This is a genomic window from Paenibacillus sp. 4624, assembly GCF_050435065.1.
GTDB classification, from domain to species: Bacteria; Bacillota; Bacilli; order Paenibacillales; family Paenibacillaceae; genus Paenibacillus; species Paenibacillus amylolyticus_D.
Genome location: NZ_JBNDJR010000006.1, coordinates 173,015 through 230,685 on the forward strand (window position 1 = coordinate 173,015; position 57,671 = coordinate 230,685).

At 47.1% G+C, this 57,671-nt stretch carries 46 protein-coding genes and 1 CRISPR repeat array (1 of these 47 cut by a window edge); of the genes, 33 read left to right on the forward strand and 13 right to left on the reverse strand.

What is annotated here, in order from left to right:
• The 3 genes in view from ABIE27_RS15635 to ABIE27_RS15645 are tightly spaced (each overlapping or abutting the next) and all read right to left on the reverse strand, a layout consistent with a single transcriptional unit that may run on beyond the window.
• Nucleotides 1-333, reverse strand: partial view of a Ger(x)C family spore germination protein gene (locus ABIE27_RS15635; protein WP_123063026.1) — the 5' end (the start) only. It extends 831 nt beyond the left edge of the window; 333 of the gene's 1,164 nt are visible here — the first part of the coding sequence; its start codon is at nt 331-333; its stop codon lies beyond the left edge, outside the window.
• Nucleotides 330-1,835, reverse strand: coding sequence for a spore germination protein (locus ABIE27_RS15640; RefSeq protein WP_429350913.1), 1,506 nt, complete (start codon nt 1,833-1,835; stop codon nt 330-332). Before ABIE27_RS15640 ends, ABIE27_RS15635 begins: the two co-directional genes overlap by 4 nt.
• Entirely contained in the window at nt 1,792-2,928 is a 1,137-nt protein-coding gene (locus ABIE27_RS15645; protein WP_429350914.1) for a GerAB/ArcD/ProY family transporter, read from the reverse strand. The genes ABIE27_RS15640 and ABIE27_RS15645 overlap by 44 nt, the downstream gene beginning before the upstream one ends.
• Before the next feature lie 787 nt (nt 2,929-3,715).
• On the opposite strand from ABIE27_RS15645, the gene ABIE27_RS15650 reads away from it, so the two are divergent.
• Nucleotides 3,716-4,609, forward strand: a complete 894-nt coding sequence (locus tag ABIE27_RS15650; RefSeq protein WP_429350915.1) for an NAD(P)-dependent oxidoreductase — start codon at nt 3,716-3,718, stop codon at nt 4,607-4,609.
• 347 nt (nt 4,610-4,956) lie between these two features.
• Nucleotides 4,957-5,697, forward strand: a complete 741-nt coding sequence (locus tag ABIE27_RS15655; protein WP_123063030.1) for a nuclease-related domain-containing protein — start codon at nt 4,957-4,959, stop codon at nt 5,695-5,697.
• Nucleotides 5,698-5,895: 198 nt separating this feature from the next.
• On the opposite strand, the gene ABIE27_RS15660 is transcribed toward ABIE27_RS15655, so the two are convergent.
• Genes ABIE27_RS15660 through ABIE27_RS15675 form a run of 4 tightly spaced genes read right to left on the reverse strand, consistent with a single transcriptional unit; the run spans nt 5,896 to nt 8,804 of the window.
• Complete coding sequence (locus ABIE27_RS15660; protein WP_429350916.1) at nt 5,896-6,564, reverse strand: DUF2642 domain-containing protein; 669 nt, start codon at nt 6,562-6,564, stop codon at nt 5,896-5,898.
• Between the two features lie 13 nt (nt 6,565-6,577).
• On the reverse strand, nt 6,578-7,939 hold the full coding sequence (locus ABIE27_RS15665) for an arsenic transporter (protein ID WP_429350917.1): 1,362 nt from the start codon (nt 7,937-7,939) through the stop codon (nt 6,578-6,580).
• Complete coding sequence (locus ABIE27_RS15670; RefSeq protein ID WP_161556859.1) at nt 7,940-8,077, reverse strand: hypothetical protein; 138 nt, start codon at nt 8,075-8,077, stop codon at nt 7,940-7,942.
• Nucleotides 8,078-8,129: 52 nt separating this feature from the next.
• Complete coding sequence (locus tag ABIE27_RS15675; RefSeq protein WP_123063033.1) at nt 8,130-8,804, reverse strand: hypothetical protein; 675 nt, start codon at nt 8,802-8,804, stop codon at nt 8,130-8,132.
• A gap of 338 nt (nt 8,805-9,142) precedes the next feature.
• Between ABIE27_RS15675 and ABIE27_RS15680 the strand changes: the two genes are divergently transcribed.
• From ABIE27_RS15680 to ABIE27_RS15705, 6 genes are all read left to right on the forward strand, one after another.
• Entirely contained in the window at nt 9,143-10,201 is a 1,059-nt protein-coding gene (locus ABIE27_RS15680; protein ID WP_429350918.1) for a CotH kinase family protein, read from the forward strand.
• Between the two features lie 262 nt (nt 10,202-10,463).
• Nucleotides 10,464-12,293, forward strand: a complete 1,830-nt coding sequence (locus ABIE27_RS15685; RefSeq protein ID WP_429350986.1) for an ABC transporter ATP-binding protein — start codon at nt 10,464-10,466, stop codon at nt 12,291-12,293.
• The gene (locus ABIE27_RS15690) at nt 12,274-14,115 is read left to right on the forward strand and encodes an ABC transporter ATP-binding protein (protein WP_429350919.1); all 1,842 of its coding nucleotides are present in this window, start codon (nt 12,274-12,276) and stop codon (nt 14,113-14,115) included. Before ABIE27_RS15685 ends, ABIE27_RS15690 begins: the two co-directional genes overlap by 20 nt.
• 323 nt (nt 14,116-14,438) lie before the next feature.
• The gene (locus ABIE27_RS15695) at nt 14,439-14,861 is read left to right on the forward strand and encodes a MarR family winged helix-turn-helix transcriptional regulator (protein ID WP_429350920.1); all 423 of its coding nucleotides are present in this window, start codon (nt 14,439-14,441) and stop codon (nt 14,859-14,861) included.
• 251 nt (nt 14,862-15,112) lie between these two features.
• Nucleotides 15,113-16,477 carry an MATE family efflux transporter gene (locus ABIE27_RS15700; RefSeq protein ID WP_123063037.1) on the forward strand — a complete coding sequence of 455 codons (1,365 nt, stop codon included), beginning with the start codon at nt 15,113-15,115 and terminating at the stop codon, nt 16,475-16,477.
• 118 nt (nt 16,478-16,595) lie between these two features.
• A complete protein-coding gene (locus ABIE27_RS15705) occupies nt 16,596-16,910 on the forward strand; it encodes a hypothetical protein (RefSeq protein ID WP_123063038.1) in 315 nt (104 codons plus the stop codon).
• Nucleotides 16,911-17,057: 147 nt separating this feature from the next.
• On the opposite strand, the gene ABIE27_RS15710 is transcribed toward ABIE27_RS15705, so the two are convergent.
• Nucleotides 17,058-18,854: a bifunctional metallophosphatase/5'-nucleotidase gene (locus tag ABIE27_RS15710; RefSeq protein WP_429350921.1), complete on the reverse strand. Its 1,797-nt coding sequence runs from the start codon at nt 18,852-18,854 to the stop codon at nt 17,058-17,060.
• Between the two features lie 276 nt (nt 18,855-19,130).
• Between ABIE27_RS15710 and ABIE27_RS15715 the strand changes: the two genes are divergently transcribed.
• The 5 genes from ABIE27_RS15715 (at nt 19,131) to ABIE27_RS15735 (ending at nt 23,706) form a co-directional block, all read left to right on the forward strand.
• The gene (locus tag ABIE27_RS15715) at nt 19,131-20,117 is read left to right on the forward strand and encodes a phosphate/phosphite/phosphonate ABC transporter substrate-binding protein (protein ID WP_123063040.1); all 987 of its coding nucleotides are present in this window, start codon (nt 19,131-19,133) and stop codon (nt 20,115-20,117) included.
• Nucleotides 20,118-20,268: 151 nt separating this feature from the next.
• Nucleotides 20,269-21,066, forward strand: coding sequence for a phosphonate ABC transporter ATP-binding protein (phnC, locus tag ABIE27_RS15720; RefSeq protein ID WP_123063041.1), 798 nt, complete (start codon nt 20,269-20,271; stop codon nt 21,064-21,066).
• Nucleotides 21,063-21,920 (forward strand): phosphonate ABC transporter, permease protein PhnE, encoded by an 858-nt coding sequence (phnE, locus tag ABIE27_RS15725; protein ID WP_240036660.1) that lies wholly within the window; start codon nt 21,063-21,065, stop codon nt 21,918-21,920. Before phnC ends, phnE (ABIE27_RS15725) begins: the two co-directional genes overlap by 4 nt.
• On the forward strand, nt 21,917-22,729 hold the full coding sequence (gene phnE / locus ABIE27_RS15730; RefSeq protein WP_090917666.1) for a phosphonate ABC transporter, permease protein PhnE: 813 nt from the start codon (nt 21,917-21,919) through the stop codon (nt 22,727-22,729). The genes phnE (ABIE27_RS15725) and phnE (ABIE27_RS15730) overlap by 4 nt, the downstream gene beginning before the upstream one ends.
• Before the next feature lie 716 nt (nt 22,730-23,445).
• Nucleotides 23,446-23,706, forward strand: a complete 261-nt coding sequence (locus ABIE27_RS15735; protein WP_123063043.1) for a hypothetical protein — start codon at nt 23,446-23,448, stop codon at nt 23,704-23,706.
• 457 nt (nt 23,707-24,163) lie between these two features.
• Here ABIE27_RS15735 and ABIE27_RS15740 read toward each other — a convergent pair whose 3' ends face one another.
• Entirely contained in the window at nt 24,164-26,962 is a 2,799-nt protein-coding gene (locus ABIE27_RS15740; protein WP_429350987.1) for a DUF5689 domain-containing protein, read from the reverse strand.
• 229 nt (nt 26,963-27,191) lie between these two features.
• The gene (locus ABIE27_RS15745; RefSeq protein WP_429350922.1) at nt 27,192-27,668 is read right to left on the reverse strand and encodes an RNA polymerase sigma factor; all 477 of its coding nucleotides are present in this window, start codon (nt 27,666-27,668) and stop codon (nt 27,192-27,194) included.
• 211 nt (nt 27,669-27,879) lie between these two features.
• Here ABIE27_RS15745 and ABIE27_RS15750 point away from each other — a divergent pair, with 211 nt between their 5' ends.
• The 8 genes from ABIE27_RS15750 (at nt 27,880) to ABIE27_RS15785 (ending at nt 40,960) form a co-directional block, all read left to right on the forward strand.
• The gene (locus tag ABIE27_RS15750; RefSeq protein WP_090917674.1) at nt 27,880-28,593 is read left to right on the forward strand and encodes a response regulator transcription factor; all 714 of its coding nucleotides are present in this window, start codon (nt 27,880-27,882) and stop codon (nt 28,591-28,593) included.
• Nucleotides 28,590-30,056 carry a sensor histidine kinase gene (locus ABIE27_RS15755; protein WP_123063046.1) on the forward strand — a complete coding sequence of 489 codons (1,467 nt, stop codon included), beginning with the start codon at nt 28,590-28,592 and terminating at the stop codon, nt 30,054-30,056. Before ABIE27_RS15750 ends, ABIE27_RS15755 begins: the two co-directional genes overlap by 4 nt.
• A complete protein-coding gene (locus tag ABIE27_RS15760; RefSeq protein WP_429350923.1) occupies nt 30,053-31,210 on the forward strand; it encodes a hypothetical protein in 1,158 nt (385 codons plus the stop codon). Before ABIE27_RS15755 ends, ABIE27_RS15760 begins: the two co-directional genes overlap by 4 nt.
• Before the next feature lie 259 nt (nt 31,211-31,469).
• Nucleotides 31,470-32,165 carry an ABC transporter ATP-binding protein gene (locus ABIE27_RS15765; protein ID WP_123063048.1) on the forward strand — a complete coding sequence of 232 codons (696 nt, stop codon included), beginning with the start codon at nt 31,470-31,472 and terminating at the stop codon, nt 32,163-32,165.
• Between the two features lie 25 nt (nt 32,166-32,190).
• Nucleotides 32,191-33,561, forward strand: a complete 1,371-nt coding sequence (locus tag ABIE27_RS15770; RefSeq protein WP_151458047.1) for an ABC transporter permease — start codon at nt 32,191-32,193, stop codon at nt 33,559-33,561.
• A gap of 89 nt (nt 33,562-33,650) precedes the next feature.
• On the forward strand, nt 33,651-34,727 hold the full coding sequence (locus tag ABIE27_RS15775) for an efflux RND transporter periplasmic adaptor subunit (RefSeq protein ID WP_429350924.1): 1,077 nt from the start codon (nt 33,651-33,653) through the stop codon (nt 34,725-34,727).
• Nucleotides 34,728-35,239: 512 nt separating this feature from the next.
• Complete coding sequence (locus ABIE27_RS15780; protein WP_429350925.1) at nt 35,240-37,681, forward strand: glycoside hydrolase family 6 protein; 2,442 nt, start codon at nt 35,240-35,242, stop codon at nt 37,679-37,681.
• Between the two features lie 921 nt (nt 37,682-38,602).
• Complete coding sequence (locus tag ABIE27_RS15785; RefSeq protein ID WP_429350988.1) at nt 38,603-40,960, forward strand: rhamnogalacturonan lyase; 2,358 nt, start codon at nt 38,603-38,605, stop codon at nt 40,958-40,960.
• Between the two features lie 115 nt (nt 40,961-41,075).
• Here the strand turns inward: ABIE27_RS15785 and ABIE27_RS15790 are convergent, their stop codons facing one another.
• Nucleotides 41,076-41,699, reverse strand: coding sequence for a histidine phosphatase family protein (locus tag ABIE27_RS15790; RefSeq protein WP_123063051.1), 624 nt, complete (start codon nt 41,697-41,699; stop codon nt 41,076-41,078).
• Nucleotides 41,700-41,904: 205 nt separating this feature from the next.
• Between ABIE27_RS15790 and ABIE27_RS15795 the strand changes: the two genes are divergently transcribed.
• The 11 genes from ABIE27_RS15795 (at nt 41,905) to ABIE27_RS15845 (ending at nt 54,101) form a co-directional block, all read left to right on the forward strand.
• Nucleotides 41,905-42,519 carry a Type 1 glutamine amidotransferase-like domain-containing protein gene (locus tag ABIE27_RS15795; RefSeq protein ID WP_123063052.1) on the forward strand — a complete coding sequence of 205 codons (615 nt, stop codon included), beginning with the start codon at nt 41,905-41,907 and terminating at the stop codon, nt 42,517-42,519.
• Between the two features lie 79 nt (nt 42,520-42,598).
• On the forward strand, nt 42,599-43,684 hold the full coding sequence (locus tag ABIE27_RS15800) for an AraC family transcriptional regulator (protein ID WP_429350926.1): 1,086 nt from the start codon (nt 42,599-42,601) through the stop codon (nt 43,682-43,684).
• Between the two features lie 289 nt (nt 43,685-43,973).
• Nucleotides 43,974-44,825, forward strand: coding sequence for a BglG family transcription antiterminator LicT (gene licT / locus ABIE27_RS15805; protein WP_123063054.1), 852 nt, complete (start codon nt 43,974-43,976; stop codon nt 44,823-44,825).
• A gap of 197 nt (nt 44,826-45,022) precedes the next feature.
• Nucleotides 45,023-46,966 carry a beta-glucoside-specific PTS transporter subunit IIABC gene (locus tag ABIE27_RS15810; RefSeq protein ID WP_123063055.1) on the forward strand — a complete coding sequence of 648 codons (1,944 nt, stop codon included), beginning with the start codon at nt 45,023-45,025 and terminating at the stop codon, nt 46,964-46,966.
• A 27-nt stretch (nt 46,967-46,993) separates the two neighbouring features.
• Nucleotides 46,994-47,758 (forward strand): carbohydrate deacetylase, encoded by a 765-nt coding sequence (locus ABIE27_RS15815; RefSeq protein WP_123063056.1) that lies wholly within the window; start codon nt 46,994-46,996, stop codon nt 47,756-47,758.
• Between the two features lie 222 nt (nt 47,759-47,980).
• The gene (locus ABIE27_RS15820; RefSeq protein ID WP_429350927.1) at nt 47,981-49,486 is read left to right on the forward strand and encodes an alpha-glucosidase/alpha-galactosidase; all 1,506 of its coding nucleotides are present in this window, start codon (nt 47,981-47,983) and stop codon (nt 49,484-49,486) included.
• 266 nt (nt 49,487-49,752) lie between these two features.
• The gene (locus tag ABIE27_RS15825) at nt 49,753-49,980 is read left to right on the forward strand and encodes a hypothetical protein (protein WP_429350928.1); all 228 of its coding nucleotides are present in this window, start codon (nt 49,753-49,755) and stop codon (nt 49,978-49,980) included.
• A 128-nt stretch (nt 49,981-50,108) separates the two neighbouring features.
• The gene (locus ABIE27_RS15830; RefSeq protein ID WP_123063061.1) at nt 50,109-50,879 is read left to right on the forward strand and encodes an amino acid ABC transporter substrate-binding protein; all 771 of its coding nucleotides are present in this window, start codon (nt 50,109-50,111) and stop codon (nt 50,877-50,879) included.
• Nucleotides 50,880-51,053: 174 nt separating this feature from the next.
• A complete protein-coding gene (locus tag ABIE27_RS15835; protein WP_123063062.1) occupies nt 51,054-51,713 on the forward strand; it encodes an amino acid ABC transporter permease in 660 nt (219 codons plus the stop codon).
• Between the two features lie 33 nt (nt 51,714-51,746).
• Entirely contained in the window at nt 51,747-52,502 is a 756-nt protein-coding gene (locus tag ABIE27_RS15840) for an amino acid ABC transporter ATP-binding protein (protein ID WP_123063063.1), read from the forward strand.
• Nucleotides 52,503-52,716: 214 nt separating this feature from the next.
• Nucleotides 52,717-53,091: a CRISPR direct-repeat array (repeat unit 33 nt; unit sequence GTCGCACTCCGTATGGAGTGTGTGGATTGAAAT).
• Between the two features lie 638 nt (nt 53,092-53,729).
• Nucleotides 53,730-54,101, forward strand: a complete 372-nt coding sequence (locus ABIE27_RS15845) for a hypothetical protein (protein ID WP_123063064.1) — start codon at nt 53,730-53,732, stop codon at nt 54,099-54,101.
• Nucleotides 54,102-54,322: 221 nt separating this feature from the next.
• Here ABIE27_RS15845 and ABIE27_RS15850 read toward each other — a convergent pair whose 3' ends face one another.
• Together ABIE27_RS15850 and ABIE27_RS15855 are read right to left on the reverse strand one after the other, a co-directional pair.
• Entirely contained in the window at nt 54,323-56,509 is a 2,187-nt protein-coding gene (locus ABIE27_RS15850; protein ID WP_429350929.1) for a YhgE/Pip family protein, read from the reverse strand.
• Between the two features lie 75 nt (nt 56,510-56,584).
• Complete coding sequence (locus ABIE27_RS15855) at nt 56,585-57,163, reverse strand: TetR/AcrR family transcriptional regulator (protein ID WP_123063066.1); 579 nt, start codon at nt 57,161-57,163, stop codon at nt 56,585-56,587.
• A 122-nt stretch (nt 57,164-57,285) separates the two neighbouring features.
• Between ABIE27_RS15855 and ABIE27_RS15860 the strand changes: the two genes are divergently transcribed.
• Nucleotides 57,286-57,447: a hypothetical protein gene (locus tag ABIE27_RS15860; RefSeq protein ID WP_429350930.1), complete on the forward strand. Its 162-nt coding sequence runs from the start codon at nt 57,286-57,288 to the stop codon at nt 57,445-57,447.
• Nucleotides 57,448-57,671 lie beyond the last annotated feature (224 nt).

Here is a 57,671-nt window from a genome sequence, read left to right on the forward strand (position 1 = left end):
TGCCATGACGATGGCTGTCACATGCCCCCAGGCAATGTGGAGCTGAGATGCACGCCATAATTCGTTCATGGCGAGGCTCATCGTTTTCCCTTGAGCATGTCCGACCCAGATTGGAGGGGATTCGGCTGTTTTACCTGAATTATCCGTTTTGGCTATACTTGAAAAATCAAGAGTTTGCACGTAAATATGATACATGCCGTCCTTATATTCAATGCCAATTGCCTTGGCATAATCCACCTGCTGAATCTCATATGCACTCCAGCATCCCGTGGTCATGAGGCAAAGCGATAGACTTAACATGCCAAGCAACCAGCGGTGTAATATGCGGCTCATCGACCTTTGCCATCCTTGCGCGGTTTTTGTGTCTCCAGGTAGACAGGTCTGCGTTTCCCCAAACCCGTCGGGACTTTGAATAGCGAGGCAATGGCTTGTTTGAAATTGAGCGGTGTTAAGGGCGTAAGATAAGGGATTCCAAACGATTTCAAGTCCGTCAGGTAGATCAGAAACAGGATCATGGACAGAATGAACCCGTAAATCCCCAGTGTCGCTCCCAAGATAAAGCAGAGGAAACGTAGAATAAGGATGGAACTGGTCATGACTTGATTGACAATGGTTGCTCCAGCTACAACGGTAACGGCGATGACGACGATCATGAGTGGTGAGACCATACCAGCCCGAATGGCTGCATCTCCGATAATCAATCCCCCGACCACCGTTAATGTCTGTCCAATGGCGCTGGGCAAACGTACGCCTGCTTCCCGGAACAGCTCCATGAGCAGCATAATGAGAAACATCTCAATGCCAGACTCCATAGGAAGCCCCATGCGACCGACAGATATCGTTGCGACGAGCGGAAACGGAATTTGATCCATATGGAAAGAAGTGAGAGCGATATAGAAACCGGGTAAAAATATAGTGACAAATAGACCGATGAAGCGGAGCAAGCGCCCCATATTCACCGGAAGGAAGGGGAAGCTGGCATCCTCTGGTGACTTGAGTAGCAGAAACAGGTTTACAGGCCCGATAATTACACTGGGATTACCGTCTACAATCAGAACGAAGCGGCCACTCATCAAACATTCCGATGCAAAATCAGGTCTGCCCGTGTAATGCGTCAAGGGAAACAAGGTGATCTTGGCAGGTGAGAGCAACTCTTCCAGATCATTTGCTGTCATAAGACGTTCAGTTTGAATTGCATGGAGACGATGTTTTATATCCTTGATCAACTGTGGATTGGCAATGTTTTTCATATACATCAGAGCCACTTTGGTTGCTGAACGTGATCCGATGAGTTCAATACTGCATGCAAGTTCGGCAGTACGCAACCGGCTGCGAATCAAGGATACATTTACAGCAAGTGGTTCAATAAAACCATCCCTTGCTCCACGGATCGAGACTTCTGTCGTTGACTCTTCTGGTGTCCGTGTAGCCATATTGGAGATATCGATGCTCCACATGGTCTGCAGGGAGGGGAGGCATAGGAGCAGATGCCCTTCAAAAACACGAAGGGAGATCAGTTCCGTTCCATACTGCGCATCATCAAGGTCCACGCTGTTCCATTGCAGGTTAATATTTTTTTCAATGTCAGACTTGTGAATGAAATGTGTGATCTCGTAGGTTCGCTTCATTTCCGGCAAGATGATGTCATGGATAATCTGTGTATCGACCATGCCACTGCAATAAGCGACAACCAGCTTCATCTGTCCGTCACCAAGCCGGTGGCTGTCGATAATAACATCATCAGAGCCTGCAAAGTAAGTTTCCAGATGATGCTGATCGATACGGAACGGTTTAGTCCCTGGACGGGTTGGTATCGTTCGCGGCGGTTGAGCCATGAGCAGGAGCCTCCTTGTCCTTTTTATGAATAAGAGCGGCCAGTGTCAAAAGAGTGGTGATGATTGCTACATAAGAGAGCATGGCTGGAAATTGAATGTGATCGACATAATAATCAACGTAATCAATCCGCCACCACTGAATAGCCAAAGCGCACATAACCAGCGTGAGACAGAGGATGGCAATGTATCTCTTTTTGGGTTTTCGAATATCCAGCAGATCAACAATTAGATACATGGAGATGGCAATACGTGCAAAGGAACCACTGAGCCACTGGTAGATCGAGAGAAAATCAACGTGCTGAAACAGCTTGCCAATATTGACTAGTTTCCACTGTTCGTATGGACTATTCCGCTGTTTCGCCGCTTCTTCTGGCCCGAATTCGACAATGGCTCCGAGCGTAGGCCCTAGCGCCATGCTGATCATGAAGAGGCCAAGCAACAACACATGCCACCAGCGTAGTTTGCCTTTAATGTCATGTTGGAAGAGCATCAACACCCAAATTTCCATGAGTCCGGCGAGAGAGTAGATCATTCCTCGGATCACGGGAGTCCAGCCGTGTTCCATCATGGGAAAGAGCTGACTGTAATCCTTGTATTTCATATTGGCTGACATGACAAAGTAGCCAAGCAGAATGACCAATGGCAACAGGATACTGGAAGTCATTGCAATCGAACGAATGCCTTTGGCTGCTGACCAGGCAGCAACCAGAGCACCTCCACCAGCCAGCACATAGGTCGGTGTAAAAGGGAGATAGGTGGATACCGTCCAGTTGGTGGTTTCATATAAGGTGTGTGTCCCTAGCGAGAAGAGCAACAAGACCGCAGTAATGCGAAAGATCCAGGAGGGCAGCAAGCCAAACTCACGAGTAATCCAATCGGTCAGGCGCTGTCCACGAATGCGCCGGATAATGATGTACATCATGCCCAGGAACAGCAAGAACAAGGGCGCTGCGGCGAGAACAGAGAGCCATCCATCCCTTCCGGCCACATCAAGAATGGCGGGTACAGACAAGACGTGACAGACCAGTCCGGCACTGAGCAAAATAATGGAGATGGATAACCAGATGGTGATCTGTCCTTTTTCCTGCCCCAAGTCCATCCCCTCCCAATTCAATGTGTTTTGGTTAGATTGTACAGACTATGAGAAAATGATTCGTTTTTCAGATTTTTTCACAGAAAAAGCAGCCCGAGATGGACGGAGGGGTAAGAAAGCTATAACATATACGATATAAGGTATAGGTCAAGGTATGGAGTATAAGGGATGAGAAGTGAAGTATGAAGTATAAGTTAGGTATCGAGTATAAGGTATCGAGTATAAGGTATCGTGTGTAAGGAATAAGGCATAAGGAATGAGCTATCCATCAGGCTATGCAGGATGAGGATTATTGGGGAGGATTCAGAGTTTAGGAGTGAATTTTGAATTGAATTGTAGGTTAAGGTGCTCCCTCACCACTTAAATATTCTAACGATCTCAGATGAGCTTATTTAAGCGAAATGGGGAGTTCTGGAATTCTAACGATCACCAGAAGCCTTATTTTGCTGAAAAGACAAGATTAACGCCTATTTTTGAATCAATTCTCCGAAATAAGGTCTCCTGAGATCGTTAGAATATAACAAGGTGTGATATTGCTCAAATAGCGTTCCTGGTGATCGTTAGAGAATGACTCGCACAGGTCACAGGTACCCTTGTTGGCACCAGTATCCACTTACTTACTCACTCGCATCGGTATCCCTGTCCGCGCTCGCCGCAGTATCCGCATCCGCTTCAACAGAGCTATGGACAAGCACTTGCAGCACTCAAAATCATTTGCAGCACTTAATATCATTAAGTAACACTCGAAATCACTATGGATCACTCAAGAACAGGGAGGAAACCTTTGATGACACATTCAACTAAATCACCAGAAGAAATTAAAGTAGGGTTTATTGGAACAGGCGTTATGGGAAAAAGCATGGCTGGTCACATTCAGCGTGCAGGCTATCCGCTTCATGTATACACGCGCACTGCCGCTAAGGCAGAAGCGCTCGTGAAGGAAGGGGCTGTCTGGCATGAAACGCCGGCAGAACTGGCTGCTGCTTGTGATGTGATTATCACCATGGTCGGTTATCCCAAGGATGTTGAAGAGATTTATCTGGGAGAAGGCGGGCTTGTTGCCCATGCCAAACCAGGTTCAACCCTGATTGACATGACCACTTCCAGCCCGCTGCTGGCTGCGCGCGTCGCCGAAGCTGCGGAGGCTAAAGGTTTGCATGCACTGGACGCGCCTGTATCCGGCGGCGACATCGGCGCACGGGACGGCAGGCTGTCTATTATGGTGGGGGGTGACGCAGAAGCTTTTGAAGCGGTGCGTCCGATTTTTGAGCAGATGGGCACCAACATTGTGCTGCAAGGCAAGCCGGGCGCCGGACAGCATACCAAAATGTGCAACCAAATTGCTATCGCCTCTGGCATGCTCGGCGTATGCGAAGCACTTGCCTATGCCAAGACGTCGGGACTGGACGCGGAAAATGTGCTGAAGAGTATTGCGACCGGTGCAGCCGGAAGCTGGTCCCTCAGCAACCTGGGTCCGCGCATGATCGCAGGCGATTATGAGCCTGGATTCTATGTGAAACATTTTATCAAAGATATGGGGATTGCCCTGGAGTCTGCTCAAGCGATGGGCATGAACACGCCGGGACTGGCTCTGGCGGAATCGCTCTATCAGGAAATATCGAAGAATGGCTTGGACGAGAAGGGCACGCAAGTGCTGTACACATACTATCTCCAGGCTTAGAAGATGAACATGGGAAGACAGCAGCGGACTCTTTTGCTTAGGAAAAAGGGGATGCTGCTTTTTCTGTATATTTTGAAATAAACTTGATATGGATTTGATATGGACTTATTGTGAACTTGATGTGCGTCTAAAGTCGCAGGTTTGGGTATATACTGTCGTGCACATTTAACGAATCAGTGAATTTGGCAAACGTCTCTTTATTTTTGTTCGACTTTATCCGACATAAGGTATAGGGCTTTACATGCTATACGGTACTAAACATCTACATAATTCATAAACAATACTCCTTAAACCATAATTCATAAGCCATATTCCAGTAACCATTCCAAATAGAACGGAGCTTGCCCATGTTCAAGAAAATTTGGTCTCTGTTCAAGACGCAGCCAGAGCTTGTGAGCCCGCTTACCGATTCTGTTGCAGCTTCGGCTCTGCCGCCAGTTACAGCAATTCCTCCACGTCTGTCCCGTAGTCGGCGCAAAAAGAAGAAGTCCGAAGCTGATTGGATCAGCGCACCGCAAGAACCTACAACCGCCGAATTACTGCTTGGTTTGCCCAGTGAATATAAAGTGTTGAATGATCTGCTGGTTACGAATCCCAAGTCACGTTCGGGATATTCCCAGATTGATCATGTCGTGATTGGCCCGCGGGCGATCTTTGTCATCGAAACCCGGAATCTGACAACTGGAGAGATTCGTGGGGGCCGCCGCGAAGCGAATTGGTCAGTGAGCAGCAGCAGGGTCAAAATGTATAATCCGCTCATGCAGCACCGCGCCCATGTTGAAGCGATTCAGGCACATCTCGGGGATTACAAACGTGTTCGGCTAGTTTCCATGGTGACGTTCACAAACCGTTGCCGGATCAGTGTTGATCCAGCCGTAAGGTATGTCAATTCCGATGAAATGATTATTTATGATCATGAATTGGTGGAGACCATTCAGCGCAAAACAGAACGACTGGAGACAGAACTTCCGGAGACCTTGTATCAAGAACAGGACACTCAGGCGATCTGGAACATGCTCAATACAGTGAATTCAACGGATCATCAGATTCGGGCTGATCATATGGCGAAAGCTAAAGGAATTAAATAGGAAATTTATAGACAATTAAACCGCGAGGATACAGATAAACGAGTATAGATGCGAGCGGATAAATGGAATAATGAGTCACTAGATTTACAGGGTTATCGTCATTTTCAAGTTAGGGTCGGCAAAAAAGACATGAAACAGGGATATACCGGGTCATCGTGCGAACCTTGGAATATCCCTGTTTGCCTTCTATTTTAACCATTAAGGTAAGTGAAGCGTTTGAACATGGCTGGTGTGCATGAATCGTGTGGAACCTTCTGCATCAATAACTTCAAGCAACTTGTCGTTGATACTTTTGAGCAATCCTGTCTGTTCAGGTTTGTAACCCAGATTTAAGATGACGAGTTCTCCTGCCATTTTTTGCAGCTGTTGATCGAGTGTGCGAGAGAGTGAGATGGATGATGGCTGTATGGGGAAATGTTGATGTTCCATCGCAAAGGGTCTGCTATTGGAGGGAGAAGGGATAATATATTTCAGATGATGGATGGAAACATAGACCGAATGATGCAAAGGAGAATAGAAGATAAAATAATCGTTCATGATGCTGGTGATATAACCATGCAGCGTGCGCCCACCAATGGAAATTTCACTAAATCTTCCGCGAGCATTCATTAGTACTTTTCGATAAGAGATGTTGTCATGGTCCATTTCGGGATCAGGTGCAGGCACGTCCATGTTAGTAGAAGTTTCCTCTGATTTCGTAAAATGCATCGTTTGAATATGATGAAGCGGCACATAAATGTAGCGCTGATTACCATAGACAACGATAATATCCTCCCCTGCATCAATGACCTCGCCCTGAATAGGCAGCTTGCAGCCGGACAATTCAAACTCAATCGTTTTACCTAACCACATCATTGCAGATTTCACAGTATACCTCCTCTCAATACAGTAGAGCCACCCAAATATATAAGGAAAATAGGCTGATAATTAAACTGATGGGTATCACAATGAAGGTTACTTTCATATACTGTTTCCATGAGACTCGAATATGGTGGGTCCGTAATATATACATCCAAATTAAGGTGGCAAGTGTGCCTATGGGTGTTAATAATGCTCCGATGTCACTTCCTAGTATATTAGCGAGATATGCTAGATGAAGTTGAGTATCACTCAAATGAAGGTCAGTAACGGCGAATGTTCCGATCATGACCGAGGGCAAGTTGTTGAACAAATTGGAGAGCACCGTTAGTAACAACCCGGATACGGCAATAAGACTTGCATTGCCTCTTTCTGCAATCGGGCCTGTGAATTCGGTAATCCATGTTGTCATCCCGGCTCGGTGAAGACTGTCCACAATAATATAAATGCTGAAAGCAAAGAGAAGAATATGCCAAGGTGTCTGTGTGACGACATCTTTCAGTCCGGATCGTGTACGATACCACCGTACAGCAAGCATCAGAACCACACCGCTAATGGCGACAATCTCCATGTGTACACCGAATTGCTCAGCGAGAAAATATCCTGCCCGGATCAATACAACAATCCCGATACAGACACGGAACAACCACCAGTCTACATTCGTTTTGGAGTTATCCGATTCAAATTCTGTTGTCTGCAGTGGATGATAGCCTGATCCAGATGAATTTTGCATGGATACGGGGAAGTGATGAATAACTTTGGGTATGCTTCTGCGAAAATAATAGAGTAACAGCAAAGTCATGGCGATAATTCCGAGCATGGATGGTACAAACATCATCTGAGTGTAGGTGTTCAGGTTTAATCCAACCATTTTTAAGGCAATCAGGTTAGCGAGATTACTGAGTCCGATCGGAGCGCTGGAAGCTGTAGCGATGAGTGCACCGGAGATGAGGTAAGGCAACTGCTGGTGAATTTTCAGACGTAACATGGAACAGATTCGAATGATGATGGGGGTAGTGATCAGAATGCTGCCGTCGTTATTGAAGAAGATAGTCATGAGAAAACAAAGTAATAGAATCAGCCAGAACAATCGGAAGCCGGAACCACGTGCCTTTTCAATCATGTTTACAGCGATCCAGCGAAAGAAGCCGATGCTGTCCAGAATAATGGACATGACAATGGTGGAGAGAATCGTAATCGCTGCGCCAGATACAATTTCGAAAATGCCCAGGATATGCCCCAAACTGCTTACACCGGTCAGGATAAGAAGTAGCGCCCCAAGCGAAGTGGGAATCGATTCATTTAATCCGCCAGGACGCCACATCAGGAAAATGACAGTGATGATAAATACCCCGAAGGTTAACCACAACTGGTAATCAGGCATTTACTGTGATTCACCTCCCAGGGGGAGAAGTCCTTGTGAAGACTGTTTCAGATGTTCATGAGTCGAAGTAGGCCTTCCCGGCATAACGATCCAATACAAAGGCGCACCTGTCAAGACGATTGCGATAAAGATCAGCATGATCATTCCCCCCTTTAAACTGGTAGTAACTTAGCTTCTTGTTGTTCTCAAATTACCGTTTGCCACCAGACTTATTTCCGCGAGATTGATTTCCCCGTGATTTGTTACCACCCGATTTATTCCCGTGAGACTGATTGCCACGCGACTTGTTGTTGCCCGATTTATTTCCCTGAGATTTATTTCCGCACGCTTGGTTGCCTGCACTGCGATTCCCTTGGGAACGATTGCCGCCGGACTGCGTATTTTGTGTTTTATTCCCTTGGCTTGTGTTTTTACCGTTGTTGCCGCTGTTATTGCTATTGTTGTTGCTGCTTCCGCGAACCAGGGAGACGGATTTCACATGCTGTAAAGGAATACGGATGATCTCCTGATTTTTTAAAGTCAGAATTAATTGACTCTGGTTGGCATCGGCCAGGATGCCTTCCACTTTTTCCGGGCCTCCGCGATTGATCTGTACAGGACGGAAGCGAAGTGCTTGCATGACGCCAAGTAATGTGTTCGCTGGAATCGGATTCCCCATAGGTCCTCTGGCTCCGCCGGAACGACCTGTGTCGGTAATACTTTTGACATGAGCATCGTTCACATACACCATACCTTCTTTGCAGCTCACAGCCATGTAGTCCCAGCGTACATCCATTAAAGTACCTTGGATTGCATCGGGTCCACCACGATTAATCTTGACTTCTCTTCCAACCAAACCTCTCATTCCCTGACCATTCATAGACATTGTATTTTGCCCCTTCCCAGATATAAGTTCAGATAGGCCGCCCGACGGTTGTTCGTTGAATCCCTGCCACTCGTCATTGGAGTCTGTCTGTAGTTTAATCATATGTGTACCTAGCATCTAAGGAACCAGCAGACAACCATTTGTATAGCAAATTGGCAGTAATCTATGAGAAAAATAGTAATTTATAGATTAGTGTGATATGTTTTCAGCAAATCTACATTGTGACTTCGCGGATGGTTCCATAAATGGGCTGTGCATTCGCCCTTACGGTCTGTTGTCTTTGTGCATAGGATGATGTAATAGCCTACGGGCTTAACTCACAGGTGACCGAAAGGCGGATGGAAATGACTCTACCTGTCTACCACATCCATGTGTCGGCGAAAGAATACCAGCGATTAACATCGAACATATGGTCAGAAACGTTTGTGAACGGCACGATGCAGATGGACGGCAAGCAGCTTCCCATTCGAATTCGGTACCGGGGTGGACATACGCGCGCTTATGAGAAAAAATCATTCGAGATTCGTACGGCAAGTCGTACGTTCCACTTTAATGCGGAATATGATGACCCTTCACTGCTGCGGAATGCACTTTCATTTCAATTCTTTGAATCGATTGGAGTTCCGGCGCCTGATACGCGCCACTGTGTGCTGTATCTCAATGATCAACTCGCAGGAGTGTATGTAAGAATCGAAGGAGTGAAGTCTTCTTTTTTTCGCCAGCGTAGAATGCCTGTCCGGAGTATATTCTATGCCGTAAACGACAACGCCAATTTTGCATTATCCACCGGATCATCTCATTCAGAAAACAGCCAGTTGTCTGGATACAGCCTGATCCGCGGCAATACAGAGGACCGCCGAAGGCTGCGCAGGTTTATTCAACAATTGAATATGAAGTCCAAGATGGATCTGTTTCGTTTTTTACAATCGCGGGTGGATATTGACAACTATTTGCGATGGCTGAGCGGGGCTGTGCTGACAGGCAACTTTGACGGATTTCATCAGAACTATACATGGTACGAAAAAGTGAAAAGTGGAAAATATGGAATTTTACCTTGGGATTACGAAGGAACCTGGGGGAGAAACTGTTACGGCGCCAAGGTCAATCCCAATTTGGTTCGCATTCAGGGGTACAATAAACTTACGGGGCGGCTACTCGCATTCCGTACGTTCCGTGAGCAGTATAAGAAGCTGATGAAACAACATTTGGAGCGTGCCTTTACGGAGAAAAGAATCATGCCGCTGGTATATCGATTGCATGATGGAATCCGGGAAGATGTAGGGAACGACCCCTATATGAAGTGGCCTATGAATGTCTTTCTGAATGAGCCGGAGAAGATTCGCACGTATGTGAAAGAGCGCCGTGAATACGTGGGCACCGCGTTAAAACAGCTGTAAAAGGATGCCCAGGCAACGGGCCGCGCTGCCTTGGGTATTTTTATTTTGATAAAATCAGCATGTTCTTCAGGATTCGATTGCAGGTTAAAATTTGAGGTTAATACTAAGAATGAGAAGAACATAACGATGTGGAGATGGAAAATGCGATATAATAGTCGTATTGGTTACGTGAAATTTTACATAGCTTTAAAGAAAGAGAATAACGGAGCTAATGGTGTGAAAGGGATGCAGTATCGCCAGTAACGTGCTCCGGGCCGGAGGAATGGGAATGCTCAAGCTGTTCGTTCACTTGAAAAAGTACCGGGTCGCCGCCATTGCAGCATTAGTTATGATGCTGATTGAATTAACGGTGGAGCTGGCCCAGCCTTATCTGATCTCGAAAATCATTGATAATGGCATCCAGCAGGGAGACCTAGCCGTCGTATGGATGTGGGGTGGTGTGCTGGTTGGCAGCGCGGTCATCGCATTTGCCGCCGGGATTGCAAGTTCATTTTTTGCCTCGCATGCGAGTCTTGGATTTGGGTATGATCTGCGAGAGAAGCTGTATGACAAGATGCAAACGTTTTCCTATGCCGTGTTTAACCGTTTTGCGACATCATCGCTAATCACCCGGTTAACCGGGGATGTGACCCAGGTGCAGGATACCATCTTTATGAGTCTTCGCTTCATGACCCGTGTTCCGCTCGTGGTGATCGGTAGCATGATTATGGCAGTGGTGGTCAGTCCGCGATTGGGATGGCTACTTGTTGTCATGATGCCGGTGTTGCTCGTTGTTGTGATCTGGATGCTAAAAAAAGCAGCGCTGCTGTTCCGTAATGTGCAACGCAGACTGGATGCCGTGAACGGTGTCATCCAGGAGAATCTGACAGGCATCCGGCTGATCCGTGTTTTTGTACGGATGGGCCACGAGATTGAACGCTTTGCCAGCTTCAGCGGCAAGCTGATGAAAGGCACAATCTCCGCGCTGCGCCTGACGGAGACCACGATGCCATTCATGCTGCTGATGATGAACGGTTGTATTATCGCCGTACTTTGGTTTGGACGGAGAGACATCGTTTCGGGTTCGGCATCCGTTGGTGAAGTCGTTGCGGTCATTAACTATTTGCTACGTACCATTGGGGCATTGTCGATGTTATCGTGGATTCTGGTCACCTTTTCTCGGGCGAGCGCTTCAGCACAGCGTCTGAATGAAGTGTTTGAAACCGAGGATACGTCAGAAACGGATCGTACGGGACGGAGAGAGCAGAAGATTTCTACGGGGAATACAGGTATCACACGTTCATTGAATCATTTGCATAGCTCTGGCTCTATACAGCATAAGCAGGAGCAGCGTACCGTACAAGGTGAAGTTGAGTTCCGCGGAGTTGGTTTCAGTTATCCCAACAGTGACATTAAAGTGCTGGAAGATATTACGTTCTCTGCAAAAGCAGGTGAGCGGATTGCTATTATGGGGGCTACCGGATCAGGAAAATCCTCTCTGGTGCAACTCATTCCACGCTTGTATACGGAAGAACAAGGTGAGGTGCGTATTGATGCTGCAGATGCATCCGAACTGGATCTGCCGACCCTTCGTAAGGCGATTGGTTACGTCCCTCAGGAAGTCGTACTATTCACGGGTTCTGTGCGTGAAAACATTGCTTGGGGACGAGAAGATGCCACGATGGACGAGATTGTGGAAGCGGCAAAACGGGCTCAGATTCATGAGACCATCGAGCAGTTGCCGAACGGATATGATACGTTGCTCGGTCAGAGGGGGGTTAACCTTTCGGGTGGGCAAAAGCAGCGCCTCTCCATTGCGAGAGCATTGGTACGCCGTCCAAGCATTCTTATTCTGGATGACAGTACAAGTGCGCTAGATGTAGCTACCGAAGGCAGGCTTCTAGATGCACTTGAAGACCTCTCCTGTACAACGTTTCTTATTACGCAGAAGATCAGTTCAACCACTTCTGCCGATCTGATTCTGCTCCTGGATGATGGACGGTTGATTGGACAGGGAAAACACGAAGACTTGATGGAGTCGTCGGAGTTATACCGCCGAATTCATGAATCACAATATGGGGAGGGCGCACAGTATGTTCAAAGCATTCATTGAGCCTTTCCGTCAGCCGCGGCCTGTTCTGGATTCCGAGTCACTCCGTTCAGGGGGGCAGGGTAAACCGAAAGCAAGAGCCAAAAACTGGTCAGGCACGCTCGGACGAATCTGGAGTTACCTCTCACGCCGCAAGGTCAAGCTTTCGCTTGTGCTGTTAATGGTATTTGCCAGTTCTGCTCTGGCTCTGCTTGGGCCTTATATGGTCGGTATAGCCATTGACCAATTTATCGCGGGAGAAGCGACCAGTTCAAGCTGGGCCTGGTTTCTGCTTGGACTGGCAGCGGTGTATGTACTCTTTTCGCTCACATCCTGGCTCCAGAATATTTGGATGATTGAGATTGCTCAGGAGACGGTATTCCGTATGCGTTATGACCTGTTTGCTCATCTGCATAAGCTGCCGATTCCTTTCTTTGGGAAGCGTCAGCAAGGTGAGATTATGAGCCGGGTCACCAACGATATTGAGAACGTTAGCAGTACGCTGAACAGCTCAGCGATTCAGATTTTTTCGAGTGTGTTAACGCTAATTGGCACATTAGGTGTGATGTTGTGGCTCAGCCCGTTGCTCACGTTACTCACATTTATTGTTGTACCTCTAATGGCTCTGGGGATGCGCTGGATAACGCGCAGAACGGGACCGCTTTTCAAAGAACGGCAACGTAATCTGGGTGAACTCAACGGTTATATTGAGGAAACGTTATCCGGGCAACGGATCATCAAGGCATTTTCGCAGGAAGAAAGGGTGATTCGGGGGTTTGAAGAGCGTAACATGCGCATTCGCATTTCCGCATTCTGGGCACAGACGATTTCAGGTTTTATTCCAAAACTGATGAACGGACTCAACAACCTGAGCTTTGCAATCGTAGCGGGGATTGGCGGTATTTTGGCGATACAGGGTTCCGTTACGGTAGGGGTCATCATTATTTTTGTAGAATACGCGCGTCAATTCACACGTCCGTTGAACGATCTGGCGAATCAGTGGAACACGCTGTTGTCTGCGATCGCGGGGGCAGAGCGGGTGTTCGAGGTGCTGGATGAGGATGAGGAATCCAAGGATGAAGGGGCTGCCATTGCCTTGGATCACATGCTGGGCAACGTTCGGTTCGATAAGGTGTCCTTTGGATATGATGAGGGTCGTGATATTTTGCGTGACATCAGTTTTGAAGCGAAGCCGGGCGAGATGATTGCGCTGGTCGGTCCAACAGGAGCAGGGAAAACAACGCTGATTCAGCTCTTATCCCGCTTTTATGACCCGACAAGTGGAACGATTACGGTGGATGGGCACAAGGTGACAACTATTCGGCGGGAAAACCTGAGGTCGCACATGGCGTTTGTATTGCAGGATTCATTTTTGTTCCAGGGAACGATTCGCGAAAATATCCGGTTCGGACGTCTGGATGCATCCGATGAAGAAGTGGAGATTGCCTCCAAGCTGGCGAATGCACATTCCTTTATTATGCGAATGAAGAACGGGTATGACCGGGTGCTTCAGGCGGATGGGAGTGGCATTAGCCAAGGACAGAAGCAATTGCTAGCTATTGCCCGGGCGATCCTGGCTGATCCATCCATTCTGGTATTGGACGAGGCGACCAGCAGCATTGATACGGTGACTGAGATCAAAATTCAGGAGGGGCTGGAACGTCTGATGCATGGCCGCACCAGCTTTGTCATTGCCCACAGGCTGAATACGATTCGTCAGGCAGACCGGATTCTGGTACTTAAGGATGGGAGACTGCTGGAGCAGGGGTCACATGATGAACTGCTGAAACAGGGTGGATTTTATAGTGAGCTGTATAACAGTCAACTGCGGAAGAAAGCACAATAGAGTGTAGGGTGGCATGAAGCAGAAGAGTGGGAGGAAGAGAGGGGTACTTTTCCTTTCGGTGTAAAGACGGTAATCCAGACTCAGGCTAGCGATGTAATAGCAGAAGGATTGGAGCACGGAAGGGGGCTTCAATCCTTTTTTGATATGTGCAGTAAAGAAAAAGATATTGATTCTTGACAGAGAGGAAGTCACAGTTGTATATTTAGTTCACGAACAGTTAGACATCTAACATTTAGATTTTGACTCTGAGTAAGTAAGCAGGTAAGTAAGAGAACAGTGATGAAACAAATTAAAGAGGAAGCAGAACAGGAAGGAGAGAATTCATGCGCGAAAATACGCCGTATTCGGATCTGTTCCAAACGATTGGCATCAAGATCAAACGCAAAGCCGATGAGCAGGTTAACGAACTGGGATTGAACGCTCAACAAGGTAGAATCATTGGATATATCTACGAGCATCAGGACGAAGGATTAATTCAGAAAAATCTGGCGGACGTCTTCAACCGCAGAGATGCAACGATTACAAGTATGTTAAAAGGACTGGAGAAGAACGGTTATATCGTTCGTAAAATTCCAGCGAATAATGAGCGCCAAAAGAATCTGTATGTATTGCCGAAGGGCGAGAAAGTGATTCAGGATATAGAGCAGATGTTTTCGACCGTGGAGAATGAGATTGTAAAAAGCCTATCAGAGGAAGAACAGGCAACATTGATACGTTTGCTGACCAAGGTTAATCAGAATTTATAAGGTTGATTACGGTGACTGGGGATATATAGAGCAGATGAACTGCTCTTAAGTAAAAACTTAGAATTCAAACTATTAGTGTTCTATTAATAAAATGTAGCTGTAAATGTGGCTGGAGTTGTACAAGTAATTATGAAAGTAAATGTATCAAGTTTTAATTTTCTTTAGATGTTTACGAACATTTAGAGTGGTGTCTTTTTGTGTTAATACTTAGAAATCTAATTGTTAAGTGGTTAAGAAAGGTGGAGGTTACTATGAAAGAAAAACATTCAAACTCCTATTATCTGGACAAAGCGCCTGTCCATAAGTCGATTATGCATTTGTCCATTCCGATGATGCTGGGTATGTCCGCGGGAACATTGTATAACCTCATCAACGCGTTTTTTATCGGTCTTGTTCACGATACAGGCATGTTCAGCGCCATTACCTTGGGGTTGCCGATCTTCACGGTATTAATGGCTTTTGGCAATATGTTCGGGGTGGGCGGTGGCACATTCATTACACGCTTAGCGGCAACGGGAGAGAAGGAAAAAGCAAAACGAGTCGCAGGGTATTCCTTTTATTCCAGCTTGGGCATCGGTCTGCTCATTGCCCTGGTCGCTTGGTTGTTCATCTCACCCATTGTTCAGGGACTGGGAGCGGATCAGGCTGTATATGAGTACACCAGTCAATATGCCATTACACTTCTGGGCGGAGGGGCTATCGTTATTCTTAATTTTGCGCTGGAACAGCTGGTTCGGTCTGAAGGTGCCTCGAAAGAATCTATGATTGGCATGTTTATCAGCATTGCAGCCAGCATCGTTCTGGATGTGCTGTTGATTCTGATATTGAATTGGCATGTGATTGGAGCCGCGTTGTCGATCGTATTAGCCAATGCTTGTTCAGCAGCCTATTATGTTTGGTTTTTGTCCCGCCGCAGTGAGAATTTAAGAGGGTTTCTGGGACATTGGAAACTTCAGGTCAGAGACCAGATGGAAGTATTCAAAATTGGGGTTTCCGAGCTGCTGCAGACCTCTTTTCTAATCGTATCTACGCTGCTACTGAATCATTACGCGATGATCTATGGAGAAAGTGTAGTCGCTGGGTTTGGTATTGCTTTACGGGTTGTACAGCTTCCCGAGTTTCTTGCGATGGGTATCTTTATGGGGATTATCCCTCTGGTGGCACACAGTTTCGCGAGTAAGAAGTTTGGTCGTTTAAAGGCTACGTATAAGCAGGCCTCGCTGTATATCATCGGTATTGGTGTTCTTTTCATAGGCATCGTTTATATGTTCAAGGAACCTGTAATTCGGTTATTCTCTTCGGATGCAGCTGTACTGGAAGCTGGAGGTTCGATTCTGGTGGCGATGTTGATCTCCGCTCTGTTTACTGGATTAACAGGTCTGTTTACAGGCATTTTCAAAGCGGCGGGAGAAGGCATCCCGACCAATATTATGGCGATATGCCAGGGAACGCTGTTTATTCCGGTGATTATCGTTTTTCATAAATTCTATGGGCTTACAGGCATCATCTGGTCTATGACAGTAACGGAGATCATTACATCTGTTCTGGGACTCATCCTGTTCGCGTACCACTACAGACGCATAAATAGAATGCAAAAACAGGTGGTTGCTGTTTGAAAGAAGATGTACATGGATATATACTAATCATCTAATGGAAAACTATACCATGACGTAACAAGGACAGGTGGATATACTAAAATGAGTTTAGTGTTCACAAGGAGGTTGTTCATCTGTTTTGAAAAATCCTAAACTTGCATATCGACTTATATTCTTCAATTCGATTTATGGATTAACACTTCTGGCTTATCCGGTTGTGCTGATCATGAGTGTGTATTTATATGCCTATCGGGAGTCGGGAGCACATCCTTTGTTGGATACGATAGCGGCAATCCTGATGGCTACGTATCCCATTGGTGTGTTAGCTTCCTTCTTATGCTGGGCGTTCTATCATTCGGGCAAAAGTAAGTGGGCTACCGGAACTGCGAATTTGTTTCTGGTCTGGTTAGGGGCTTTTCTCATCGTACTGCTTCTCTCAGATTCTTTGTTTTAATAGAGCTATGTTTCCTACCAATGAATCCATAGTCTCCGTTCCGTAAAAAGTTAAAAGGGCGAAACCGGATAAACCCGGCTCCGTCCTTTTTCATGTACTCGTTAATTCATGCACTGGTTAATCTCTCATGTTCTCACAACCCGAACTTTAGTTGGTCACCTTCCAGTTATGCACTTCCCCAACTTGTAACGGCTGGTGCCTGCGAATGAAATCTTCCACGAGTGCAGCCATATCCGTGGCGCCTTCGTGCAGTACCTTTTTGCCCGGATACATCGCATAATCTCCACCGCCTGCCGCGCGATAACTGTTCATCACCACGGAGTACTTCTCATCCATCCCCAGCGGCTTTCCTTCACGTTCCAACTTTACGACACGGTTGCCTACAGGCTGTGAGATGTTCAGTTCATATTCAATGCCCGCCCACATGTCGTAGTTGTAGTGTTGAGGCTTGGGCTGCATATACGCCGGATTAACGACTACTTTGCCGGAGGTGTCCAGTTCGAAATAACGTGCCGTCTGCTCCAAAGCTTCCCGAATATCCCTTCCGCTCAGTTCGAGAACAGTCAGGGTGTTGGGATAAATGAAGTTGGACAACACATCACGCACCGTAATCTGGTTGCCGAACCCGCGGGCTTCTTCACTAAGCATAGCGGTATTGGAAAGCTGTGCCCCTGTCGCTTCAATCTGAACCTGATGTACAAAATCAATAAAAGGATGTGCCTGCAGCCGCAGCTGTGTCGCACTGGAGATCGATAGATCACCGTCTCCGGCGACTTCGCCAATCGGCTGATCCAGCCAGGTTTGTGCCGAAGCCTCCAGTTCATCCGTCAGCTTCATTACAACAGGATCCGGCTTGAGATCAGGGTAATCTTCGAGCAACAGCAACTTCGCTTTCTTCTCCGTTACCAGCCACTTGCCCGTGTCCGGCGATTGCTGAAGTTGCACAGACACATGACCTAATCCACTGCCATTAAACCCTGGCTGAATCACGGTTACCCCATGAATTTCGTCAGTCAACTGGCGATGCTGATGCCCCGTGAGCAGTACGTCGATGCCTTCAATCTCTCGGCAGATTTCGTACGCCTGATTTTCTCCAGTTAAGCGCTCCGTAGCTTCTCCCGTCTCCAGATCACATTCAAATCCCCCATGATAACTGACCACCAGTACGTCGGGTTGCTCATATTTCCGTATATACTTCACCCACGTACGAATAGTATCCAGCGCATCCAGGAAATGCAGCCCTTCAATATTTTTCGGATGCTCCCAGTTGGGTATGTAATGGGTGGTTGCGCCGAGAAGGGCGATTTTTACACCGGAAGAGAGCGTTTTGACCAGATAAGGTTCGCCAAAAGCCGGAATACCTGCTCCGTCAGGAGCAAGCGGCAGTCCTGCAACGGGTTGCTTGTCATCTAAACGCTCACTGACAGCCTCATTTGAATTTTCGCTGGAATCTACTTGATACGTATGAACAACAATCGATTCATCCTGATAGGTCATATAAGCTGGCTGGTCGCCATGAAGCTCTTGATGTGCAAGTTCTGACGATTGCTTCTCTCTTTTCATCACAATATTGGCAGACAGCCAAGGAAAAGAGGAGCCTTGCACAGCGCCACGTAACAACTCCTGACCATAATTAAACTCATGATTACCCATCACCGCCGCATCGTATCCAAGCTCATTCAAGACGTGAATAAAAGGATGAGTTTGCTCTTTGGAGCCATGAGAAGCCGCATAAGAAGCGAGAGGAGAGCCTTGCAGCAAGTCTCCGTTATCCACCAGCAGCAAGTCAGGTGAACGTTCACGTTCCTGCCGAATTAGAGAAGCCAGCAAGGCAAGGCCGGAATGACGATAAGCGTTGGTATTGTAATGGATCGGGCGAATTGCCCCGTGAAGGTCACTCGTGAACAGGATATCGAAGTTTGTCGTAGGGGGAATGCGTGTCATTTTACAATCTCCTCTAATATATAAGTTTAGATATATGGCATAAACCGTAGAACGGAGCAAAAGAAATCGTCTTAACAACAGGCGATAAGCCGTAATCCAAGCGTATTTCCTCCGAAATCATCCACCATAATGAGCCTATTTTAACAGAAGAATGTCACGCTGACAGCCTGCCAGGAAACTTTACAAAACTCCAAATTTCGTTTCACATCACGTAAATATTCGCCAATTATAGTAGACAAGTACTGAAAAATAGAAAAACTTTTGGAGGGTGTTCGATTGAAGAAGTCTGCTTTATTTTTACCATTGTTGATTTTGGTTCTGTTCCTGAGTGCGTGTGGGTCTAACGCTACATCCAATTCGTCAAACGGCGCTGAAGCCAATTCAAGCGCGTCCGGCACATCAACCGACACAGCAGAGAAAGACAAAACCGCTGAAGGTTATGTACCTACGGAACTGACAGTGCAATTCGTTCCTTCCCAGAATGCAGACACCCTTGAAGCAAAAGCAAAACCGCTGGAAAAACTGCTTGGCGACAAGCTTGGTATCCCGGTAAAAGTCAGCGTATCCACAGACTACAACACGATTATTGAAGCGATGGCTTCCAAAAAAGTAGATGTAGGTTTCCTGCCTCCGACGGCTTATGTACTTGCGAAAGAAAAAGGAGCAGCACAAGTCATTTTGCAAGCTCAACGTTTCGGTGTGAATGATGAGACTGGCGCTCCGACAGAGCAACTGGCAGATTCGTATAAATCCATGATTATTGTGAAAAAAGACTCCCCGATCCAATCGGTTGAGGATCTGAAAGGGAAGAAAATCGCTTACCAGAACGTAACGTCTTCCGCTGGTTATGTATGGCCGGCAGCCTTGTTGCTGGATCGCGGTATTGATCCGCTCAAGGATGTACAGCCTGTAACCGTTAAAGGTCATGACCAAGCTGTTCTTGCCGTGTTGAACGGTGACGTAGATGCAGCAGCTATTTTCCAGGATGCCCGTAACACGGTTTCCAAAGACTACCCGAATGTCTTCAAAGACACACGTGTACTTGCTTTCACTGAGCCTATTCCCAACGATACGATCGCCGTTCGTACCGACATGAACGCAGATTGGACAGCGAAGATCAAACAAGCCTTCATCGATATCGGTAAAGATACAGAAGGCCACAAGATCATCAAAGAAATCTACACGCACGAAGGTTATGTGGAGTCCGATGACAGCAAGTTTGATATCGTGCGCCAGTATAACGAGAAAGTGAAAACCGAGTAGTTTTCCGATCCAACAAGCCATTCGTGACTTTGCACAGTGAACAGGCCAGTTCAGCGTAATTGACGCTGTTCTGGCTTGTGCCGTTATTATAAGTTCTACTAGAAACAACGGAAACGATATAAATATTAAGGATGAAAGAAGGATTAACGCGATGATTGAGCTTCACAACGTGACCAAAACGTATGCGAACGGCACGAAAGGCCTCAATAACATAAATTTGAAATTTAAGCAGGGAGAATTCATCGCGGTGGTCGGATTGTCTGGTGCAGGCAAATCCACATTGCTGCGGTCAATCAACCGGCTGCATGATATTAGTGAAGGTGAAATTCTGATTAACGGTAGCTCCATCACGAAGGCACAAGGCAAACGCCTGCGTCTGATCCGCCGGGATATCGGCATGATTTTCCAGAGCTTCAATCTGGTAAAACGATCTAGCGTGTTACGCAATGTACTGGCTGGTCGGGTGGGGTACCATTCCACACTTCGTACCATTTTGGGTCGTTTTCCAAAAGAAGATGTCGAACTGGCCTTTGATGCACTGGATCGGGTGAATATCTCGGAGAAGGCTTACTCTCGTGCAGATCAGTTGTCTGGTGGACAGCAACAGCGTGTGGCGATTGCCCGTGTACTCGCTCAGGAAGCTAAAATTATTTTGGCCGATGAACCGGTGGCCTCACTTGATCCGCTGACGACGAAACAGGTCATGGATGACCTTAAACGGATCAATCAGGATCTCGGCATTACAACGATTGTTAATCTGCACTTTATTGATCTGGCGAGAGAGTATGCGACACGTATTGTTGGTTTGCGGGCAGGAGAGGTTGTATTTGACGGTCCCGTGGAAGAGGCGACGGATGAGCGTTTTGCTGAAATCTACGGCAGACCGATTCTGGCGGATGAATTGCTGGACAAGCAGGCTGTGCAGGAGCAGGGAGAAGTGCTGGTATGAAGGGACAAACCAACGTTTCACTTGAACATGAAGGGCGTGCAGGCGCAGGCAAGGAACCTGGCTCCAGCCCGAAGCAGATTGTCAATCGCCCCAAACCACCGGGGAAGACCAAACATCTGCTGACGTTAGTCATCATTGTGCTGCTCTTGTGGGCGAGTGCCAAGCAGACGGATGCGAGCTTTGCAGAACTGTTCACCGGTGGCCCGGAGATGTGGAAGCTGCTGAAGGAGATGTTCCCGCCGCGCTGGAGTTATTTTGACAATATCGTACAGGGCATGTTGGAGACGATCCGTATGGCTTTGATCGGAACAACGATTGGTGCTATTCTTGCCATTCCGATCTCCATCATCTGTGCGGGGAATCTAATGCCAAGCCGCTGGATCTATTATCCGGCACGTTTTCTATTAAATCTGATTCGAACCGTTCCGGACTTGTTACTTGCTGCGTTGTTCGTTGCTGTATTTGGTCTGGGGCCGGTTCCGGGTATTCTCGCACTGGCTGTATTCTCGGTTGGACTAATCGCCAAGCTCACCTATGAAACGCTGGAGACGATTGACAAAGGGCCGCTTGAAGCGATGACCGCTGTGGGCATGAACCGTATTCAGCTTATTGTCTATGGTGTCGTCCCACAACTGGCAGCCCAGTTCACGTCTTATGTACTGTATGCCTTCGAAATTAACGTACGTGCCGCCGCCATCCTTGGACTCGTTGGAGCGGGTGGTATCGGACTTTATTACGAAGCGACACTTGGATTCCTGGAGTATGACAAGACCAATACCATTATTATTTTCACACTGGCCATCGTTCTGATGATCGACTATGTGAGCACTAAGCTGCGGGAGAAATTGTTATGATGAAAAATGAAGCGAGCCGTATTCGGCCAAGACCCAAACCACGGAAAAATCCGCTCCGCTGGCTTATCATTCTGCTGTTAATTCTGGTCTATGCGTGGGCGCTGGCGGGCGTACCTTTTACCGGATTCAAGGAAACTGCCGGACAGATCATGAAAGCTATTATTGCGGGTATTTTCTCTCCCGACTGGAATTTTGTTTATTTGCCGGAAGGCGAGGATTTGCTGCGCGGACTGCTGGATACTCTGGCGATTTCTGTGCTAGGTACCGTGATCTCCGCTGTGCTCTGTATCCCGTTTGCTTTCTGGTCTGCACGGAATATGAGTGGACATCGGGCGATCTCGGGTGCGGGTAAAATGATGCTTAGTTTCATCCGTACGTTTCCTGAAATTATTATGGCTTTGCTTTTTATCAAGGCTGTAGGTCCTGGATCATTTGCGGGGGTGTTAGCCCTTGGGCTTCACTCGATCGGGATGCTGGGTAAACTGTACGCGGATGAGGTTGAAAATATTGACTACGGCCCGTCCGAAGCGTTACTGGCTTCTGGAGCAACCCGACTGCAGCAACTCTGGTTTGCCATCTTGCCGCAGGTTATCCCGGGGTTCCTGAACTATACATTGTATCGGTTCGAAATTAATGTCCGCTCTGCCACGATCCTCGGTGTGATCGGCGCAGGCGGTATCGGGACACCGCTGATCTTTGCACTCAGCACACGCAACTGGCCGCGTGTCGGCATTATCCTGCTCGGCATTATCGTGATGATCACGATCATTGACCTGATCTCGGGGTATATTCGGAAGAAGCTGGTGTAGGTAACCGAATGAAGTGGTAGAGAGAAGGACTATCTTTTGCTGGATGATGCGGCAGTGGGTAGTCTTTTTTTTGATTTTAAATCAACAGGCTCTAAATCTAGTGATAGGTTAGTATTTGCCTGATTTTTCACTTGAAATAATTTGTAAAAATAGTTGTACAATTTGCTTAATTCTCTATTCAATTATTTGTAAGTTATTCCGATTTTAATATGAGAAGGAGGTGAATTTCATTTTGAGAATTATTTTACCTATTATTGCATCGATACTGAGTATTGGAGGAGGATGGCTTTTTGGCTATTTAATAATGCTATTGATGCTATCTGGAGACGAAGGCCTCATTATCTTTGACGTTCCTCCAGCAAGTCATACTCTCTTGTATCTTGTGTTAACACTTCTTCCGTTTGTTGTGTTGGTGTATTTCCTTACGCAAAAAAGAAGAATATGTGTTCATTAAAATTATCGTGTATCTGTTTATTGCATCCTGGATACTTGGGTTTATGTGGTTCATTAATTCTTAGGAATTAGATATATTGGTAAAATTAGAATGTTGTCTGTGTTACAATTGTAGTAGTGGCGAGATGAATAGATAGTGTCGGTGTGCCTGTTGAATATAGCCGCTCGACAAGTTGGAACGTACATAATGATGTTGGATATGTAGCTTGAAACGATACCTTATAACGTTAAAGTTGACCTTTTTGCAAGGAGGTAACTATTCTATGGAAAAATTGTATTTGATATGGCTCGTGTTTATAGTGCTTATATTGCTGTACCGAATGATCTTTCAGAAGTTTAAAAAGCATAACCGGGAAAATATCGGACTCAGTGCGATTCTTATTATTTTTACGGGTAGCAGTTATTCGTTCACGCAGATGAACCTCATTTTTGTCATTGGTATCTTGGCCTTTGCGGCTTATTGTGCGGTGTGGAACAGTATTCTTTTTGTAAGAAACGGTTATGAAAAACCAAGACTGAGATGAGCTGATTTACGTTATGGGTAGAGGATAATGCAGAGGATATATGTACAAGTAGGTCAGCTAAGCCTTATAGTTTGAGGAGGGAAAGGTACTTTTGAACCTAGCTTGAATCTCTAACGATCACCAGAAGCCTTATTTAGCTAAAAAAAGCCTTTTTGAAATTCTAACGATCCGTACAGACGTTATTTGTAGCAATTAGCCCGATTTATCCTTCAAAATGCTGAAAAATAGCCAAATAGCGTCGCTGGTGATCGTTAGAATTTTAAATGTGGAAAAAAGGGGCAAATAAGCTCTCTCAGGATCGTTAGCGCTGAGGGAGTGGAGGGTTCGAGGGTTCAATTTTACGCCATGGATAATACCATACAAAAAAGACTACGAAAAACCGAAACCACCGCTGCCTGTTTCCTGGCCGCCGGACTGGTTTCGGTTTTTCGTTATTGCTTTCAAGCTTACTACTAGACTAGCTCGCCAAAGGCAAAGCAGCCTTGCTTACTTGTACCGTAATGATTTCCGTGCTAGTCACACCTGAGGCATTGACCAGTTCCGCGCGATACGTATACGTTCCGTTCGCACGACCGCTCAGGTCGGTTTTCGCCGTTTGAGCAGATGGTGTAGCAGCGTTCAACGCTTGCGTATCGATCAGCACGTCATTTTCATAAAGACGATACTCGGTTCCGTTGGTTCCCCACCAGAGGTTCATCGTTACGGTGTAGTTGCCATCACCGTCCCAGTTGTTTTGAGACAAAACGGCTTTACCTGGAGCGGCATTCGCAATTTGAACCGTTAACTCGTCACTGCGAGTAGCGCCTTTGTCGTTGATCAGCTCGGCAACATACGTATAGGTTCCGTTAGCTTTGTCTTTAATCGCCGTTTTAGCAAACTGTGAAGAAGGAGAAGCCGCTGTTAACTTTTGCGTATCCACAAGAACACCGTTCTCGTATAACTTGTACTCGGTTGCGTTTTCGCCCCACCACAGATTCATGCTAACGTTGAATGAACCATCAGACAGCCCGGTGGTATGTCCGTTATCGGAAGAAAGCACCGGTTTACCCGGCGCTCCTTCGGCTGGAGTAGAAGGGTTTTCTCCTCCGCCTTGTTCTTCCGAAGCTACAATGTCATCCAAGCTTCTTGGTTTCAATTGATAGACATCTTTGAAAATGGCAGCAATACCCGTGATATCAATCTTGTCACCAGCAACATAAGGGAAGCTGGTTTCACTTACACCGGTACGTGTATCCACACGCACATGTGTGCTTGTTCCATCTGCAGCTACCGCATCAAACTCAAAGGAACCGGCAGGCGTAGCGCTGATGATATTCTGGACCGTTACATTTTTCAATTGAACGAGTTGACCTTGGTTGGTATCGTTAATGGCTGTAACCAGCGCTGGAGCTGGAACAGAAGCCGTTCCTGTTTTCTCAATCGCAACCACATCGGTTAATTCAAACTCACTGTTGTAGATCGTTGTTGGTGCAGTCACTTTCACTTTGTCACCTACATCGAACCCACTGGTGTGCTGGAACACATAGATTCCCGCCGTATCATCCTGAAGATAGAAGGCTTGTCCGCCAAAAGAACCCGGTTTGGTAGTTACAACACCTTCAATGGTAACGGTAGTACCTACTGCTTTGGTGCGTGCCTCGGCTACGCTAATTGTTGCTGGGATTGGACCTTGTTCTTCTGGCAGTGGCTGTGCAGGTACGTTATCAATGCTTACTGCGCTAGTAATCAGGTTGCTGCCGTTTAAACGCAGACGCAGGCTGGCGTTGCCACTCGTACCTGGTTTGATACGTACATTCAAATCTTTGATTGCACGTCCTTTGCTATCCGATGTTACGCTAAACGCCGAGCTGTATCCGTATGAAGTTGGCCATGTTCCACCTTCATTTTGAATCATAGCTACCTGAGTTCCACCTGTCAGATAGATTCCTGCGCTGTAACCGGAAACGGTAGTGTTTGGAGCCATATTTTCTACAACCACACGAATCTGGAAGTCTTCGGCATTAGGCAATGTATCTTGCTTCACGAAGCTGTAAGCCGCGTTAGCGCTGGATGCAGCGCCGCCATAAGAGCCAGGCTTGAACGTGGAACGATCATACCACTTGTATCCGGCAGCCGGGGCAGCCCAAGGTTCAGCTTGCGGTTCAGTAGAAGCAGCCGGCTCCTCGAAAGGTAACAGCGCTGTAGCTGTATCCAATGTAAGGCCGTTTACTTCGGACAGTTTTGTATAGTTTTCTTGTGTCGCAAGCCAGTTTACCGTATTCACGAGCAATACCGCATCATCGACTTCTTTGAAGCCGTCATATGTTGTTTTGCGTGTGCCTGTTTCTTCGCGCAAATATTTCGGGGATGCATCTTCCACCGGGGAAGAGTCACCTATGAAGGCCGCTTTACCTGCACCCAGTTTGGATACAGCCACATATGGACCTTCTTCGATACCGCCGCCGTTATATACACCTTGGTCTACGGCATTATTCCATTTGGCATTCGTTTTTGGCAAGTACACGATACCTTTGGCTTTCTCCGGGTCTGTGATCGCCAGCGTGGAGCCTGCGTGCATCGCTACAGCAGAGACGCCTTCCGTAATGCCGAATGCCTGATCCGCTGGTACGATGATATTGGCGTTAATGTCGCCAAGTGCGTTGTACCGGAAACGTACGCCAAAGTTATCTGACAACCAGTCTGAACTTGTTATATTCTGCATGGCTTCGGAGTTGCGTTCATCTGCACTCATGCCTTTAGCAGGATCTTCGTATGCACCGCGGCGATATCCGTTGATAACTTCCGAGCCATCCCAGCGGTTTTTGTTACGGTCAGCGTTGTAGTGATCTCCAATGAAGAAGATGCTGCCGCCGGATTCAACATATTGTTTCAATGCCGCCTGTTCAGACGTTTTGAAAGGGATTTGTGGTTCAGCAATGACAAATACGTTGTATTCTTTCAGATCATCATAGGTAAAAGGTGTCGTTTTGCGCAGTTCTTTCACATAATAACCGTCATTCGCCAGAGCATTACCGAAATCCGAGAAACCACCATCAATAACCCAGTCGGCTGCTCCGGCAGTCTGACCGTGCGAATTGTCGAACAGTACTTTTTTGCCAGCATTCTCGTTAACGACCTTGGCTTGAATGAATGGAGCCGGGTCTGTCGGTCCTTCCGCATGAACCGAAGCATCGCTGTTCCATAATCCGACCTGAAGTGGCAAAGCCACGGATAATGCCAGGAGTGATTTTAACCAAACTCCCCGCAAACGTTTCATTTTACCCAACCAAATCCCTCCCAAATATTAGTTGATTCATAAGTTCGTCCATATTCTACCACATGAAAATCTCACATAGTCATAACAAATTGTAAAAATTAGATCGAACTTTGTAAAATTAGGTATTTTGGCATATGAATAGGTCGTTTGGATTATTGGTTGTTACAAGAATGGAAATGATAATATGGTGGGTAACGGAGTAGGAGAACACAAAGTCAAAAAGCCATCTCTACGAGATGACTTTGGCCCGAATTCGATTGACGGCGTGGAAAACGGAAGATTTGATCATGCCTTCACTGCGGTTCACCATCTGGGCTGTCTCTTTAATGGAATACCCATGGATCAGACGCAGCTCCAAAATTTGGCGATGTTCGGTGTTGTTGATATGGGAGACAATTTCGTTAACCCCTTCATTGATCTCCAACTCAGGGGTATCAACATGGTATGCAGGGGATTCGAGTCGACTGTCACGGCGTAAAGTGCGCGTACGTCTGCGAAAGCTGTCCATAGCCAGATTACGGGCGATGCGTTTGAGATAGTAGAGAACCCTGTCTTCAGGGATCTGGGCAGTGACTTTCATGAGACGAATAAAACAATCTTGTGCCAAGTCTTCCGCATCCTGCGGTTGTTTGACGATTTGGGATAGATACCTGGTGATTTCTGATTTATAGTTAATGTAAGCATCATTGATCTGTGAGTGGTTCATAAGATGTGAATCCCCCTTGGATATGGATCAAGCCTTGGTTCCGGTCCGTTTGGCGTTCTGTTAATGCTAGTATAGCGGGAGGTTGTTTCCAAAAGGTTCAGAGTTGTATCGGAGTTGTAACATTTCTTGATTTCCTCTGTTCAAGCAGACGGCTTGGGATACAAAATATAGGCAGATGAAATTCATAGAGCAGGGAGATTACGAATGTATTATGAGACCAAAAGAGATATTAATCATCGAAGATGAAGAGTCCATTCGCGATATATTGTCCTATTCGCTTCGCAAAGAAGGGTTTGAGATCAAAGAGGCGGCTTCGGGCAGGGAAGGATTGAATCTGCTTCGGGAGTCGAGGCCCGATCTGATTCTACTGGATCTGATGTTGCCTGATATGAGCGGCTTCGACGTGTGCAGGCAGTTGTCTGTGAACTCCAAAATCCCGGTAATCATGATTACGGCAAAATCCGATATGCTGGACAAGGTGCTTGGCATGGAGCTGGGGGCTGACGATTACATTACAAAGCCTTTTGATATCCGCGAAGTGGTTGCCCGCATCCGGGCTATTTTCCGCAGGATCGATCTCATCAGCGAAACGCTGGAGAACCAGTCTTACGAAGTCGTTAGGTTAGGCAAACATATCGAGATCCGTAAGGATGAGCGCGAGGTGTGGAAGGACGGAGAACGGGCAGGGCTCACGAACAAGGAGTATGACCTGCTGCTCTTCCTCGTGAACCACCATCGCAAAGTACATACACGTTCGGAGCTGCTGGACAAGGTGTGGGGATTTGATTTTGCAGGAGATACACGTACCGTGGACATCCACGTTCAGCGCATTCGCAAAAAGCTGGATAGCGGTGATCAAGGCATATCGATGATTGAAACGGTATTTGGCGTAGGATATAAACTGAATATTCAGGTGCAGACATGAAATGGACGATTCAGTTCAAGATGGTTGTGCTGTTCTCGGTGATCGTTTTCATCGGTTTCTCGGCACTGCTGATTCTGTCCAACAAGGTCGCCCAAGAGAATATGTATCGTGAAGTGCGAGAGGATATGGTGCAATCCAAAAAAAATCTGGATATCGCCCTGAATCAGTATTTTCTCATCCACAACAAACGCATTAGCAAAGATTCGCTGGAGGCGGGTAGCCGCGAATTAGAAGAGCAGATTGGTTCTGCCGTAGGTGGGGAAATTACGCTTTATCGTCCTGATGCGACCACATATGGTTCCAACACCAGTGGAGGGAAACTTGTCAAACGGACAGACATTGCGGATTTGAGAGAAGCGATGCAATCCCGAATCGCCTATACGACAAAAGTAGATCAGGGACGAGTTGTAGCAAGCCTCTCTTTCCCGATTCAGAGTGACCAGCAACTTGTCGGCATTGTGCAGCTTGAAAAGGATTATACGGATCTTTACCGGCGCAATATGCGCTTTCAGGATACGATTAAGCTGTTCGCAGCGACGATATTTGTGTTTGTTTTCATTGCTTCGATTTTTATTTCCCGGAAAATTACGCAGCCCATTCGTGTGCTGACGAAACGTTCTGCCGAAGTGGCCCAAGGCAGCCTGAATGCCGATATTCAGATTGCCACGAAGGATGAGATTGGGGAACTGGCGGCGAGCTTCACGGTCATGATTGACCGGGTAAGAGAGCAGATCGATGTGATTGAGCGAGAACGGGACGAAGTGAAACAAGTGCAGGCGCGAAGCAAAGTTTTTTTTGACAATGTGACACATGAATTAAAAACACCGCTGACGACCATTCTGGGCTATGCGCAGATTTTGCGGGATAATGGCTTCACCGACCCGGAGTTCTTCGACAAGGGCATGAATTATATCATCAAGGAAAGCCGTCGTCTGAATACGATGGTTGCGGATATTTTGGAAGTTTCGGTATCCTCAGCAGTGATTGAAAACTATCGCTTCGGACGGGTAGACGTCTCGGAAGTTATCCGGGAAGCGTGTGAGGACATGTCCATCAAGGCAGGCAAGTACAATATCGGCATTCATTACGAGCTTGAAGAAGAGCTGTATGTGCGGGGGGATCGGGACAAGCTGAAGGAAGTATTCCTGAACGTACTGGATAACTCCGTCAAGTATAGTGATGTGAATTCGATTATTGAAGTGCAGTCCACGCGGGAAAAGCAGTCTATTGCGATCCTGATCCGAGATCAAGGTGAGGGGATTGGTGCAGAAGCACTGAATCATGTGTTTGAACCTTTTTACCAGGATAAGGGCATGAACCGTGTTGAAAAAGGCAGCGCCGGTCTGGGGCTGTCGATTGTGAAAAACATTGTGGAGCGTCATGGAGGAACAGTGGAGATGAAAAGCATCATGCGGGAAGGGACGCAAGTCCATATCCGCCTGCCGGGGGATCGAAACACATGAAATATACCGGCTTTTGGCGTAAACATTGCGATAAGCTGATGCTGTCCGGGCTACTCGTCGCCTTTGTTGGCGGGATATTCGGGATTGGCAGTCTGTTCAGCATGAGCCACCTCAAACCACGTACGGTGATATTGCCTGGTGCGCAGTTTAATACTCGTCTCGTGCCCCCATCGAGCAGTACAATCCAGATCGAGTCAGCGACTAAAATTCCGAATGATTTTGTCATTTACGATTTTGATATTGGGGATCGGAATACGATTGTTGTAAACAGTACCGAACGTTCCTATACAGGACTGAGGCTGCTCAAGCTGCATCTGGATGATAACCAGGTAAACGAGATCAGTAGCAACACGGATTTTGGCGTTGTGCTGAGCCCGGATCGAACCAAGCTGATGTATGCCCAGTATCGTTCGGGACAAGCCCAGCGAACGGCTTTTATATACGATATGAAGAGTGGCGAACGAACCAAACTGGGCAAGGAACATTCCTATTTCAGGGAGTTTCTCAGTAACGAAACATCCATCAGTCATGATGAGCGTGGTTTCATTCAGACGGAACTGAAAACGGGCAAGGAAGAGATCCTGTTTTCCGATGAGGCCATGATGAAGAAAGCCGGAGTAGAGACATATGAGGATAAATCAGGCAAGAACTACATCGTGATTGACAGTTTTGAGATCAGTCAGGATATGAAACAGGCTTATGTTCTGGTTATGCACAAGAATGATTTTGCGGTCTATCGTGTGTCGCTGGAGAAAAATCCGGACGTGTCCTTATACCTGAGATCGCAGGATATTCAGCAATATCATCTGTTGAAAAATGGGGATATGATTTTTCAGGGTGAAGTGAATCAGGTACAGGGGCTATATCGATATCAGGTGGAAAACAATAAACTCAGCTTGCTAGCCAAGGGCACATTCTGGAATTTTGATCTGAGCGCGGACGAATCCCGAATTGCTTATCTGAATACACTGGAGAATCAGAAAAATGAGCTTCATATTGCCTTCCTGAATGATCAGAGCTTGTCCTCCGATACGGTGATCTACCGTAATATCAACAATTTTATCAAGCTGAAATGGTTTGGGGAAGAACTGTTCCTGGCAAGCAGCACCGTAAGCAAGAGTGAGTTGTATCGTTTTAGCTTTAAGGCGTGGTAGGTTTGTGATAGGAGCACTACCCAGCGAGAGGTCGATTCATTTAGAGAATTCGCTGCTGTAGCATTAGCAGTACACAGGCATTTGAAAGAACATATGTCCCTGCGGGTAAGCGTTGTACGCTCTGCCGCAGGGATTTTTGTGCCTGACATGTTACAAGTTGGATACAACTGAGTCCTGCCCCGATACATCTGCGCACTATAATAAAATGCAGGTTACACATAAATACATAATCAGGAAACAGAAAGGAAGACAAGCACGAATGCTTCAAGTTGAACATGTATCCCACGCCTTCCGCAATGCACAGGGCGATGTTCCCGTGCTGCAAGATATTAATCTGACCATTCAAGAGGGGCAGATGGTTGCGTTGCTCGGTAGTTCAGGTTCAGGGAAGTCCACACTGCTGAATCTGATGGCTGGTTTAATGAAGCCAACGCAAGGCAAGATTTGGATTGCAGGACAGGATATTGTACGTTTCAGCGAGAATCGCCTGGCGGAGTTCCGGCGCAGTCATATTGGCTTTATTTTTCAATCCTATGAGCTGTTGTCCAATCTGACGATCCGGGAAAATGTAGAGTTGCCCTTGGTCTTTATGGGAATCAGACCATCCAAACGCAAAGAGAAGGCGCTTCGCCTGCTGGAGCAAGTGGGACTCGGCGATAAGACCAATCTCTTTCCCTCGCAGTTATCCGGTGGACAGCAGCAACGGGTCAGTATTGCCCGTTCACTCATCACGGAGCCTTCGGTCATCTTTGCAGATGAACCGACGGGCAATCTGGATACAGAGACCGAGGAAGAGATTCTTTCCATTTTGCAGCAACTGAACAGAGAGATGAAAACAACCTTTGTCATTGTGACACACGAAGCCGAGGTGGCCGAACAGATGCAGGTTGTACTGACGTTACAGCAGGGGAGATTGGTCGAACAGCGACAGTTTGCCCAGTTGCAGCAGGGATGAGAGCTAATGTAAAAGGAGAGGAACAGTGAGAATACGGGACGTAGTGCGCATGGCCTGGGGACAGATCATTCGGCGCAAAGTGGTCACATTACTCTGTATGATTGGTCTGTCGATCGGTTCGGCAGCGATGATTATTGCACTGAGTGTGGGGCAGTCAGTACAGACATACAGCGAGAAAACGTTGAATGATAACTACAAGATGGACGAGATTACGATCAGCCCGAACGAGGGAATCAAAACGGGGAATGGAAGCGGCGGAGGCACGAAGAGTAAGTTTGAACGCGGCGCGCTGACGATGGAGAAAATTCGGATTATCGAGCGCCTTCCCCATGTTGTCGCCGTGGCTCCTATGCTGAAACTGGATGCGCTCGATATGGTGCTTCCGGATGGACGCAGCTCCTACGTGGAAGTGATTGGAACCGAGATGCAGACACTCAGCGGGTTCGGATACAAATATGCACAAGGCAGCGGAACTGGCAATGGCCGAGTTGCCGTTGTGAATTACGGAGCGACCTACGGCTTTATTGATGCGAAAGTGACGCAAAAGCTGTTTGAACAGTTGAATTCCGATCCCTATAACAATGAGCTTCTGCAACAGTACAATGAGATGATGATGAAACAGGATCAACTCATGCAGCAGCGTATACAATTTCGGTATGAAGATTTTACGAATGGCAGAAAGACCAAGATGAGCGGAACGATACGTGTATCGGGTGAACTGGTCAAACCATCCAATATGGATGATATGAGTGCACAGAATGACAAGAAAGTATATGTGCCGCTGGATACGGCGCGTGCTCTGCAGGATGAGCTTGGACTTCAGCAAACGGACAGCCCGGCGCTCAAACGTCTCAATTCCGCATTGGTGAAGGTGGATAACAAGCGGCATGTGGCTCAGGTGGAAGAGCAGATCAAGAAGCTGACATTAAACACGCAAAGTAATCTTTTTCAGGAAGAGGCCATGGCAGGACAGCTTGCGATGTACCAGAAAGCAGCCATCGGTATCGGCGGTTTTATTATGGTGCTGGCTTCACTGTCCATCATTGTGGCAATGATCATGTCCACGCATCAGCGGCGTAAGCAGATCGGGGTTATGAAGGTGCTTGGTGCTAACCTGTGGCAGATTCGTCAGATGTTTATTGCGGAGGCTGCCATGCTGGGATTCATTGGCGGTGTGGCTGGGGTGGGGATTGCATTTGCCGCGCTTGGCGGAGTGAACCAGCTGCTCGCAAGTCAGATGGCAGATCAGGCTGGCGGACCGATGACGGTGATTATTCAACAATCGGCATTGCCGCTGGGGATTGTTTTTGCCGTACTTGTCGGTGTGGTATCGGGTATCTATCCAGCGATCAGTGCATCGCGAACCAACGCGCTCAGTGTCATTAAATCGATGTGATGCAGCTGCGAAAGGCTAGTGTGCAGGGCTGAACGTGGAACATTTAGAATACGAACAGACTCAAACTTACCAGTGAAAGGGATATAGGCATGAAGAAATGGATCAGCATCATCACTACGATTGTACTTATGGCAGGCGCAGGATACTGGGTATATGAGAAATACAAACCCCAGCCCGAAGCGCCAGTTGAAATTCCACCGCCCATCACCTTTGATGTGACGCAGGAGACGATGACACAAACCATTCAAGTGAAAGGGAAATCGGTCTATACCGAGCAGACGGACGTGTTTGCACCGTATGCTTCTAACATCAAGCAGTGGTATGTCAAGAACGGGGAGCAGGTGAAAAAAGGGGACATTCTGTTCACGCTCGATACGTCGGCATTACAGACAGAAGTGAGTCAGATGCAAAGTGATCTGGATAAGGCCCGGTTAGATGTGGAAATGAATCAGATCAGCATCGACCAGGCGGGCATGACTGAGACGTTAGGTGTAACGGAAGAGGAACGCAAAAAAGCATTCGCAGACCGGGAGAGCAAACGTCTGGCGAACGAGCTGAGCCAGAAGGCTTTGGTTCTCAAAGAGCAGGAGATCCGAAAGAAGCAGGACGTCATGAGCAAGGCAGTGGTGCATGCTGCGACTACGGGTATATTTCAGTTGAACGATCAGGATAACAAAACACGGGCAGTTACGGAAGGGCAGTTAATCGGCTCAATCACGAATACGGGCAAAATGAAATTCATGACTATTGTTGGTGAGGAAGAAATGTTCAAGCTGAAGGAGGGCATGCCAGTACAGGTGCGCATGAGTGCGCAGAAGGATCTGAAATTTACCGGAAAAGTAAGCAAGGTGTCCAAGTTTGCCCGAAAAAGCACGGATACCGATCTGAAGCAGGCCTCTCAGTTTGATGTTGTCATTGATCTGAAGCCGGATGCTCGCATGTATGGTGGTGTCAGTCTGGAAGGGGACATCGAAACGATGCGCAAGGACAAGGTGACGGCCGTATCGAGTCTTGCCATTATGCGTGACCAGCCCGAACCTTACGTGTTACTGGATAAAGGGAACGGACAGACGGAGCAGCAAGCGGTTAAGACAGGTATGGAATCTGGAGATAAAACCGAGGTTGTTAGTGGTTTGAAGCCAGGGGATGTTGTGGTTATGCCATAGAAGGAGGGTAAAGCTTATTGCGGTTTTGTGCCGTAATGAGCTTTTTCTATTGCGACAGAGAGGAGCAAATTCCTTCTTTTTATGTGGAAAAAAATATAATTTAATTTATATAATTCAATTTACAGTAATATTTACATGTCGTATAATCACACTATAAGGAGGTGAACAAGGAGTCATACGCGAGATCAAACTTTTTTAAAGTTTAAATGGAAAGCGCTTACGCGAAGTTAGTTTGTATTCAACGTTCTCTTTACACTTTCAATCCCAAGAACCAGAATCAACTAAGCCACCACGTTCTACTCTCATGATTCTACCCCCTCACAAGCTCACACAGCAATTCTACTGAAAACACCCGACGTTTATTTGCTCTTTAACTTAAGCCCTTTTAATTATGGAGGTGACCCGAAACACCACACATTCTTTCATGCACTTTGTGCCATGCATCCTGCTTCTACACAGAGGAACAGCAGACATGAGTCGAGTCCAATCTTATCTAAGGGAAAGGTGGAACTATGAAGAAAACATTGAAAACTAAATCAAGAGGCCAGAAGTTGCTGCGTAAAGGTGTAAAACAAATGATGGCAGCTGCGCTGCTTGCAGCAGGGATCTTCCCTGGCATGTCTCCAGGTGTGACACAGGCAGCAGAGGCACATGTGAATAATCCGTTTGTCGGCGCTACGGCGTATCTTAATGAGGACTACTCTGCACTAGTGGATACCTCTATTGCACTCACCAGTGATGCTTCACTGAAAGCGAAGATGGAAACGGTAAAATCCTATCCTACCGCGGTATGGATTGACCGTATTGCAGCTATTTACGGTGGGGCCGAGAATGCTGGTCGCAAGAGCGTGGAAGAGCATCTGGATGCAGTTCTCGCTCAGAAGAAGCCAGGCGTACCTATTACAGCTTCCTTCGTTATCTATAACTTGCCGGGTCGGGACTGTCATGCCCTTGCATCTAACGGGGAGCTTCCTTTAACGCAAGCGGCTTTGCAGACGTATAAAACGGATTACATTGACGTGATCGCAGATATTTTTGCTGACCCCAAATATCAGGACATCCGCATTATCGCGATAATTGAGCCAGATAGTTTGCCTAACCTGGTAACCAATCTGAGCACACCAGCTTGTGGTCAAGCGGCTTCAACGGGGATTTATGAAGCTGGGATTAAATATACGCTCGACAAGCTCCATGCGATTCCGAACGTATACAACTATCTCGATATCGGTCACTCCGGCTGGCTCGGATGGGATAACAACCGTTCTGGAGCGGTCGCGCTCTATACCGATGTAGTGGGGGATACGCTTGGTGGGCTGAGCAGTGCAGATGGATTCATTACGAATACTGCCAATACCACACCACTGGCTGAACCAAACCTGACCAACCCGGATCTGAACATCGGTGGACAACCGATCCGTTCAGCGAAGTTCTATGAATGGAATCCGTACTTTGACGAAACCGATTTCACAGCAAAGTTGTATTCTGATTTCGTACAAGCAGGATGGCCAGCGAGCACAGGTTTCCTCATTGATACCAGCCGTAACGGATGGGGCGGGGTGAATCGTCCAGCTACAGCTACAGGCAGCAATATCAATGATTATGTGAATTCCGGTCGGGTGGATCGCCGGGAGCACCGGGGTAACTGGTGTAATGCAAGCGGAGCAGGTATCGGAGAAGCGCCTAAGGCGGCTCCAGGACCTGCGCATCTGGATGCCTATGTATGGGTGAAACCGCCAGGCGAATCCGATGGCTCCAGTTCTGAAATTCCGAACAATGAGGGTAAAGGCTTTGACCGGATGTGTGACCCAACGTATACAACGAAAGATGGAGTGCTGACTGGCGCATTGCCTAACGCACCGGTATCAGGTCACTGGTTCCATGATCAGTTCGTACAACTGGTGAAGAACTCCTTCCCTGTACTCTCTGAGAATGGTGGAGGTAACCCTCCAGGTGGAAATACAGCACCAGCCGCACCGGCATCTGTAACCGCTGCAGCTGGTAATGCTCAAGTGACGTTGACATGGGCGGCATCGACAGGTGCGACCAGTTATACGGTAAAACGTGCGCTGACGGCATCCGGTCCGTTTGTAACGGTTGCTGCCAATGTCAACGGAACAACCTACACCAACACGGGCTTGACGAATGGTACAACGTACTATTATGTCGTGACAGCAAGTAATGCGGCAGGCGAGAGTGTGAACTCTGCATCTGCTATGGCAACACCGGCAGCCGTTGCAACGGCTCCAGCGGCACCAACGGCGTTGACAGCAACAGCTGGCAATGCACAGGTGAGCCTGGCATGGACAGCCTCGGCAGGTGCGACCAGCTACAACGTGAAACGTGCGCTGACTGCTGCGGGTCCATTCACGACGATTGCATCCAATGTAACGGCAACGTCGTATATCAACACATCTCTCACCAATGGCACAACTTACTATTATGTGGTGAGTGCGGTGAATGCAGTTGGGCAAAGTGCTAATTCTGCGGTAGCTTCTGCGACACCAGCAGGTGTGGTTGTACCAACTAGTAATCTGGTGGTGCAATATCGTGCAGGGGATACGAATGCAACGGATAACCAGATCAGACCGTTGTTCAACATCAAAAACCTGGGTAGCACCGCAGTAAATCTGAGCGATTTGAAACTTCGTTATTATTTCACCAAAGAAGGTTCAGCGGCAATGGATTCAGCTATTGACTGGGCCGTGGTTGGCGCAGCGAACATTGACCGTACCTTTGGAGATGGATATGTTGAGCTGAGCTTCAAGTCCGGCGCAGGAAGCATTGCTGCGGGCGGGCAATCAGGAGATATTCAGCTTCGCATGTTCAAAACGGACTGGTCCAACTTTGACGAGAGCGATGACTATTCCTATGATCCAACCAAAACATCCTATCAGGATTGGGATAAAGTCACGCTCTATCAAGGCGGCAGCCTTGTATGGGGAATTGAGCCTTAAGGTTATATATTTGGTGATTTAGTGCTAAGGTACGTGTGAGTCTACGCACAACTTATCAAAACAGAGCTGTTTTCTGGTCATCCATTGACCGGAGGCAGCTCTGTTTTTTTCTAACGATCAAAAGAGAGCTTATTTGGCGAAAAAGAGGCATGATGAAATTCTAACGATCCGTAGCGACGCTATTTTGATGAATTTCGGTAGTTTTGATGGGATTTACCTCGTTTGGGGTGAAATAAGCTTACTGGTGATCGTTAGAATTCAAAAGTGGTTTAAAACGACTGAATAAGCTCCGTGGTGATCGTTAGCATTTATAGCATGAGCGAGTTTATGGAAAAAGCATAATTGGATGAATGAGCTTGGAGCGCTATCAGACGGTTGGGAAGAATGAGCTATAATGATCAGATTGTGGTAACTGTTCATATTCTATCGTGGCACACTTTGACCGAGATACACTGAATATTGATCGTTTTGCACGGATATTTGCCTTCGGTTAGGCAGTAAGGATGTCTATAATAGTACCCGATGGATGACAACTTTTGCTTCAAATGAAGTGAATAGAAGGGAAGGGGGATTGGAGAGACAAGAGAAAGCAGTACATCGGGCTAACTGGATTCTCTTTTGAACATTAGTTTTGTAAGCGTAATCATTTTTCCTTTGATGTATGACCATGCCTGACCATGACCTTAATATGAACACAAACACAAATATGAACATGAACATAATTCAGGCAGAAGTATCATTACCCATTCTAACCAGGGAGAGTGAAGGTTGATGATCTTAAGATCAGTAAACGGTACCGGTCATGAGTCCGGTTCAGACTTCCATACTAGCAGTACCATTAATTCAGACAGTCCCGGCAAAATCTCTTCCAGCAGTCCCAACAGTCGAAGCACTCGCAGCAAACGAACAAAACGATCGCGCATGCCTCTCGGGGCCAAAGTGCTCTCTTCTGCACTCAGCTTGGCTTTAATTCTTAGTGGAAATGCCGGAATCAGTGGAGCCGATGCATCCCAATCCCAATCTCAGGGGAATGGTGCTATGGAAGTAGGCATGTATGCCAAAGACAAAGGAGGCAGCCATGGGAAAGGTATTCAACTAGAGAAGCTGGATCGCGGGCTGGTAGCGGCTTCGACGTCCGAAGGTGTTTTTCTAAGCTGGAGATTACTTGGGGACGAGGCAACAGGTTACAACGACAAGGGGCTGACTGGGACGGATTTCAACGTTTATCGGAATGGCAAAAAAATTGCAACGGTCACAGACAGCACGAACTATGTGGACAACACAGGCAAGACATCCTCACGTTATGAAGTTGCCGCAGTGAATAGCAAAGGCAAAGAAAGCAAACGCAGCGCATCCGTTAAACCTTGGGCGAACGGGTATGTGGATATTCCTTTGCAAAAGCCGGCTGACGGTGTAACACCTGTAGGGGAAGCTTACACCTACAGTGCTAATGACATGAGTGTTGGTGATGTGGACGGGGATGGTCAGTACGAGTTTTTTGTGAAGTGGGACCCCTCCAATGCCAAGGACGTATCGCAAAAAGGATATACCGGCAACACCTACGTGGATTGTTATACGCTGGATGGACAACTGCTGTACCGGATCGATCTCGGGGTTAACATCCGTGCGGGAGCACATTATACGCAGATGCTTGTCTATGATTTTGATGGAGATGGCAAGGCTGAACTGATGTTCAAGACCGCTCCGGGCACGCAAATCATCAAGTACAACAAAAAGGGCAAACCAACCTCACAAAAGTATATCACACTGCCGAAGGAAGATCGCAAGGCCGGGGTGACACATCAGGACGATTATCGCCTCAGTGCAGAGGGGTACTATGACCATGTGGTCGATATGTTCCGTAACTGGCATAAACACGAAGAGGTTGTGAAAGGAAACTGGCCAGCGACACTGGAAGAGGCATTCGGGATTGAGAAGAAGTACAACTATCCGTTATCCCAGCAGGATGCGGAAAGCTTGGCTGATTATTTTATCGATATATACGCACCGCAGCGGAGCGCTCGCAATGAACTGCGCAAGTTTGAAGGGTTTATTGTGGACGGTCCGGAGTATATTACTGTGTTCGAGGGGAAGTCGGGAAAAGAATTACGGACTGTCCCGTATGAGCCGGAACGTCATGATGACGGTCTGATGTGGGGTGACTATGCGATGGCGCGCATTGAACCGGCAAACCGGGTTGATCGTTTCCTGGCGGGGGTTGCGTACCTGGATGGTAAGAAACCGTCTGCGATTTTTGCGCGTGGATATTACACTCGATCCACCATGGCTGCCTATAACTGGGATGGCAAGAAACTGAAAAAAGAGTGGATGGTAGACAGTGGCTGGACACCGATGAAAAATCCATTCAATGATGGGCCGCACGGTGTGGACGGCACAGACACGCAGTATGGTTCAATTACAACACAAGGCGCCCATTATTTCAGTGTGGCGGATGTAGACGGTGACGGCAAACAGGAGATCATCTATGGTTCGGCTACGATTGACCACGATGGTAGTGTGTTGTACAGTTCCACTGATGTGATGCCGCCCGAGAGTGCTGCACCGGGCACGATTGCCCGTCTGGGACACGGAGATGCACTGCATGTTGCGGATATCGACCCGGATCGCCCGGGACTGGAGATCTTTATGGTGCATGAGGGCGGACCTTGGGCGCCATATGGATATTCCCTGCGTGATGCGAAGACCGGAGAAGTGATTTATGGCGGATATACAGGCAAAGATACTGGACGTGGCATGGTCGGAGATGTCGATCTAACCCGACGCGGGCTGGAGACATGGGCTGTTGGATTATGGACGGCACAAGGCGAAAAAATAAGTGATCAGGCGCCCGGAACCAATATGAGTATTCGCTGGGCCGCCGACATGACCACCCAAATCGTAGACGGTGCCATCGATGTCACACCTACAATTAAAGACTGGACACGCGGCACAGTGCTGACTGCGACAGGAACCTTAACCAATAACCACACAAAAGGTACACCATCGCTGGTTGCCGATGTATTCGGAGACTGGCGTGAGGAGATGCTGGTGCGTACAGCCGACAGTTCAGCGATCCGCATCTATCTGAGCACCGAGAAAACAAATCGCAAGCTGTATACGCTCATGCATGATGCGATGTATCGTGTAGGCATTGCTGGACAGAACAGCGGGTATAACCAGCCTTCGTATCCTTCCTTCTACATGGCATCGGATATCGATTGGTCGAAGGTGACACTTCCAAACTTCTATACCCCTGGGAAAGGCAAAGGGGCTAAGTAAGACTGTCAGCTTAGATTAGAAAGAGAAATGATGTAAGCTAACCGCAAATAGCTCTGGAATTCGCTTCTGTGTAATGATAACGCAGAGACATTCCAGAGCTTTTTTGTACATCCAACTACTTCTCCAAGTTTTCGCTCAAGTGTGTTGCGGAAGCGAACGATTCCAGCGTATATTGACCGTCCTTAACCAGTAACTTGGTGATGGAACACTCGGGAACGAGACGTTTCTGTTCAACCAGGAAATTCGGATGCCATCGGTTCAGTTCTTGTTCGGCAAAGGTCTGCACCAGGAAATCGGTAATTAGACCGCCATGCGTAGCCAAAACAATATGACTGCCGGATGGCGCATGCGCAGCCAATTCGTCTAGCAAAGAGGCCAGCCGTGTACCTGCCTGTTTGGCGGAGTCACCAACATGTGGAATAAATTCAGGGTTTGCTGTACACTGGTCCCACAAGGCTACGAATTGTTCAAAGGTCTGCTTAGGATCATCACCCCAATTGGCTCGCTCACGCAAGCGTGCATCTTCCGAGACGTCAGACCCGGTAAGGGAAGCAATCGCTTCGGCGGTTTCCTGTGCTCTCCGGAGTGGACTCGCTATGATCCGGTGGATGGGATATGGAGCGTTCGAAAAATGCCGGGCGGTCAATTGAGCCTGACGGCTGCCTACAGAAGTAAGTGGCACGTCGCCAATATCACTTTTTTTGACACCATGTCTGACCAGATAAAAGGTTGTACTCATGACATGAAATCTCCTTCAACGGTGGATTTTGAGATGACATAATAATGATATGATGAGTTTACACTAAAAAGCTTATAGGAACTGAACTTCTCGATCCATTACAGGATTATGAATAGTTTAGATGTACTTTGGCATTGCTGCAATACACGCAGATTGCGTTTGCTTATTGCGAATGACTATCCATTACAATTTGGAGGATATCATGATGAAAAAATTGTTTTTGTCTTCTTCTTTTGTTGACACAGCAAGCTTGTTGAACACACTGGAAGCAACGTTAACCGGAAGAACCGTCACCTTTATTCCGACAGCCGCGGTTCCTGAGACATATGATGCATATGTTCATGCGGGCAGACAGGCCCTTGAGAAGTGGGGACTTATTGTACAAGAGTTGGAAGTATCCACGGCATCTTCTGAAGAAGTAGCAGCCAAGTTGCAACAAAGCGACCTAATCTATGTGTCGGGTGGCAATACCTTTTTCCTGTTACAGGAGCTTCGCAGAAGCGGGGCAGCCAAGTGGATTCAGGCTCACATTCAAGAGGGGAAAATGTATATCGGAGAGTCGGCAGGTTCCATCATTCTCGCCCCTGATATTGCATATGTGAAGGCCATGGATGATTGCGCTGCAGCACCAGACTTGTCCAGTTACGAAGGGCTGAATGCCATTGATTTTTATCCCGTGCCGCATGTGGGTTGCGCCCCATTCGTAGAGTCAGCAGCTCAGGTTATGGATGAGTATCAGTCCACATTGCCTCTCGTGCCTATAACGAACTCCCAGGTTATTATCATGGATGGAGAGCAGTACCGGATTAGTAACATTTAACGTCGATTTAAATGATCTTTATTCAAAATAGAGCGAATACATCTGCATGCCATATCGCGCTTGAAGGGAGGTTGTAGGGATGGGAACGGGATCGGATCATACACAATCCTTTTCGGGCAGCCTTTTTCAGGAACGCCTTCGAACCGAAGACTGGGGGCCGCGTTTTTTCGCTTATTATTACAAACAATGGGATGATTATCAGATGTCCTACCACACTCATGATTCCACAGAAATTATGTACATCATTACGGGCATGTGCCGGGTGGATGTGATGATGGCAGACGGAAGCTCGGAACAGGCGGTGTTGAAAAAAGGACAGTTCATCCTGCTGGATGCAAGGGTTCCCCATCGGCTGTTGGTGCAGGACGGCGTGCCGTGTCGGATGCTCAATGTTGAATTCGGTTTTTCGCGTACTGCATCTGGACAACTTACCCTAAGACAGCTTGCGCTGGAAGAGGATACGGTTCATACTTTTCTGATTCATGCGATGCCTTATCTTGTATTGCCTGACCCGGAAGAGGTGTATTACACGATGAAAAGCCTGGTACTTGAGCTGGATCAGCGTGGTCTGATGGAACAGAGGCAGAGACAGGAGCAAGCACCGGCACAGGAACAATCGCAAGAGCGAACGAAGTCTGGGCTTTCTCCTGTACACATGGGAGTGATTCCCGCCGAAGAGCGCACACTTCATCGTGAAGCCCGAAACCTGACATCGCCCGAGCAGGGAACGCTGGTACGAACCCTTTTTATCCAATTAATTGTTCGAATTGCAAGGTTGCGCGGCGAGATGGAACGAAGTGCATTGGATCAGACAGAGCTCTATGTCAAACGTACGATTGAATTCATGCATCACAATATGGATCGCAGTATTCAGATGAAGGATATGGCGGCAGCAGTCAATTTACATCCAGGGTATCTGCACCGCATCTTCCGTAATTACATGCAATGGACTCCGACTGACTATCTGACGATGCTACGGATGGAGAAGGCCAAGATGTTGCTACAGCAGACCAATATTCCCATCTCTGAGATTTCAGACTATGTGGGTGTGGGCAGTCGGCAGTATTTTCATATGCTGTTCAAAAAATATACGGGGAAGACGCCTGTTCAGTACCGGGATTCCATGGAGCGAATACAGTGGAGCTATCCGGAGGAATCGGAGTAGCAGCAGACAGCCGGGCTGGAACAGGAGGGTAGAAACTAACTGTTGAACTGAAAGGGCATTCATGATATCCTTTGTTCAGAAGTAACCAATTTGTCGATAATGCATTACTTAATTTAATATACTCAGGATTGTGACTGTTCGGCAGGCGATACCTAAATTGTTTGTAGTAAACATGAGTTGTGCATGTTACTGCTTCAATTTAGGTTTTTTTTATAGGAAGTTTTGATTTTTTGAAGAATTTTATGGAATATTAACGGGACGAGCATGTGATGAGTGGGGGGTGATGCAGATGAAGATTAGGAAAATATTTAATAACAATGTGATTTTACTGACAGATGATAACGGGCACGAAATGATCGTGATGGGAAAAGGGATCGGGTATAACAAACATAACAGTGATGTTATCGACTTTTCGCAAGTGGAGAAAAAGTTTGTCGTTGAAAAAGCAACGTCTGACAAACTGATGGGGCTGATTGGTGAGATTCCAACCGAACATCTGGAGTTGTCGAATGAAATTATTGAATATGCGGAACAACAGCTTGCCCTCAAATTCAGTGACAACATCTACATCACCCTGACGGATCATATCAGTTTTGCACTGAGAAGGTTTCCTGAGGGCATCATTGTAAAGAATGCTTTGCTGTGGGAGATCAAAAAATTCTATGCAGCCGAATATGAGGTTGCCCTAAAGGCGCTCCATATTATTGAGCAGAAAACAGGTGTGAAGCTGCCGGAGGATGAGGCGGGTTCCATTGCTCTTCATTTTGTGAATGCACAGCAGCGTGGGCAGGATATGAAACAAACCTATCAGATGACGAAGATTGTTAACGATCTAGCGAACATTGTGAAATACCATTTTGGAATCAAACTGGACGAAAACTCGATTAATTACAGCCGTTTCCTCACACATTTGCGATATTTTGCGTACCGAATTCTTCATGATGAGTTGATTCCGGAGGATAGGGATTCTTTATACGATCATGTAAAGGACAAGTACCCCGAATCGTACGCGTGCGCGAAAAAAATTAGAAACTATCTGGAGATTAACTACGAGAAGAAAACAACGAATGAGGAAATGGTTTATTTCATGATCCACATTCACCGGGTCACGAACCGTGAGCATGATTTGGCGGAAGAATGAAGGAATACTTATACAAACTTATACATTAGGGATTGTGACTGTTCGGCAGGCGAAACCTGAACTGAGGCTTGTGTATTGACTAAGGTCAGTAGACGAGCTTCAGTTCAGGTTTTTATTTTGTCATCGTAGTATGTCATGCGAATGCATGAAGTGAAGATCTGAATTGTAGTGATTATTCAAAGTATGGGGGGAACAACATGGATCATCTCAAATTAGCTCAAAACATTGTAGATCGCGTTGGAGGAAGGGAGAACATTCAATCGCTGACTCACTGCGCTACCCGTTTACGATTTGTCTTGAACGATAACCGGAAAGCCGATGCAGACACACTCGAAAACACAGCAGGTATCCTGAAGGTGGTTGAAAGCGGCGGACAATTTCAGGTTGTTGTAGGCAATGACGTGTCGGAGGTGTACAAACATATCGTTGCAGAAGGGGATTTCGATGGAGCAGGTTCAGGTGCAAGCTCTGAAAAAGAAAAGAAGAGCATTCGTTCAGCTATCTTTGGCTTGATATCGGGCAGCCTAACGCCATTAATCCCGGTATTTGCCGGAGCGGGCCTGGTCAAGGCGCTGTTAATCGTTCTTGAAAGAGCAGGATGGATTGCTGTGGATAGTGGAACGTATGCCATATTAGCTGCGGCTGGGAACTCTATCTTTTATTTCTTGCCGATTCTACTTGGGATCACGATTGCTAAAGTTCTGAACGTGAACTCCTATGTGGCAGCAGCGATCGGCGCTGCATTAATGGAGCCGAATTTTACGGCTTTGACAGCAGCAGGAAATACAACTCATTTTCTAGGCATTCCTGTATCGCTAATGAACTACGCTTCGTCGGTCTTTCCGATGTTTATCGCCGTTAGCATCTACGCGGTTCTGGAGAAGTTTTTGAAGAAGATCATGCACAAAAATGTGCAGTTGTTCGCCGTCCCGTTCTTCTCCCTTGTCATTATGGTACCGCTCACGGCCATGTTGATTGGTCCATTCGGGCAGTACGTAGGTCAGTGGATTGGGGATATCGTTAATTTCCTCATTAACAGCAACTCTGTCATCGCCGGAATTATTCTGGGGGGAACATGGTCCTTCCTTGTATTGCTTGGATTGCACTGGGCGACGGTGCCTATTATTATGGGGAATCTGAGCGCTGGCGGAGATCTTATTGCACCTCTTGCGGCAACATCTGTAGCGGCTTCGATGGGGATTGGTCTCGGGGTATTCCTGAAAACAAAGGATAAAGATCTTAAGGCGTTGAGCGGTTCATCTTTCCTTTCTGCTATCCTGTCCGGGGTTACTGAACCTATTCTGTATGGTATCATTCTGCGTTATCGCAAAACACTCATTTATTTGGTAGCTGCTGGAGCCATTGCTGGTGGTCTGATGGGATATCTCGGCGTGAAGCTGATTGTATTCAATTTCTTCCTTAATGTGTTCACACTGCCGGCCCAGAGTCCAATGTTGTATTACATTTTTGGTGTGTTGACTGCGATTGCGGGCGGAGCCTTGTGTGTGGTGCTGTTTGGCTACGAAAGTAAGAAAAATGATCAGGTTGCTGAAGGTCCTAAGGTACAGCAAGACGAGAATAACCCAATCGAAAGTAAAAGTGAAAGTGACCAGCAATCAGCATCTGGATCATCTACGGGGAAAATAGAACAAAACGCTGCCGGAATCGATACGAACGTAGCGATGGAAAGCCTGATTACAAGTCCACTCGAAGGCAAAGTGATTCCGCTTCATGACGTGGAGGATGTCGTATTTTCCTCGGAGTCAATGGGGAAGGGCGTAGCCATCATTCCGTCCAAAGGTCAGCTGGTCTCCCCGGTAGACGGGGTTGTGTCGGTCACGATGAAAAGTGCACATGCCATCGCAGTCACCTCGGATGAAGGCGTCGAAATTCTCATGCATATCGGTATAGATACGGTGAGATTAAAAGGGCAGTATTTTACTCAGAAGGTTCAGCAAGGGAACCGAATCCGTAAGGGAGAGGTACTGATTGAATTTGATATGGATCAGATCCGGAACGAAGGCTTTAAGCTGACCACGCCAATTGTGGTGACGAACTCCGATCAATTCCGCGTCATTACGCCGTTGATGTCAGAAGGAACGGTTGCTGTCACAGAGGAACTAATATCTGTTCGATCCTAACATAGAATCAGAGAGGGGAAGAGCAAGATGAAGCTGATTGTTAATGCAGATGATTATGGCATCACCATGAGAGTAAGCGAAGGCATTCTACATGGAATGAAACTGGGTCTGATTACAGATACCTCCGCATTGGTGAACTCGGTACATTTTGAAAAGAGTAGTATCATGGCCCTTGAAGCGGGCATTACGGCTATGGGGGTTCATCTGAACCTGACGTTCATGACCCCAGTGCTGGAAGCCTCGGCTGTTCAGAGTATTGTGAATGAATCAGGCCATTTCTATCGAAAACCTGGACTTATTCCTTCGACCTATGATCCTGGAGAAGTACGAGCAGAGTTGAAGGCACAGATCGAGAAGTTTCTCGCTTCCGGGCTAACGTTGAATCATCTGGATACTCATCATGGAGTGAGTGTGAAAGATGCACAAATGTTTGATTTGGTCATGGAACTGGCCCGGGAATATAACGTTCCCATGCGAAGAGATGACCTCTTATCTCGCGAGTTGGAGGGGAAGCTTATGGATGCGGGGATTCGGTCTACGGATATATTGTGTGGTGATCCAGCTATGTCTTCGCTTCAGGAACCATGGCTGCGCGGGGTACTGGATCAGTATAAGGATACAGAAGATATCGTTGAGATAGCTGGACATCCGGGTTATGCGGATGATGAACTGCGAAGCATCTCATCTCTAGTAGATGAGCGTGAGCACGATCTTGCGGTACTGGTCAATCCAGCGCTACGGGAATATGTGACAGAACAAGGTATTGAGCTCATTAGTTACAGCCAGTTGTAGTGGAGGTTTGCGGGCTGCATCGTTTCAGAGTTTAGCAGATATTCATGAAAGTGTAAGAGGGTACAAGAAAGTATGAGAAGACATAAGTTAGGATTTTTGACACCTTTCCTCTGAACAGGTCATGATTTTGATAACGCTCTCCGTAGCTCTGTTGTTACAATGAACCCATGAAGCAAGTCATTAACCGAAGCCGGAAGGTTCGGATTACGGGAGGACATGTACATGTCGTTCAAAGTGGCGTTTATCGGGGCGGGCAGCATTGGTTTTACAAGGGGATTGTTGCGTGATCTGCTCACTGTATCGGAATTTAATAACATTGAGATCGCATTCTGCGATATTAATCAGCATAATCTCGACATGGTCACCGAGCTGTGCCAGCGGGATATCCGAGAGAACGGATTGAATATTCAGATTCAGCCGACAACCGATCGGAGAGAAGCGTTGAAAGACGCCAAGTATGTTCTGTGTACGATTCGTGTAGGGGGACTGGAAGCTTTTGCAACCGATGTCGATATTCCGCTCAAATACGGGGTGGATCAATGTGTTGGGGATACGCTGTGTGCAGGCGGCATTATGTATGGACAGCGCGGGATTGCCGAGATGCTTGAGATCTGCAAAGATATTCGCGAACAGAGTGCGCCGGATGTGTTGCTCTTGAATTACTCGAATCCAATGGCAATGCTGACATGGGCTTGTAACAAATACGGTGGTGTGCGCACGATCGGGTTATGTCACGGCGTTCAGCATGGACATCAACAGATTGCGGAAGTGTATGGACTGCAAAAGAGTGAAGTGGATATTATCTGTGCAGGTATCAATCATCAGACATGGTATATTCAGGCGTCCCACAAAGGCAAGGATCTTACGGGTGGATTGCTGGAAGCTTTTGAGAAGCATCCCGAGTACAGCCGTACGGAGAAAGTTCGGATCGATATGTTGCGTCGCTTTGGTTATTACAGTACTGAATCCAATGGTCACTTAAGTGAATATGTGCCATGGTATCGCAAACGTCCTGAAGAGATTAATGACTGGATTGACATGGGAAGCTGGATTAACGGTGAAACGGGTGGATATCTGCGCGTGTGTACCGAGGGGCGCAACTGGTTCGAAACGGATTTTCCAAACTGGATGAAGGATGATCCGATGCAGTATTTACCAGAGAAACGCGGCGAAGAGCACGGCTCTTATATCATAGAGAGCCTGGAGACAGGACGTGTGTATCGTGGTCATTTTAACACCGTGAACAACGGGGTGATCTCCAACTTGCCGGATGATGCCATCATTGAAGCACCGGGTTATGTAGATCGTAACGGCATCTCGATGCCGCATATCGGTGATCTGCCTCTGGGCCCAGCGGCGGTGTGTAATGTAAGCATATCCGTGCAACGTCTGGCGGTGGAAGCGGCAGTGCATGGGGACGACAAGCTGCTGCGACAGGCATTTATGATGGACCCGCTGGTAGGCGCGGTTTGTAATCCGAAGGAAATCTGGCAGATGGTCGATGAGATGCTGGTTGCACAGGCGAAGTGGTTGCCACAGTACAGTGATGCGATTAAAGCTGCAGAAGTGAGACTTGCTACAGGTGATCTTATTCCAACCAAGGCTTACGAAGGTGCTGCGCGTCTGAAGGTCAAAACGGTAGAAGAGATGCAGCAAGATCGGGAGGCCGCGAATAAAAACGCAGGTGAGTCCGATAAAGGCAAGGATCGCGAGAAAGTACAGCAGTAGAGAGTGCAGGAATAGTAGAACAACAGTGAAAAGTGTAAAAATTCCGACATCATAAGCTAATAAAGATGATAAGCTTGATGGAAATGACAGCATGAATGTGGCAGTAATAAAAGCTTGGTAATCTGACTTAAATTCCAGAGAGAATAAAGCGGAAAAGAAGAGTAAATGAGGACGGAGCAGCAATGAGGCTGCTTCGTCTTTTTGTTTTTTTGGATTGCAGGGGAATTTAGAATAGAGGAACAAAGGTTTAGAGAAAAAAAATACTCGTGTATAACGCACTTGCAAACTTTGTACTGATTGATAATCTGGAGCAGGTTTTCTACCAATTGAAGGACACACGGGTTGTATTTGAACGTAAGCTTGCGCAGGAGCGGGTTGGAACAGAGCTTAAAGCGCTGCAAAAGCCGGAGCGTTGGAATTCTGTTGTACGCGAGAAGCTGGTGGAACCGGCTGGGGTGCAGGCTTTATTTTCACAAATTGTTGACAATTCTTAGGGTTGAATTCGCTGGAAATGAGCAAGATGCTCGACTCTTATCTCATGCTATGTTATTATAAGTCTCTGATAACGTGGTAACGAACTAAAGCGTTTGAGCTTGGTCATAGACATGGAGGGGTACGAGAGATGAGAAAGAAAGCAATTCTACTATTATTTATCAGCATATGTATGATCATTATGGCGGGCTGTTCCAGCTCCGCAAATAAAGATGAGAACACCATCATTGTAGGGATCGACGATAAGTTTGCTCCAATGGGATTCCGGGATGAGAAGAATGAAATTGTCGGGTTTGACATTGATTATGCCCGTGCAGCTGCGGAGAAAATGGGTAAAAAGGTAACTTTCCAGCCGATCGACTGGTCTTCCAAAGAGTCGGAGCTGAACAGCGGCCGGATCGATATGATCTGGAACGGATATACGATTACAGATGAGCGCAAAGAGAAAGTGCTTTTCACGAAGCCTTATCTGGAGAACAGTCAGGTTGCAATTACTCTGGCAGACTCCCCGATTACCAAGCTGGACGAGCTGGACGGCAAAAATGTAGGATTGCAGGCCTTGTCCTCAGCGGCAGATGCGCTGGCGGCAAGTCCTCTGAAGGATAAAGTTAAAGCTTCCGAATTCAAAGATAATGTACTGGCGCTGACTGATCTGAAAACGAAACGTCTGGACGCAGTCATCATTGATGAAGTGGTCGCAAGATATTACATGTCGAAGGAAGAAGGAACCTTCAAATTGCTGGATGAATCACTGGCGCCAGAGCAATATGGCATCGGGATCAAAAAAGGCAATGAAGAACTTCTCAATCAGTTGCAAAAAGCGCTGGATGAGCTGAATGCGGACGGCCAAGCCGCTGAAATCTCTAAGAAATGGCTTGGTGAAGACAAGGTTCTGAAGTAAGAAATGAATTGGTGAATTTGAAAGCAGCCAGGTGAAATACGCCTGACAAATAATGATGTGGGATTTTTCCCAGTTGGGAAGACAATACTCACGAAAACGACGACCCCGTATTCCATGCTGGAGCGATATGCTTCCAAGGAGTGCGGGGTTAACAGATTAGAGGAGAACTAATTCATGAATTGGGACTATATTTCAACGATTATAAAACCGATGCTGGAAGGTGCACAAACGACGATTTTCTTATTTCTGCTTGCGATTGTGCTATCGGTACCCCTAGGATTCGCGGTAACGTTAGCGATGCGGAGCCAGTTCAAACCGCTGGCGTGGATTGCGCACACATACGTCTATGTGATGCGTGGGACACCGTTACTTTTGCAAGTATTATTTTTCTGTTTCGGCCTTCCATTACTTCCGGTCATCGGGGAGTATCTGGTCTTTGATCGTTTCATTGCAGCGGCTATCGCATTTATTCTGAACTATGCAGCTTACTTTGCAGAAATCTTCCGGGGCGGATTGTTGTCGATTGATAAAGGGCAGCATGAAGCGGCTAAAGTGCTTGGACTCACGAAGTGGCAGACGATGACAAAAGTTATCATTCCACAGATGGTGAGGGTGGTGCTTCCGGCCACAGCGAACGAGGCAATTACGCTGGTTAAAGATACGGCATTGCTCTACGCTGTAGCTGTACCCGAGTTGCTCTATTATGCGCAAGCCGCAGTGAATCGGGATTTGCAACTCATTCCATTTTTCGTAGCGGCAATTATGTATTTGCTTATGACTCTGGTGCTTACCTTATTATTCAAGGTTCTGGAGAAGCGTTTTTCGCATGAATAAATCAAATCTGTTCAATCAAAGGACTGTCTGCATATGACCTATAGTATAGAAGTAAATCAGTTGAAAAAATCATTTGGCACACTGGATGTGCTGAAACAAGTCTCTTTTAACGTGGCTCCAGGTGAAGTGATTGCGGTAATTGGACCTTCAGGTTCGGGGAAAAGCACGATGTTGCGCAGCTTAATCCACCTGGAAGATGTTACGGGCGGAACGATTCGCATTCAGAATCAGTCGCTGGTGGATGATGGGCGGTACGCAGGTGCTACCGAGATTCGGAAGATTACCGATCGTATGGGCATGGTGTTTCAGCATTTTAACTTGTTCCCGCATCTGACTGTACAGGCGAACCTTGAACTTGCACCGAAGACATTGAAAAAAGAGAGCATCAAGGCGATTCGCAGCCGCAGCATGGAGTTACTTGCCAAAGTCGGACTGTCTGACAAGGCCGATGCTTATCCGGCCAATTTGTCCGGTGGACAGAAGCAGCGCGTAGCGATTGCCCGCGCCCTGATGATGCAGCCAGATATCCTGCTCTTTGATGAGCCAACCTCGGCTCTCGACCCGGAGCTGACGGGAGAAGTGCTTCGTGTCATCAAGCAACTGGCGCAGGAAAACATGACGATGATGATTGTCACGCACGAGATGAGCTTTGCTCGTGATGTTGCGGATCGTGTCTTCTTCATGGACAATGGCGAAATTGCCGAGCAAGGCCCGCCAGATCAACTCTTCGGTGCACCAAAGCTCGCACGTACCCAGACGTTTTTGAAACGAGTGGATATGGAAGAGTAACGGTGGAGCGTGATTTAAAACAGGTGCGAGTGCCAAGCTCCCATGAAATCCCTGGGAGATTCGCACCTGACAATAGGTTAATTTGATACCTTTTGGCAAATGACCTTGAATATTTTAAGGGTTTTATATTAAGATGAAACTAATTAATAGATGAATTAAACGAGAACACGTAATAAAGTATACAATCTATGCTTTTATTACGTGTTTTTTTGCTGTCGCACTCCGTATGGAGTGTGTGGATTGAAATTTTGTACAGGCAATGACATTAATAGCAAACGAGTACGTCGCACTCCGTATGGAGTGTGTGGATTGAAATAAAGTTGGCGACCTGATCCGTAAGGCGAAAAAGGGGTCGCACTCCGTATGGAGTGTGTGGATTGAAATAAGGTAGTTGCAAGTGGTATCCAGACACTGCTTAAGTCGCACTCCGTATGGAGTGTGTGGATTGAAATCTTGAAGGAAATCGTACGTCAGCTGACGCCCACTAGTCGCACTCCGTATGGAGTGTGTGGATTGAAATTTGCCTTATGAACAACTTGCCTCCTTCGGTGTATGGTCGCACTCCGTATGGAGTGCGTGGATTGAAATTCAAATAGAAAATCATGTGCGTAAAATATTTCGAGTCGCACTCGTATGGAGTGCGTGGATTGAAATGATCGTATTGATAAGGAATCCAACCATAGCGCTAGGTCGCACTCTGTATGGAGTGTGTGGATTGAAATCATTTGTAAACACGATAAGTCATAATAGGGGAGTAGTCGCACTCCTTCTGGAGTACCTGGATTGAACTCTGATTTTCTCGACTTGCACCTAACACGCTAACGATCACAGAGAAGCTTATTTTGTCGTTTCGGCGACCTTTGGAATTCTAACGATCACCACAAGCGCTATTTGGGCTGAAACCCTCAAAATGTAGCGTAAATCGCTGTATTTCAAGTAAATAAGCTTTCTGGTGATCGTTAGATTTTATAAATGCCTAAAATAGGCTGAATAGCGTCGCTGGTGATCGTTAGAATCTGGCAAACCGGAGACCGCCCAAACTAGTGTGCATTTAGAACGAAACTTTCTCCATAGGTAATATGTGTAGAGAAACCTCGATTTCATATGATTTTCCCGACAGACACGCACCACCATTTTTGATAAAACTGTGAGCCAGTTGGTTCATGCAGTCTATCGTGTTATAGTTTTGACTGTGGGTGTATTCTACATATTAGGAGTACGATCAATATGCTACTTATTACTAGAAAATTGATAAATCGACTAAGCGAACCTTACAAAGAAGCAGATATGCTGGCCTGTTATGTTACGTCACAAGCGATTTCCTCAACGACATCTCGAGCTATATTGCTGATCAATCATGACGTGCTTAAAATTTTGTTCCTCAATTTATTTTCTTCCAAAGTTGTTCAAATGGTTCGAATACCACTTTCAGATCTGGAGCAACAGCGACTCAAATCCGGGGTTTCGTTGGCGTCGATATGGTCATTTCAGTCTCATGGTATACATTATCGGTTTAGCATCATCAAAAAAATGCTTACGCTTGGCTCCATGCAAGCAGAGTTTCTACAGTTTATTGATGAACATGTTGTGAGAGCCTGACGATAAGTATAGAGTCTTTTTACGTATAACATGTAGCCAGCAGAGGTTACCCTATTAAAAAAAAGAAAATTCAAAAAGGCATATCCATTGTCCCGACTCGCTGCATAACAGCCAGTCTGACATAAAGGATATGCCTTTTACATTTCTATAACCGTTTGTGTTGATATTTATATTAAATCGAACATGATAGCTAAGTTTTATACCAAAGCTGAATATCTTATCTAAGCCTGAAATACAGCTTCACTGCTGAGATTTTCGTTTTCAACCGTGCGATGTTTCAGGAAATACGTTAACGTACCGACCAGACCGAGAACTGCAAAGATGCATAGAATGCCGATCTGATCCCAGGCGACGCCGAATTGTCCGCTGGAGATGACCGCTTTGTATCCCGTTACGGAGTACGTCATTGGTAGCCATGGGTTGAACACTTTCAGCCAGTTTGGAATGAGCTCCAGTGGGAACGTTCCTGCGCTGGTGGTGAGTTGGAAGATGAGCAGCAGGATGGCAATGAAGCGTCCCGGATTCTCTAGCCAAGTTACTAATGCCTGAATGATGTACATAAAGCTCAGACTCGTCACAAAGCTGAACAAAAGGAATAACGGCACACTCTGTACCTTCAGGCCAAGCCCGTATAACACCAGCCCGGAAGCGAGCAAAGATTGAACGCCGCTCATAATGGTGAAGGCAAGGGTTTTGCTGACAAATCGATTCCAGCCACTTGCGTCACTTACACTACTGCCACGTGTTGGTACAACCAGCGTTGCAATCAACGCACCGACAAATAATCCGAGTGATAGAAAATAGGGCGAAAAACCTGTGCCGTAGTTGGGCACTTCGTTTAATTTGTGTTCATCGACATGAACAGGCTCGGCATACATCGTAACCAGTTCATCGGTCTTTTTGACACTGCTCGTTTGCTGCGCAGCATCGTTTAATTTGGTGGCGAGTTCGCCGGAACCGTCGGTTAACTTGAGCGTGCCTTCTTGTAGCTTACCAGCACCATCAGCCAGCTTATGAGAACCGTCCGTAAGGGTAGAAACCCCGCCCTCCAGCTCATTCACTCCGGCCAAAAGCTTGCCAGCACCAGCGTCTAGTTGCTCTGATCCTGTTGCCAGTTTGGCACCGCCAGCGGCCGCTTCGTTTAATTTGGCATTGAATTGGTTGAGTCCGGCACTCAGCTTTTCTTGTCCGCCGGATAACTGTGCTGCGCCTTGTACCAGCTGCTCTTCACCTTGAACCAACTGGCTGCTGCCTTGATGCAATTGTTGCTGTGCAGCTTGCATTTGCTGACTTCCGGCAACGAGTTGCTGTCCGCCTTGATATACCTGCTCACTGCCAGCGGCAACGGCCTGGCTAGCTGCGAGTAGCTCTTGAACAGCGGGGCTCGCTGCCAGTTCGGGATTGGACTTTGCTAGTTGAGCCAGACCTTGGGCGACTGCTTTGGCGCCTTCGCTGACTTTGCCGCTACCTTCCACGGAAGTTTGCAGTCCGGCGGTCAGCTTGGCACTGCCTTGTTCGGTAGCTGCGAGTCCTGCGTCCAGTTTGGACGCGCCTTCCTGCGCAACTTGAATACCGGCATGCAGCTGTTTACTGCCAGCTGCGGCCTGTGCCGCGCCGTCACCCAGCTTGGTGCCGGCGGCAGCTAATTGTGCGAGACCATTCGATAATGTGCTCGCGCCAGTGTGAAGATCACCTGTGCCTTTGGCGAGGGTTGCTGTGCCTTCTTTTAACGAAACGGCGCCGGTTTGCAGCTTGCCTGCACCGTCAGCCAGTTTCGCCAGGTTTTCTTTTAACGTAGCCGCCCCTTCGTCCAATTTGCTTGCTCCATCATGGATTTTACCTGCGCCATCTCCGGCATCTGCCAAACCGTCCGAGATTTTCTCGACCTTATCCAGCAGGGTTTCGGTATATGATTCTGTGACTTTGGCAGAGACTTTGGAGCGAATCTGTTTGACCGCCGTGCCACCGATCTGACCCGCAAGGAAGTTGTAACCTTCGTTGGGCTCGTAGATCAGTTCTGCCGGAGCCGGATGCTCATCCATCAGGGTAGTTGCTTTGGCGGAAAAGTCCTCTGGAATGACAATGGTCATGTAATATTTGTTGTCCTTCATGCCTTGTTCTGCCTGGTCGCGGGTGACGAACTGCCAGTTAAAATCATCGCTTTTCTTCAACTCATCAACCAGATTCTGGCCGACTTCAAGCGATTTGTCATTGTAAACTGCACCCCGATCCGTGTTGACCACGGCTACAGGTAATTCATTCATTTTGCCATATGGGTCCCAGAAGGCGTTCAGGAACAGTCCGCTATATAACACGGGAATGAACAGCACAACGAGAATGGGAATAAATACTTTTGGTTTCTTGAAGGCGGATTTCAGATCCTGCCCAAATACACGAAATGATTTCATGATGTTCTCTCCCTATCTTACGCTTATCCCTTGTTTCTCTATTAGTATGGTATGTGTGCGTCCGCGGGCGTTTCTCTAGGTGGGGGATAATCCATTTTTGAGAAAGAGGCCCACAAACGCTTTGATCTGATCCTTGTGCAGCGTAGGATGCGCTTTATTCCAATCGGATGTTAGGCTGACGTATAACTTCAGTAGCACAAACGAGACCAGCTTGGGATCGTCGGTACGAATTTGCTGTAATTCCATGGCCCGACTAACCTGACGCTCGAGGTATTCGAGAATGGCTTTCTCTACTTTTTGCAGACCCTCTCTCGCTTGGGGTGTTCCAAAATCGTTGACCTCTTGGAAAAGCTTGATCAGCAGCTCATGCTCCTCCCGATATTCCAGCAACGAGTCCATACTCTGATGCACGTTATCCAGAAAAGAGTTTTCATCCTTCACCGTCTGCTCCGTAATCCGTTTCATGTCTGCAATAATCGAGCGCAGGATCTCATCAAACAATTCTTCTTTGTTCTCGAAAAAGGTATAGATCGTTCCTTTGCCCACATTGGCCAGTCTCGCCACTTGTTCCATCGTTGTGGCTTTGTAGCCAAACAGGGCAAAGGATTTCTCGGCAGAGTCCATCACCTGTTGCCTTCGATCTATCGTTTTCACGGCTATGCACCTCCTTGGGGTCTGACGTGTGTAAGGGTGTAGCGGGTAAAACACGAGAAGCAGTGTGAAGCAGTAGAGATTTTTGAAAATGATGAAGCAAGTTGAAGCGATGGTGAAAGGATTTGAAAAAAGATGAACCAAACTTTGCGATTGACCAGTTTACTGTTTTGGTCAGTTGGTCGTTATTTAATGTAGCACTTGTGTATGAGGTTGGATGTGATCTATGTCATAGTTTGGAAAGTGAACGTTGTGATGGTGTGGGTAGGGAGAAGCTGGAAGAGTAGAGAAAGGTGCGAATGTGAAGCTCACATGAAAACCCCGGGGGATTCGCACCTTGAAAGTAGTAAAAACAAGGACTTTTGATGCCTTTTGGCAACAATGAGCTGGAAAAAGATTGAATTCGTTGGTGAGAACACATAGAATAGTAGTGTAAAAACGTAGTTTTGTGACGTGTAGTAACGTACTATACTTGTTTTTCGCTGTCGCACTCCGTATGGAGTGCGTGGAT

Excerpts from the sequence above, each read along its gene's own strand:
- ABIE27_RS15640 (WP_429350913.1), bottom strand. The coding sequence starts at position 1,835 with ATGGCTCAACCGCCGCGAACGATACCAACCCGTCCAGGGACTAAACCG.
- ABIE27_RS15650 (WP_429350915.1), top strand. The coding sequence starts at position 3,716 with ATGACACATTCAACTAAATCACCAGAAGAAATTAAAGTAGGGTTTATT.
- ABIE27_RS15655 (WP_123063030.1), top strand. The coding sequence starts at position 4,957 with ATGTTCAAGAAAATTTGGTCTCTGTTCAAGACGCAGCCAGAGCTTGTG.
- ABIE27_RS15665 (WP_429350917.1), bottom strand. The coding sequence starts at position 7,939 with ATGCCTGATTACCAGTTGTGGTTAACCTTCGGGGTATTTATCATCACT.
- ABIE27_RS15670 (WP_161556859.1), bottom strand. The coding sequence starts at position 8,077 with ATGCTGATCTTTATCGCAATCGTCTTGACAGGTGCGCCTTTGTATTGG.
- ABIE27_RS15675 (WP_123063033.1), bottom strand. The coding sequence starts at position 8,804 with ATGTCTATGAATGGTCAGGGAATGAGAGGTTTGGTTGGAAGAGAAGTC.
- ABIE27_RS15680 (WP_429350918.1), top strand. The coding sequence starts at position 9,143 with ATGGAAATGACTCTACCTGTCTACCACATCCATGTGTCGGCGAAAGAA.
- ABIE27_RS15685 (WP_429350986.1), top strand. The coding sequence starts at position 10,464 with ATGGGAATGCTCAAGCTGTTCGTTCACTTGAAAAAGTACCGGGTCGCC.
- ABIE27_RS15690 (WP_429350919.1), top strand. The coding sequence starts at position 12,274 with ATGTTCAAAGCATTCATTGAGCCTTTCCGTCAGCCGCGGCCTGTTCTG.
- ABIE27_RS15695 (WP_429350920.1), top strand. The coding sequence starts at position 14,439 with ATGCGCGAAAATACGCCGTATTCGGATCTGTTCCAAACGATTGGCATC.
- ABIE27_RS15700 (WP_123063037.1), top strand. The coding sequence starts at position 15,113 with ATGAAAGAAAAACATTCAAACTCCTATTATCTGGACAAAGCGCCTGTC.
- ABIE27_RS15710 (WP_429350921.1), bottom strand. The coding sequence starts at position 18,854 with ATGACACGCATTCCCCCTACGACAAACTTCGATATCCTGTTCACGAGT.
- phnC (WP_123063041.1), top strand. The coding sequence starts at position 20,269 with ATGATTGAGCTTCACAACGTGACCAAAACGTATGCGAACGGCACGAAA.
- phnE (WP_240036660.1), top strand. The coding sequence starts at position 21,063 with ATGAAGGGACAAACCAACGTTTCACTTGAACATGAAGGGCGTGCAGGC.
- phnE (WP_090917666.1), top strand. The coding sequence starts at position 21,917 with ATGATGAAAAATGAAGCGAGCCGTATTCGGCCAAGACCCAAACCACGG.
- ABIE27_RS15735 (WP_123063043.1), top strand. The coding sequence starts at position 23,446 with ATGGAAAAATTGTATTTGATATGGCTCGTGTTTATAGTGCTTATATTG.
- ABIE27_RS15740 (WP_429350987.1), bottom strand. The coding sequence starts at position 26,962 with ATGAAACGTTTGCGGGGAGTTTGGTTAAAATCACTCCTGGCATTATCC.
- ABIE27_RS15745 (WP_429350922.1), bottom strand. The coding sequence starts at position 27,668 with ATGAACCACTCACAGATCAATGATGCTTACATTAACTATAAATCAGAA.
- ABIE27_RS15750 (WP_090917674.1), top strand. The coding sequence starts at position 27,880 with ATGAGACCAAAAGAGATATTAATCATCGAAGATGAAGAGTCCATTCGC.
- ABIE27_RS15755 (WP_123063046.1), top strand. The coding sequence starts at position 28,590 with ATGAAATGGACGATTCAGTTCAAGATGGTTGTGCTGTTCTCGGTGATC.
- ABIE27_RS15760 (WP_429350923.1), top strand. The coding sequence starts at position 30,053 with ATGAAATATACCGGCTTTTGGCGTAAACATTGCGATAAGCTGATGCTG.
- ABIE27_RS15765 (WP_123063048.1), top strand. The coding sequence starts at position 31,470 with ATGCTTCAAGTTGAACATGTATCCCACGCCTTCCGCAATGCACAGGGC.
- ABIE27_RS15775 (WP_429350924.1), top strand. The coding sequence starts at position 33,651 with ATGAAGAAATGGATCAGCATCATCACTACGATTGTACTTATGGCAGGC.
- ABIE27_RS15780 (WP_429350925.1), top strand. The coding sequence starts at position 35,240 with ATGAAGAAAACATTGAAAACTAAATCAAGAGGCCAGAAGTTGCTGCGT.
- ABIE27_RS15785 (WP_429350988.1), top strand. The coding sequence starts at position 38,603 with ATGCCTCTCGGGGCCAAAGTGCTCTCTTCTGCACTCAGCTTGGCTTTA.
- ABIE27_RS15790 (WP_123063051.1), bottom strand. The coding sequence starts at position 41,699 with ATGAGTACAACCTTTTATCTGGTCAGACATGGTGTCAAAAAAAGTGAT.
- ABIE27_RS15795 (WP_123063052.1), top strand. The coding sequence starts at position 41,905 with ATGAAAAAATTGTTTTTGTCTTCTTCTTTTGTTGACACAGCAAGCTTG.
- ABIE27_RS15800 (WP_429350926.1), top strand. The coding sequence starts at position 42,599 with ATGGGAACGGGATCGGATCATACACAATCCTTTTCGGGCAGCCTTTTT.
- licT (WP_123063054.1), top strand. The coding sequence starts at position 43,974 with ATGAAGATTAGGAAAATATTTAATAACAATGTGATTTTACTGACAGAT.
- ABIE27_RS15810 (WP_123063055.1), top strand. The coding sequence starts at position 45,023 with ATGGATCATCTCAAATTAGCTCAAAACATTGTAGATCGCGTTGGAGGA.
- ABIE27_RS15815 (WP_123063056.1), top strand. The coding sequence starts at position 46,994 with ATGAAGCTGATTGTTAATGCAGATGATTATGGCATCACCATGAGAGTA.
- ABIE27_RS15820 (WP_429350927.1), top strand. The coding sequence starts at position 47,981 with ATGTCGTTCAAAGTGGCGTTTATCGGGGCGGGCAGCATTGGTTTTACA.
- ABIE27_RS15830 (WP_123063061.1), top strand. The coding sequence starts at position 50,109 with ATGAGAAAGAAAGCAATTCTACTATTATTTATCAGCATATGTATGATC.
- ABIE27_RS15835 (WP_123063062.1), top strand. The coding sequence starts at position 51,054 with ATGAATTGGGACTATATTTCAACGATTATAAAACCGATGCTGGAAGGT.
- ABIE27_RS15840 (WP_123063063.1), top strand. The coding sequence starts at position 51,747 with ATGACCTATAGTATAGAAGTAAATCAGTTGAAAAAATCATTTGGCACA.
- ABIE27_RS15845 (WP_123063064.1), top strand. The coding sequence starts at position 53,730 with ATGCTACTTATTACTAGAAAATTGATAAATCGACTAAGCGAACCTTAC.
- ABIE27_RS15850 (WP_429350929.1), bottom strand. The coding sequence starts at position 56,509 with ATGAAATCATTTCGTGTATTTGGGCAGGATCTGAAATCCGCCTTCAAG.